This is a genomic window from Yoonia sp., from assembly GCF_017854565.1.
In the GTDB taxonomy this organism is placed as follows: Bacteria; Pseudomonadota; Alphaproteobacteria; order Rhodobacterales; family Rhodobacteraceae; genus Yoonia.
Window position 1 is genome coordinate 1 of the sequence record NZ_JAFMHJ010000001.1, and the last position, 56637, is coordinate 56637.

Annotated in this window: 59 protein-coding genes (1 of these 59 only partly in view); 32 read left to right on the plus strand and 27 right to left on the minus strand. The window is 60.2% G+C overall.

Annotated elements, in window-relative coordinates:
• Positions 1 to 136: 136 nt before the first annotated feature.
• A complete protein-coding gene (locus tag QZ196_RS00005; RefSeq protein WP_296422571.1) occupies positions 137 to 5836 on the plus strand; it encodes a hypothetical protein in 5700 nt (1899 codons plus the stop codon).
• 118 nt (positions 5837 to 5954) lie between these two features.
• Here the strand turns inward: QZ196_RS00005 and QZ196_RS00010 are convergent, their stop codons facing one another.
• The 4 genes from QZ196_RS00010 to QZ196_RS00025 are packed head-to-tail and all read right to left on the minus strand — an operon-like array spanning position 5955 to position 8845.
• Entirely contained in the window at positions 5955 to 6563 is a 609-nt protein-coding gene (locus QZ196_RS00010) for an MSMEG_1061 family FMN-dependent PPOX-type flavoprotein (protein WP_296422573.1), read from the minus strand.
• Positions 6556 to 7284, minus strand: a complete 729-nt coding sequence (locus QZ196_RS00015) for a 1-acyl-sn-glycerol-3-phosphate acyltransferase (protein WP_296422575.1) — start codon at positions 7282 to 7284, stop codon at positions 6556 to 6558. The genes QZ196_RS00010 and QZ196_RS00015 overlap by 8 nt, the downstream gene beginning before the upstream one ends.
• The gene (locus tag QZ196_RS00020; protein ID WP_296422577.1) at positions 7281 to 8174 is read right to left on the minus strand and encodes a cell division protein FtsX; all 894 of its coding nucleotides are present in this window, start codon (positions 8172 to 8174) and stop codon (positions 7281 to 7283) included. The genes QZ196_RS00015 and QZ196_RS00020 overlap by 4 nt, the downstream gene beginning before the upstream one ends.
• Complete coding sequence (locus QZ196_RS00025) at positions 8171 to 8845, minus strand: ATP-binding cassette domain-containing protein (protein ID WP_296422580.1); 675 nt, start codon at positions 8843 to 8845, stop codon at positions 8171 to 8173. Before QZ196_RS00025 ends, QZ196_RS00020 begins: the two co-directional genes overlap by 4 nt.
• A 168-nt stretch (positions 8846 to 9013) precedes the next feature.
• On the opposite strand from QZ196_RS00025, the gene QZ196_RS00030 reads away from it, so the two are divergent.
• Positions 9014 to 9781, plus strand: coding sequence for a zinc-ribbon domain-containing protein (locus QZ196_RS00030; protein WP_296422582.1), 768 nt, complete (start codon positions 9014 to 9016; stop codon positions 9779 to 9781).
• 55 nt (positions 9782 to 9836) lie between these two features.
• Here QZ196_RS00030 and QZ196_RS00035 read toward each other — a convergent pair whose 3' ends face one another.
• From QZ196_RS00035 to argH, 4 genes are all read right to left on the minus strand, one after another.
• Positions 9837 to 12428 (minus strand): TIGR02302 family protein, encoded by a 2592-nt coding sequence (locus QZ196_RS00035; RefSeq protein ID WP_296423026.1) that lies wholly within the window; start codon positions 12426 to 12428, stop codon positions 9837 to 9839.
• Positions 12429 to 12566: 138 nt separating this feature from the next.
• The gene (locus QZ196_RS00040) at positions 12567 to 12905 is read right to left on the minus strand and encodes a DUF2834 domain-containing protein (protein WP_296423028.1); all 339 of its coding nucleotides are present in this window, start codon (positions 12903 to 12905) and stop codon (positions 12567 to 12569) included.
• Positions 12905 to 13078 carry a hypothetical protein gene (locus QZ196_RS00045; RefSeq protein ID WP_296422584.1) on the minus strand — a complete coding sequence of 58 codons (174 nt, stop codon included), beginning with the start codon at positions 13076 to 13078 and terminating at the stop codon, positions 12905 to 12907. Before QZ196_RS00045 ends, QZ196_RS00040 begins: the two co-directional genes overlap by 1 nt.
• Positions 13075 to 14463, minus strand: coding sequence for an argininosuccinate lyase (gene argH, locus QZ196_RS00050; RefSeq protein ID WP_296422587.1), 1389 nt, complete (start codon positions 14461 to 14463; stop codon positions 13075 to 13077). Before argH ends, QZ196_RS00045 begins: the two co-directional genes overlap by 4 nt.
• Positions 14464 to 14476: 13 nt before the next feature.
• Between argH and QZ196_RS00055 the strand changes: the two genes are divergently transcribed.
• Together QZ196_RS00055 and QZ196_RS00060 are read left to right on the plus strand one after the other, a co-directional pair.
• Positions 14477 to 15037 carry a TlpA disulfide reductase family protein gene (locus QZ196_RS00055; protein WP_296422589.1) on the plus strand — a complete coding sequence of 187 codons (561 nt, stop codon included), beginning with the start codon at positions 14477 to 14479 and terminating at the stop codon, positions 15035 to 15037.
• A complete protein-coding gene (locus QZ196_RS00060; RefSeq protein ID WP_296422590.1) occupies positions 15037 to 15711 on the plus strand; it encodes a hypothetical protein in 675 nt (224 codons plus the stop codon). The genes QZ196_RS00055 and QZ196_RS00060 overlap by 1 nt, the downstream gene beginning before the upstream one ends.
• Here the strand turns inward: QZ196_RS00060 and QZ196_RS00065 are convergent.
• The gene (locus tag QZ196_RS00065; RefSeq protein ID WP_296422592.1) at positions 15671 to 16240 is read right to left on the minus strand and encodes a YqgE/AlgH family protein; all 570 of its coding nucleotides are present in this window, start codon (positions 16238 to 16240) and stop codon (positions 15671 to 15673) included. The two genes, QZ196_RS00060 and QZ196_RS00065, sit on opposite strands and share 41 nt — an antisense overlap.
• Before the next feature lie 104 nt (positions 16241 to 16344).
• On the opposite strand from QZ196_RS00065, the gene QZ196_RS00070 reads away from it, so the two are divergent.
• Positions 16345 to 17145 carry a protein-disulfide reductase DsbD domain-containing protein gene (locus QZ196_RS00070; protein WP_296422594.1) on the plus strand — a complete coding sequence of 267 codons (801 nt, stop codon included), beginning with the start codon at positions 16345 to 16347 and terminating at the stop codon, positions 17143 to 17145.
• Here QZ196_RS00070 and QZ196_RS00075 read toward each other — a convergent pair.
• The 4 genes from QZ196_RS00075 to QZ196_RS00090 form a co-directional block, all read right to left on the minus strand.
• Positions 17142 to 20534, minus strand: coding sequence for an efflux RND transporter permease subunit (locus QZ196_RS00075; protein ID WP_296422596.1), 3393 nt, complete (start codon positions 20532 to 20534; stop codon positions 17142 to 17144). The two genes, QZ196_RS00070 and QZ196_RS00075, sit on opposite strands and share 4 nt — an antisense overlap.
• On the minus strand, positions 20534 to 21988 hold the full coding sequence (locus QZ196_RS00080; RefSeq protein ID WP_296422599.1) for an HlyD family efflux transporter periplasmic adaptor subunit: 1455 nt from the start codon (positions 21986 to 21988) through the stop codon (positions 20534 to 20536). Before QZ196_RS00080 ends, QZ196_RS00075 begins: the two co-directional genes overlap by 1 nt.
• Before the next feature lie 75 nt (positions 21989 to 22063).
• A complete protein-coding gene (gene moaB, locus QZ196_RS00085) occupies positions 22064 to 22606 on the minus strand; it encodes a molybdenum cofactor biosynthesis protein B (protein WP_296422601.1) in 543 nt (180 codons plus the stop codon).
• Entirely contained in the window at positions 22603 to 23391 is a 789-nt protein-coding gene (locus tag QZ196_RS00090; RefSeq protein ID WP_296423030.1) for a uracil-DNA glycosylase, read from the minus strand. The genes moaB and QZ196_RS00090 overlap by 4 nt, the downstream gene beginning before the upstream one ends.
• A gap of 105 nt (positions 23392 to 23496) precedes the next feature.
• On the opposite strand from QZ196_RS00090, the gene QZ196_RS00095 reads away from it, so the two are divergent.
• The 5 genes from QZ196_RS00095 (at position 23497) to plsY (ending at position 27486) form a co-directional block, all read left to right on the plus strand.
• Positions 23497 to 24447, plus strand: a complete 951-nt coding sequence (locus tag QZ196_RS00095) for an aspartate carbamoyltransferase catalytic subunit (protein WP_296422603.1) — start codon at positions 23497 to 23499, stop codon at positions 24445 to 24447.
• The gene (locus QZ196_RS00100; protein WP_296422605.1) at positions 24444 to 24956 is read left to right on the plus strand and encodes a hypothetical protein; all 513 of its coding nucleotides are present in this window, start codon (positions 24444 to 24446) and stop codon (positions 24954 to 24956) included. Before QZ196_RS00095 ends, QZ196_RS00100 begins: the two co-directional genes overlap by 4 nt.
• Before the next feature lies 1 nt (position 24957).
• Positions 24958 to 25512 (plus strand): aspartate carbamoyltransferase catalytic subunit, encoded by a 555-nt coding sequence (locus QZ196_RS00105; protein ID WP_296422607.1) that lies wholly within the window; start codon positions 24958 to 24960, stop codon positions 25510 to 25512.
• A 73-nt stretch (positions 25513 to 25585) separates the two neighbouring features.
• Positions 25586 to 26869, plus strand: coding sequence for a dihydroorotase (pyrC, locus tag QZ196_RS00110; protein WP_296422609.1), 1284 nt, complete (start codon positions 25586 to 25588; stop codon positions 26867 to 26869).
• Positions 26869 to 27486, plus strand: a complete 618-nt coding sequence (plsY, locus tag QZ196_RS00115) for a glycerol-3-phosphate 1-O-acyltransferase PlsY (protein WP_296422611.1) — start codon at positions 26869 to 26871, stop codon at positions 27484 to 27486. Before pyrC ends, plsY begins: the two co-directional genes overlap by 1 nt.
• A 160-nt stretch (positions 27487 to 27646) precedes the next feature.
• On the opposite strand, the gene QZ196_RS00120 is transcribed toward plsY, so the two are convergent.
• Genes QZ196_RS00120 through QZ196_RS00135 form a run of 4 tightly spaced genes read right to left on the minus strand, consistent with a single transcriptional unit; the run spans position 27647 to position 31144 of the window.
• Complete coding sequence (locus QZ196_RS00120; RefSeq protein WP_296422613.1) at positions 27647 to 29017, minus strand: glutamate--cysteine ligase; 1371 nt, start codon at positions 29015 to 29017, stop codon at positions 27647 to 27649.
• A 57-nt stretch (positions 29018 to 29074) separates the two neighbouring features.
• A complete protein-coding gene (locus QZ196_RS00125; RefSeq protein ID WP_296422615.1) occupies positions 29075 to 29593 on the minus strand; it encodes a hypothetical protein in 519 nt (172 codons plus the stop codon).
• Complete coding sequence (locus QZ196_RS00130; RefSeq protein ID WP_296422617.1) at positions 29586 to 30425, minus strand: GNAT family N-acetyltransferase; 840 nt, start codon at positions 30423 to 30425, stop codon at positions 29586 to 29588. The genes QZ196_RS00125 and QZ196_RS00130 overlap by 8 nt, the downstream gene beginning before the upstream one ends.
• The gene (locus QZ196_RS00135) at positions 30422 to 31144 is read right to left on the minus strand and encodes a 16S rRNA (uracil(1498)-N(3))-methyltransferase (RefSeq protein ID WP_296422618.1); all 723 of its coding nucleotides are present in this window, start codon (positions 31142 to 31144) and stop codon (positions 30422 to 30424) included. Before QZ196_RS00135 ends, QZ196_RS00130 begins: the two co-directional genes overlap by 4 nt.
• Before the next feature lie 12 nt (positions 31145 to 31156).
• Here QZ196_RS00135 and ubiA point away from each other — a divergent pair, with 12 nt between their 5' ends.
• From ubiA to QZ196_RS00155, 4 genes are read left to right on the plus strand one after another with little or no spacing between them, the layout of a single operon-like run.
• Entirely contained in the window at positions 31157 to 32122 is a 966-nt protein-coding gene (ubiA, locus tag QZ196_RS00140; RefSeq protein ID WP_296422620.1) for a 4-hydroxybenzoate octaprenyltransferase, read from the plus strand.
• Positions 32123 to 32179: 57 nt separating this feature from the next.
• Positions 32180 to 34078: an OmpA family protein gene (locus QZ196_RS00145; protein ID WP_296423032.1), complete on the plus strand. Its 1899-nt coding sequence runs from the start codon at positions 32180 to 32182 to the stop codon at positions 34076 to 34078.
• Between the two features lie 14 nt (positions 34079 to 34092).
• Positions 34093 to 34422 carry a hypothetical protein gene (locus tag QZ196_RS00150; RefSeq protein ID WP_296422622.1) on the plus strand — a complete coding sequence of 110 codons (330 nt, stop codon included), beginning with the start codon at positions 34093 to 34095 and terminating at the stop codon, positions 34420 to 34422.
• A 3-nt stretch (positions 34423 to 34425) separates the two neighbouring features.
• Complete coding sequence (locus tag QZ196_RS00155; RefSeq protein ID WP_296422624.1) at positions 34426 to 35226, plus strand: NAD(P)H-dependent oxidoreductase; 801 nt, start codon at positions 34426 to 34428, stop codon at positions 35224 to 35226.
• A 199-nt stretch (positions 35227 to 35425) separates the two neighbouring features.
• On the opposite strand, the gene QZ196_RS00160 is transcribed toward QZ196_RS00155, so the two are convergent.
• Positions 35426 to 36373, minus strand: coding sequence for an L-threonylcarbamoyladenylate synthase (locus QZ196_RS00160; protein WP_296422626.1), 948 nt, complete (start codon positions 36371 to 36373; stop codon positions 35426 to 35428).
• Between the two features lie 115 nt (positions 36374 to 36488).
• Between QZ196_RS00160 and QZ196_RS00165 the strand changes: the two genes are divergently transcribed.
• Together QZ196_RS00165 and QZ196_RS00170 are read left to right on the plus strand one after the other, a co-directional pair.
• Complete coding sequence (locus QZ196_RS00165; protein WP_296422627.1) at positions 36489 to 38192, plus strand: acyl-CoA dehydrogenase; 1704 nt, start codon at positions 36489 to 36491, stop codon at positions 38190 to 38192.
• A complete protein-coding gene (locus tag QZ196_RS00170; RefSeq protein WP_296422628.1) occupies positions 38192 to 39241 on the plus strand; it encodes an MBL fold metallo-hydrolase in 1050 nt (349 codons plus the stop codon). Before QZ196_RS00165 ends, QZ196_RS00170 begins: the two co-directional genes overlap by 1 nt.
• On the opposite strand, the gene QZ196_RS00175 is transcribed toward QZ196_RS00170, so the two are convergent.
• Entirely contained in the window at positions 39235 to 39471 is a 237-nt protein-coding gene (locus tag QZ196_RS00175) for a DUF6356 family protein (RefSeq protein ID WP_296422630.1), read from the minus strand. The two genes, QZ196_RS00170 and QZ196_RS00175, sit on opposite strands and share 7 nt — an antisense overlap.
• Positions 39472 to 39574: 103 nt before the next feature.
• Here QZ196_RS00175 and QZ196_RS00180 point away from each other — a divergent pair, with 103 nt between their 5' ends.
• The 4 genes from QZ196_RS00180 to QZ196_RS00195 all read left to right on the plus strand — a co-directional run bounded on the left by QZ196_RS00180 (position 39575) and on the right by QZ196_RS00195 (position 41340).
• Positions 39575 to 40036 carry an Lrp/AsnC family transcriptional regulator gene (locus tag QZ196_RS00180; protein ID WP_296422632.1) on the plus strand — a complete coding sequence of 154 codons (462 nt, stop codon included), beginning with the start codon at positions 39575 to 39577 and terminating at the stop codon, positions 40034 to 40036.
• Entirely contained in the window at positions 40033 to 40521 is a 489-nt protein-coding gene (locus QZ196_RS00185) for a DUF6173 family protein (RefSeq protein WP_296422633.1), read from the plus strand. Before QZ196_RS00180 ends, QZ196_RS00185 begins: the two co-directional genes overlap by 4 nt.
• Positions 40522 to 40584: 63 nt before the next feature.
• Positions 40585 to 40719, plus strand: coding sequence for an aa3-type cytochrome c oxidase subunit IV (locus tag QZ196_RS00190; RefSeq protein ID WP_296422635.1), 135 nt, complete (start codon positions 40585 to 40587; stop codon positions 40717 to 40719).
• A gap of 6 nt (positions 40720 to 40725) precedes the next feature.
• The gene (locus QZ196_RS00195; protein ID WP_296422636.1) at positions 40726 to 41340 is read left to right on the plus strand and encodes a hypothetical protein; all 615 of its coding nucleotides are present in this window, start codon (positions 40726 to 40728) and stop codon (positions 41338 to 41340) included.
• Here the strand turns inward: QZ196_RS00195 and QZ196_RS00200 are convergent.
• Positions 41324 to 41659, minus strand: a complete 336-nt coding sequence (locus QZ196_RS00200; protein WP_296422638.1) for an AzlD domain-containing protein — start codon at positions 41657 to 41659, stop codon at positions 41324 to 41326. The two genes, QZ196_RS00195 and QZ196_RS00200, sit on opposite strands and share 17 nt — an antisense overlap.
• Positions 41656 to 42378, minus strand: coding sequence for an AzlC family ABC transporter permease (locus QZ196_RS00205; RefSeq protein ID WP_296422640.1), 723 nt, complete (start codon positions 42376 to 42378; stop codon positions 41656 to 41658). Before QZ196_RS00205 ends, QZ196_RS00200 begins: the two co-directional genes overlap by 4 nt.
• Before the next feature lie 61 nt (positions 42379 to 42439).
• On the opposite strand from QZ196_RS00205, the gene QZ196_RS00210 reads away from it, so the two are divergent.
• The 5 genes from QZ196_RS00210 to QZ196_RS00230 are packed head-to-tail and all read left to right on the plus strand — an operon-like array spanning position 42440 to position 47064.
• Positions 42440 to 43324 (plus strand): formate dehydrogenase accessory sulfurtransferase FdhD, encoded by an 885-nt coding sequence (locus QZ196_RS00210; protein ID WP_296422641.1) that lies wholly within the window; start codon positions 42440 to 42442, stop codon positions 43322 to 43324.
• Positions 43321 to 43908, plus strand: a complete 588-nt coding sequence (gene mobA / locus QZ196_RS00215) for a molybdenum cofactor guanylyltransferase MobA (RefSeq protein ID WP_296422643.1) — start codon at positions 43321 to 43323, stop codon at positions 43906 to 43908. The genes QZ196_RS00210 and mobA overlap by 4 nt, the downstream gene beginning before the upstream one ends.
• A complete protein-coding gene (gene mobB / locus QZ196_RS00220) occupies positions 43905 to 44396 on the plus strand; it encodes a molybdopterin-guanine dinucleotide biosynthesis protein B (protein WP_296422645.1) in 492 nt (163 codons plus the stop codon). Before mobA ends, mobB begins: the two co-directional genes overlap by 4 nt.
• A gap of 17 nt (positions 44397 to 44413) precedes the next feature.
• On the plus strand, positions 44414 to 46489 hold the full coding sequence (glp, locus tag QZ196_RS00225) for a gephyrin-like molybdotransferase Glp (protein WP_296423034.1): 2076 nt from the start codon (positions 44414 to 44416) through the stop codon (positions 46487 to 46489).
• Positions 46486 to 47064, plus strand: a complete 579-nt coding sequence (locus tag QZ196_RS00230; RefSeq protein ID WP_296422647.1) for a GNAT family N-acetyltransferase — start codon at positions 46486 to 46488, stop codon at positions 47062 to 47064. The genes glp and QZ196_RS00230 overlap by 4 nt, the downstream gene beginning before the upstream one ends.
• Here the strand turns inward: QZ196_RS00230 and mbfA are convergent.
• Positions 47061 to 48038 carry an iron exporter MbfA gene (gene mbfA, locus QZ196_RS00235; protein WP_296422649.1) on the minus strand — a complete coding sequence of 326 codons (978 nt, stop codon included), beginning with the start codon at positions 48036 to 48038 and terminating at the stop codon, positions 47061 to 47063. The two genes, QZ196_RS00230 and mbfA, sit on opposite strands and share 4 nt — an antisense overlap.
• 142 nt (positions 48039 to 48180) lie before the next feature.
• Between mbfA and QZ196_RS00240 the strand changes: the two genes are divergently transcribed.
• On the plus strand, positions 48181 to 48420 hold the full coding sequence (locus QZ196_RS00240; protein WP_296422652.1) for a hypothetical protein: 240 nt from the start codon (positions 48181 to 48183) through the stop codon (positions 48418 to 48420).
• Positions 48421 to 48460: 40 nt separating this feature from the next.
• Entirely contained in the window at positions 48461 to 49084 is a 624-nt protein-coding gene (locus QZ196_RS00245; RefSeq protein WP_296422654.1) for a TetR/AcrR family transcriptional regulator, read from the plus strand.
• Here QZ196_RS00245 and QZ196_RS00250 read toward each other — a convergent pair.
• Both QZ196_RS00250 and QZ196_RS00255 read right to left on the minus strand, forming a co-directional pair.
• Entirely contained in the window at positions 49081 to 49827 is a 747-nt protein-coding gene (locus tag QZ196_RS00250; RefSeq protein ID WP_296422656.1) for an NYN domain-containing protein, read from the minus strand. The genes QZ196_RS00245 and QZ196_RS00250 overlap by 4 nt on opposite strands.
• Positions 49828 to 49915: 88 nt before the next feature.
• On the minus strand, positions 49916 to 51028 hold the full coding sequence (locus tag QZ196_RS00255; protein WP_296422658.1) for an S-(hydroxymethyl)glutathione dehydrogenase/class III alcohol dehydrogenase: 1113 nt from the start codon (positions 51026 to 51028) through the stop codon (positions 49916 to 49918).
• Positions 51029 to 51138: 110 nt separating this feature from the next.
• Between QZ196_RS00255 and QZ196_RS00260 the strand changes: the two genes are divergently transcribed.
• Positions 51139 to 51402 carry an I78 family peptidase inhibitor gene (locus QZ196_RS00260; protein WP_296422659.1) on the plus strand — a complete coding sequence of 88 codons (264 nt, stop codon included), beginning with the start codon at positions 51139 to 51141 and terminating at the stop codon, positions 51400 to 51402.
• 210 nt (positions 51403 to 51612) lie between these two features.
• Positions 51613 to 51948, plus strand: a complete 336-nt coding sequence (locus QZ196_RS00265; RefSeq protein WP_296422661.1) for a DUF2794 domain-containing protein — start codon at positions 51613 to 51615, stop codon at positions 51946 to 51948.
• Here the strand turns inward: QZ196_RS00265 and QZ196_RS00270 are convergent.
• The 3 genes from QZ196_RS00270 to QZ196_RS00280 form a co-directional block, all read right to left on the minus strand.
• The gene (locus QZ196_RS00270) at positions 51945 to 52757 is read right to left on the minus strand and encodes an NlpC/P60 family protein (RefSeq protein WP_296422664.1); all 813 of its coding nucleotides are present in this window, start codon (positions 52755 to 52757) and stop codon (positions 51945 to 51947) included. The genes QZ196_RS00265 and QZ196_RS00270 overlap by 4 nt on opposite strands.
• Positions 52754 to 54133, minus strand: a complete 1380-nt coding sequence (locus QZ196_RS00275) for a M17 family metallopeptidase (protein WP_296422665.1) — start codon at positions 54131 to 54133, stop codon at positions 52754 to 52756. Before QZ196_RS00275 ends, QZ196_RS00270 begins: the two co-directional genes overlap by 4 nt.
• Positions 54134 to 54202: 69 nt before the next feature.
• Positions 54203 to 54619 carry a hypothetical protein gene (locus QZ196_RS00280; protein WP_296422667.1) on the minus strand — a complete coding sequence of 139 codons (417 nt, stop codon included), beginning with the start codon at positions 54617 to 54619 and terminating at the stop codon, positions 54203 to 54205.
• A gap of 114 nt (positions 54620 to 54733) precedes the next feature.
• Here QZ196_RS00280 and QZ196_RS00285 point away from each other — a divergent pair, with 114 nt between their 5' ends.
• The 3 genes from QZ196_RS00285 to QZ196_RS00295 all read left to right on the plus strand — a co-directional run.
• Positions 54734 to 55381: a carbonic anhydrase gene (locus QZ196_RS00285; RefSeq protein ID WP_296422668.1), complete on the plus strand. Its 648-nt coding sequence runs from the start codon at positions 54734 to 54736 to the stop codon at positions 55379 to 55381.
• Positions 55382 to 55442: 61 nt separating this feature from the next.
• Positions 55443 to 56420, plus strand: coding sequence for a sodium-dependent bicarbonate transport family permease (locus QZ196_RS00290; RefSeq protein WP_296422670.1), 978 nt, complete (start codon positions 55443 to 55445; stop codon positions 56418 to 56420).
• Between the two features lies 1 nt (position 56421).
• A protein-coding gene (locus QZ196_RS00295; protein WP_296422671.1) for a transcriptional regulator crosses the window boundary here: on the plus strand, positions 56422 to 56637 show its 5' portion. It continues 93 nt past the right edge of the window; 216 of the gene's 309 nt are visible here — the first part of the coding sequence; it begins with the start codon at positions 56422 to 56424; its stop codon lies beyond the right edge, outside the window.

Sequence of the window (56637 nt, forward strand, 5' to 3'; positions counted from 1 at the left end):
GCGCTCGGCATACCCGTCACAGAGACCGTGGGATAAGTCTGTCCAGGGAAAGGGGTACCTCGGCCATCAGCCGATTTGTGCAACAGAGTCGGTCTACAACATAATTTACACGCGAGACGGCGCGACGTTCAACAGATTGGTCGACCAACAAGGCTTTGATGCGCTTCTGGCCGAACATGACGCGGGCACGATCACCATCAGTGCCGACAATATCCGCTCCGAATACGTCTCTGATCCGCTCGACGCCGAGGTCGGTGCGAATGAATACCGGTTCTCCTACATCGACAACAGCACCGGCCAAATGGTTACGCTGACAGAAGCGTCACCTGCGCAACACGCCACTCTGATCCAGCAGCATAACAGCGGCGAAATTACGATCATCAGTCCCACGCTGGAGAATCCCGCAGCAGTCCGTATCTATTGGTCGGAAAAAGCTCTGGCGCAATACGATCAGGATCGCACCGTCATCTACAATGATGCAGGTGAAATTACTTCGGGTGCCAGCGCGCTGACCCGTGTGGCCCAATCCTATGGCGTCATTCATGATCACTTTTCACCGGCGACCGAAACAACAAGTTTCAACAACCGGGTCGGGCAGGAACGAACCGGCACATCGCTGGACGCGCTGATCAATACCGACGCCGTGACAGCGACATCCACAATGACCGATGGCGAGGCGATTAGCTTTCTCTTTGAGACACTGGGTGTCTCAGAGCAAGATGACCGTAATTTATTCACGGCCTTTGGGAATGTGCGCGGCGCGACGAACATCGCAGATGTCGCGGGCCATTGGGCCCAAAACGAGCACAACCACCCCGATCATGAAGGTTTCTTTGGCGGCCATGGAAACATCTCGCGCGAGCAGCATGTCGGTGATCTTGTCAGCACGGCCCTTGTAGCGCGCGGGCGGGACACCTCCGCCATTGACGCCACCGTCGCAGAGACCACGCGCGATATTCGGGCTGGGCGGACCATTGATGCGCTGGTTGACGTTGCGCTGGTGGTCACGCTTGTACCCGAAGCGGCTGCGCTGTTCAGCTTCGAGACGGCCTTGGCCCGCGCGGGTGTTGACGCGACGGAACAGGAAACCGCCGGCCTACTGACACAGAGCGCCGAAAACATCGCCCAAAATGGCAAATTCGTCCCATTTTCTGAATTGCTGGAGGATGCCAGCAGTCCGTTCAGCGAAGCCTATGCCGACCGCATTGCGGCTGGCGCGCCCGCACAGCTCTATGGCTCGGACCTCGCCTTGGGGGGCGCTGTTGCGCGCGGTGCTTACGCCAGCAGCAGCCTTGGGGCCGTTGGAATCCCAGTCTACATGCAAAATGAACAAGGTCTCTGTGACCTGTCGGCGCCCGTGATTCCCGGCGATTTCAGCACGGATCACGCAGCGGGGCTGACGACCGGCGAACAAATTGATGCGATTCGTGCCGCACAAGACGTTGCGATCACCTATCTGAACGGCGGCCTTGACGTCGCAGTAGACGTTCTGGACAGCTATGCCTCCGACCACCATTCGGCGTTCGTTTCACAGGTCGTCAGCTTGTTGCGTGACCCGCTCAGAACAGCTGTCCACGATCAGCTTTTCGGCACGAACCCGACCCTCAAGGCCGATATCTCAGCGGCACTGAACAGCGGTGACATCGCCGGTGCCGTCGCCCTGCTTGAGGCCGACGGCAATGTCCGGCTGCAACGCGATATTCTCGTCGAGATTGATCAGCGCGATCCAGACGCAGTCATTTCGCTCTTGGCTGGCATGTCACCCGATGCGGCGGCGCAAATCATCATTCTTGATCAAAGCCTCCAACTGAACGATCCAACCACACCGGGGCTTGATACCTCAAATGGGCTGTTTGACAGCTTTATGGCGTTGAACGCGCAGAACCCCGCCGCCAGCCGTCAGATCATGACCGTCATCGCCAACACCGCCCCCGATATCGGCGCCCATTTGCTTTGGACGGCGGTGAAATTCTCTGACAACACGGGCGACAACGTCGCAGGTGCAGCAGGGCTGCTGCTGTCACTCTCGCCCACGGATGGCGCCCAAATGCTCGCTCGGGTCGATAAAATCGACATCGGGCTAACCACCGGCGGTTCCCGCCGTCTGGGCGCGACGCCATTGTCGGGCCGCATTGCAACCTCTGCGCTGGATCAGGGCGGCTCGCTCTTGCTGGTCGTCGGGCTGCTCGCCTTCTCTGACTTCCAAAGCCCAAGATCGACGCCGGAATACCTGCTGAGCTATGGCGACACAAACGACGCAGCCCAATTAAAAGTCAACGACATCACAGCGTTGCTGGATGATCCAGTCGAGGTTTTCACTGATTATAACGAAGCAATCGGCATATCCTTGTTCGAAAAACACGGCGCTGCGGCAGCGGCGGATGATATCATCGTGCATCAGGCTATGGTCGGCAATGCACCACCTTTTGCAGACCCGATTGTCGATCTTTTTGAGCGGTCCTCGGACAGTTTTGTCGGTGACGTCATGGACTTCGTGGCTGACAAATCTCCTGAAACTGCGGCGAATATCATCATTGACGCAATCGCCCCCGACAGTCCTTTTGGCAGCGACAGTGAAGCGACGCTGCTGGATTGGTTCAAAGAAATGGGGCCAGAGGATGCGGGCAAGGTGGCGCTCTGGTTCAATACCACCATCAAGACCCGGGCCGTTGACCAAGCCGGCGACTGGGAAGATACGGTTCGCACAACGTTCGATGCGACCATAAACGAGTATTTCAGCGATCAGTCGGTCGAGGAAGTCGCGGCGTTTCTTGGCGAGGTTTCACCTGAATCTGCCGCGCATTTCCTGAGCAAGCTCTACCCCGGCAAGTCAGCTGCGGTCATCGAAGAGATGCTGGCCGAAGGCAATGCCGCAAAGGCAGCCCTCATTCTCTCTGTAATCGCGAAAACGGCGCCGGCGTCCGTGATACAACTATTCACCGACATGACCTTCGCCGGTGCCGCAAAAGCCATCGAGGCCCTTGAGGTAGCAAACGCTCTGGACCCCGCAGTCGCGAGCCCAAAATCTATTCTTGACGGAATGACAGAAGGTGACGCTGCCGCAATTCTTTCCCACGTGGCACCGGACACCGCCGTCAATATCTTTAGCGAAACCGAAAGCGGCACCGACTACAACCGCATGTTCGGAATTCTGACGCTGATGGATAATGGCGCGTCAGCCAATGCTGTCACAGCTGCCGGTATCCCAGGCGGTGCAGCCGACGGGGCGCCAATCATTACAGGAGGTGAGGTCGACGAAGATTACTACGACGACATCAACAGGCCGGCATTCATCTTTAGGGGCGTGGACACCCCGGTCACGATCTACGGCGAACTGCTTGCTGACGGCGTCACGCCCGTCATCGTTGCCGATGTCTACAATCCCGAAAATGAGGACATAATCTCGCAGGGCTATCGCCGCCTTGCCGTCGGGTTTGATGGCGCAGATATGCATTTCGTGCCAGTTGACGCAAATAACAACATCATTGCTGGCTACATCGTCCGCTACGACGAATCGCTGGACGAATTTACCGCCGTCCGCACCCCGGAAAACTTCCCCGATACCCGAGTGGGTATTGATCAAGGTCACTTCATTCGTCTTGGCAGACCGAACCAGTCCACGGATTCATGGGAAGCCGAAAACAATGTGGTGGACTTTGACGGCGATGTGTCGAATCCGCTTGAACTGCCAGATTCGCTGCCAATTCAGGTCGATTGGACCCAATGGGATTTTGAGCCACCGGCACCGAATCCGCTTGGTGAAATTCGCAGACGTCTCGCCGATCGGGACCCCGCCAGCGCGACAGCAGAAGGTGCAAACTACCTGACATTCCTGGTCCACCACCTGCCCCCGGCAGAGGCAAATAACCTCTCCGCAACGGAAAGGATGGATATAGCCAGAATCGCATACACCTTTGACGCACAGATTTCTGGACCAGTCGCCCACATACTGGGGGCGCGCCCCCCAGAACACAGCCGGCCCTCCGGCAGAATTCCTTCTCAGGCGCTTCAAACCTTCGTTGATGCTCAAAATGAAGTCCTGATTGATCGGATTTATACACAATATGGTCCGACGCTGGCCCGCACGGATATGTCAGATCAAGAGATGCGCACGCTCTTGGAAGGCATAATGGCAATCGCCGCCGACGTGTATAATGTCCCGGTACCAACGATGGTATTCCCCTCAACCGGCACGGGCGCTCACTACAACCCGAACACAAATCAGATATCCATCAGCCCGCGGGCAATGCGCTTGTTCATGCGGGATCCGCTACAGGGTATGACTACCGTTGTGCATGAAATGACCCATGCTCAACAATTCTTCATGTTTGAAAACCGAGACACGAATATGAACCCCATTGGTAGTGCAGAGTCAGACATCGAAGTGATGTTCTGGCTGGGCACAAGGTTGCAGGGACTATACCCCGACGGATTTTCCTATAGCGAAATTCCCGGCGTGACGGGTTTGTACTATCGGTCGTGGCATGAAGGGCACGCATACTACGTCGAGGATCGGGTGAGCCTCGGCGTTGCACGGCGCTTGCAGGCAGACCACGGCGTTCGATACAATGTGGGTTTCAGGAATTCCGGTGGTGATACCGTCGTGCGCATGGTCATTCGGCTGCGGCCAGCGGAAGCACCAACGCCAGTAACAACGATACCCGCGCCCCCACCAGCGCCACCACAGGACACATCGGATCAGTTCAATCATCTCGACGATGACCAAGACGAACCTGATTCCGCAGCTCCAGAGCCATCGCCGTTTGCGACCCGCGAGGCCCTATATGGCGATCTGGAAACCCCGCCAGACGTGATCTCTGGTCGATTGGCGACAGTCACCAGTTTGCTCACCCCTCTGGTGGCCGATATCGAGGCCGGAACAGAAACATCTGATGCCGTCAGGCGTTTGCTCTACGTCGTCGATCATCTGGATGATGACGAAGCGAAATTACTCACCGGCGAGCAGCGGTCCCAAATCCTGCGGCTGACCACACGACAAAGGTTGCCGATGACGGAACGGACGTCTGAAATTCTGGCGACCCGTGCAGCCACCCCCGAAGCTTCGAACCTGCCGACAGCCGCGGTTCAGGCCGAAGTAGACCAGCACATTGATATCATTTTCGAAGGGCTACCCCAAGAACTGCTGGAACGTCTCCGCGCGACCGATATCACCCAAGAGGAGGCTAAGCAGATCGTCGCCGAGATTTTCGAGATCGTCAAAGGCATATATGGTTTAGACGAAGATATCACATTGGATTACGACGTAACGCCAGAGGTTTCGGGCGGCGCCTTCAATCGCGCCGGAAACGATGGGGCAGGCACGCTTGAAATTGATCCTGAAGCCTTGGAACAGATCATGGCTGATCCACTTGAGGCCCTGAACTTGGTGGTTCACGAGCTTACACATGCCTACCAATACAGTCTGATTGCAGAATATGCTCAGCTACCATCAGGCGGGTGGGAAAGCGATCTTGCCCGTGCGGTCGCGACCAGCAGCAACTTCTGGGACGGCAGCTCCGCTGGCAACGCCGACAATCCGCTCGCAGACGGTGGGTCCATCTACCATCGGCTGTGGCACGAAGGGCATGCGTTCTACGTCGGCGACTCAGTACAGGATCGGGCGATCGCATTCCTCAATCAGGATGAAAATACGGACATTGAATCGGGGTATACGACCGACGCAGAGACTGGCGAATACCGTCTCTATTCCCATCAAAGATTCGAGGAGGAAATAATAGAGGATGGATCAGACAGCGCGTATGAAGAAGAAGTGATAGAGGATGAATCAGAGACCGAATATGATGAAATATCAGTGCCGGACGACGAGAATACGTAGGTCATATTTTGCTGAGGCAGCAATTTCTGACCAGTCCATATCCATCTGTACCGTGCGCGGCAGCGTCGGGGTCAAGGCACAATTTGCGGCCCCGTTACTGCTGCACCCCCGCAGGTCGCTACCACATGGTGTCTTTTGCCCGCGCAGCCCAGCCAGCGTCATAAGTGCCGCCGTCAAAACCCGCTTCCTGCTCGGCCAATATCGCGCCGACACTGGGCAAACCCGCACTTTCATCGCCTGCCGCCCACGTCCGGGCCCGCAGCAACGCGCGCGCGCACTGGCTGTACACTTCGGCAATCGTGATCACCACGACGCTGCGCGGCTGGTGGCCGTTTTGATCAAACCGCGCCAATAGATCGGGCGCAACCGACACAACCGCCACGCCATTGACCCGCACCACATTATTTGACCCCGGCACCAGAAACATCAGACTGATCCGCCCGTCAGTCACGATATTGCGCAGGGTATCAATCCGGTTATTGCCGCGCCAATCGGGCAATAGTAGCGTTTTGGCATCCAATGCCTGCACCACCGGGCCATCGTCCCCGCGTGGGCTGCCGTCCGTCCCATCGGCCCCGACGGTCGAAACAACGCAGAACCGCGACCGCATGATCCAGTCTGCGTAAAGCGGCGTCAGCCGATCTGCCACCTTGATCAGCGATGCGTGCCCCGGCGCACCATAAAGTGCCTCCAGCCCGGCCACATCCCCGATCACATGCTCATCCATCAAAGCCGGCTTCCTTGTTCAACCGATCCGAGGCACCTTCGATTTCGGCCTCCAGCTTTGCCATGAATACGTTCACCTCCAGACCGGGCGCGATCCGGGGCAAAAACTCAAAAACCGCCGTGCCCGGCTTGCGATATATCCCACGCTTGGGCCACAACACGCCAACATTGGTGGCCACCGGAACCACCGGCTGACCCAGTTCGCGATACAGCAAGCCAGTGCCGATCTTATAGGGTTTTTTCACACCCGGCGCGATGCGTGTGCCCTGCGGATAGATGATCAACTGACCGGGCAGTGCGCGCCCTGCCTGCACATCTGCCAGCATCTTTTTGATGGCCTGACCGCGCTTGCCGCGATCCACCGGAATACAACCGATCCGCAACCCGAACTGACCGATAACCGGCGCATATTTCAGGATACTTTTCATGATGAACTTGCCGCGCGGGATCGCACCGTAGATCATCAGCACATCCATGAACGACTGGTGCTTGGCCGCGACCATCACCTCATCGGTCGGCGGCTCACCGCGGATTTCGCTTTTCAACCCGATCATCCATGACGCGGTCCAGCGAATCCACCGGCAATAGGCGTGACAGCCAGCAATCGCGCCCTCGCGCGACATGATCGCAGCAGGCATATACAGCACCCCGACCACCAACATCGCAAGATACATCTGCGCGTTAAAAACAAGCGACCGCAGCCATTGGATTGCATAACTCATGTCTGTTCCCTCAATCGGCGCAGCGCCGCCGCCCTTGTCGCAAAGAAAGCCACGATAGCGGCCAGCGGCGGAATGACCAGCGGCCCGATCCAGCCGGCCCCGGCAAACCCAAGCCCCGTCAGGAACCCACCGGCCACATCGCCACGCGGCAACAGTAAGACCGCGCCAACCCCCAAAACGGCCCCCGCAACCGCACCGCCGCCCGCCCGCAGGGTAAAGCGGCGGACAAACGCGCGGGCAATATAGATGTCGCGCGCGCCGACCAGCCGCAGCACCCGGATCACCTGCTCGTTCGCGGCAAGCGCGGCATGGGCGGCCAAGGTAATCATCGCCGCCATCCCTGCGCCAATCGCCACGATCACAACCCAACCCATCAGCCGCAACCGCCCCGCAGCCGCAACCAAAGGCGCACGCCACCGGGTATGATCATCCAGCACGGCACCCGGCACCTCTGCCGCCAATCGCGCAGCAAGCCCCGCTTGGTCATAACCGTCACTGTCGGCGATGATTTCAACCAATTGCGGAATCGGCAGGCTGTCCAACGGCAGATCAGGGCCGAACCACGGCTCCAGCAGGGCCTGTTGCTCGGCCGGGGTCAGCGCACGGGCCATGGCGACGCCCGGCGTCGTTTCCAACACATTCATCGCAGCCCGCAGTTGCGCATCCGCCTGATCGGGCGACGCGGGCAGGCGCAGCGTTGATGCCTGCGCCAATTCCTCCGCCCAGCGGTCTGCGACCCGGCCCGCCGCCAATGACAACGCCAAGGCAAGAACCGCCAGAAACGCCATCACACCCGCCACAAACACCGTCAACTGCGCGGTCATGCCCGTGGGCGGCACTGCGCGATCCGCCTGTGGATCACCCACGATCAGGTCCAGAAACACCTTCACAGTTCGGCCCCCGCCTGCATCAATGCGCCATCCTTTAGGCGCAACACGCGGGCGTTCACGTCTGATTTCAACGACCGGATCATCATCATATCGTGGGTCGCGATCAACACGGTCTTGCCCATGCGGTTCAGTTCGACAAGCAGGGTCAGCAACCGCTGTGACATCTCCCAATCCACGTTGCCTGTGGGTTCATCTGCGATAATCACCTCGGGCGACATGATAACCGCCCGCGCCAGCGCCGCGCGCTGCCGCTCGCCCCCCGACAATTCGGGGGGGCGCTGCGCGGCCTGCGCGCCCAAGCCCACCCAATGCAGCAATTCCTCCAAATCGCCTGTGGCCTCGGCGCCGCGCCCTGCCACCGTCAGCGGCAATGCAATATTTTCCGAGATCGAAAGATGGTCCAGAAACTGACAGTCCTGATGCACGACCCCAATGCGTCGGCGGGTCATTGCCACCCCATCGCGGTCCAACTCGGCTGCATCCTGCCCAAAAAGGCGGACTTGCCCGGTCGCTGCGCGCAAATCAGCATAGCACAACCGCAAAAGCGTGGTCTTGCCAGCACCCGATGGGCCCGTCAAAAAATGAAACGATCCGGGCGCAAGTACCAGTGACAACTGGGAAAATAACGTATGATCACCATAGCCGTATGACACATTGTCCAGTTCGATCACGGAAAATTCCTTTGGCTGACCCTGCCGTTCTGCCCAAATCTGCAACAGGTTTCAATGATCTGCATACCCGACCGCACGCAAATCCTTTGCGTTTGCCGCTTTGATTGTTAGATTGCACAGGGTTAACACAATAAAAACTGTAGGTTGACGGGCACAAGGATAACGAAAATGCGGCTGATTTGCCCCAATTGTAATGCACAATACGACGTTGCTGATGATGTCATCCCCGAAGGCGGACGTGATGTACAATGCTCAAGTTGTACGCACACGTGGTTTCAGACCGAAAAGCCCACTGTGGCGGGTCGATCATTCAAACCTTCGGCCAACAAGGCCGCACCGGCTGCGGCCCCGGACAGCCCGCCAACGCGCCAGCCGCTTGATTCGTCCATCTCCGATATCCTGCGTGAAGAGGCCGCGCGCGAACATGACGTGTCCCCTACCCCTGAAACACCCCCCGCCGCCGCAACGCAGCCCAAATCTAACACGGACCGCGCCGATGAAACCCGCCGCCGGATCGCCCAGATGACCGAAGAGTCCGGCAATTCCCGCGCCGACATTGCCGCTGGCGCCACCGGTGCCGTTGATAATGCGCGCACCGTGCCAAGCATGGATGAAATCAACGCCAGCCTGCGCGCCCGCGCTCAGGCCAGCGACACGTCAGGTCTGACCGAAGACGAAAAGCACGAAGCGACACAAAGACGCGGCTTTCGGCGCGGGTTCTTCTTTGTGCTGGTGCTGATCGGCGTGCTGATCACACCCTACATCTTTGCGCCACAGATCATGGAAACCCTGCCGCAATCGCGCGATATCATGACCAGCTATGTGAACACCGTCGATCAGATGCGCCAGCAACTCAACGACCAGTTCAACGCAGTGCGGGGAATGGCCGATGATATGGAAGCCCCTGCCGCAACGGACGGACCTGCAGCCAACTAGCCCACGATCGGCGGCCATACCAAGAGGGGTGCGTGCAGTTATGTGCCCCTCGACTCTAGAACTGGTCCAACAACCGGCGCAAATAGTCCCGTTCGACCTCGGGCCTTGCCTGTTCTGCCGACCGGCGCCGGATTTCATCAAGCAGTTCCTCCGCGCGGCGGTTCACATCCTCACCGCCCAGCAATTCCTGATCGCTGCCCATCGTGCCGGTATTGCCGACCTGCCGACCCAGCGGATCACGCTGCCCCGGTACGGGACGCCCGGCGGCATCGCCCTGCTGTGATCCTTGCCCCGGCTCAGACTGGTTCTCGGCCAAAGCCTGTCCCATCTCGCGCATCCCGTTACGCAAGGCGTCCATGGCTTCGGCCTGCTGGTCAATCGCCTCGGCAAGGTCGCCGTTACGCAGCGCCTGTTCGGCACCGTCCATCGCACCTTCGGCCCGCTCCAGCGATTGGCGCGCAATGTCGCCCGCCTCACCGTCAAGGCTTGGCAATCCGTCGCGCTGGCGCTGCAATTCATCGCGCAAGGCCTGCTGCCGTTCGGCCAAGCTGCGCTGGTCATCGCCTTCGCCACCGGCGCCACTATCGCTTTGCTGGCCGTTCTGGCCATCCTGCCCAACGCCCTGACCCTGCCCCTGCTGGCCGTCCTGACCAGGTTGGTTGCCGCTTTGGCCCTGCTGGCCCGGCTGATTTTCTCCGGGTTCCGCGCCTTGCTGGTCTTGCTGGCCTTGGCCGGGGTTGAACTGCTCTTGCAGGTCGCGAAACGCATCGTCCGACAGGTCCTGCTGATCGCGCAATGTCTCGGCCAGATCCTGCATTGATCGCTGGCCTGGGCTTTGCTGGCCATCGCCGCCTTCGCCCTGCGTCACGCGCATATTCTCCATCAACTGGTTCAGCTGTTCCATCAGTTCTTGCGCCTCGGCCATCCGGCCTTCCTGCATCAGCTCTTCGATTCGATCCATCAACGCCTGTAACTCATCCATGCTCATGCTGGTCGTGTTCTGACTGTTGTCAGCCTGATCAGTCCCATCCGATGGCTCGGCCTGCTCGGCCAGCATCCGCACGTAATCATCGGTCGCCTCGCGTAATTCCTGCATCAGCTCCGCGATTTCCTCGTCCGAGGCACCGTCGCGCATCGCCTCGGCAAGACGCTCTTGTGCGCGCTCAAGCCGCTCTCTTGCATCGGCCAAACGCCCATCTTCCAGTTGGATCGCCAGATCCCACAGCGCCTGTACAACCTCGGCCTGTCCTTCATCATCCATGCCGAATTCCGCCATCGCGTCCAGACGGCGTACAATTGTGCGCAGCCGCAGATACGTTGTCTCGTTCGAAAACAGCCCTTCGGGCCGGTGCGAAATCGCCCGCAAAATCTGATCCACCCGGCGCGCATTCGCCTTGGACCACATCAGATCACGACGTTGTTCAATCACCGCCTTGGCAAACGGTTCGAAAAACCGCCGCCCCGGCAGGATCAGCGGCTCGGGCGGGGTCACTGCCCTCTGCCCGGCAGCATCGGCCACCTGCAATTGCAACGTCACCGGCAGGTTGGCCAGCGGATGCTCACTCAGGTTTTCGATCAGGAATTCGTCGAAATCGGCCCGGTCGCCGGTGAACGGCATCGGCAGATCCAAAACCAACAGGTCCATCGGATCGGGATCAACAACCAACCCATGCCGCCGGTCAACCGCCCCTAGATCAAGCATAATCGTCGCCGTGCCAGCTTCTACGCCATAGTCATCCATCGCTGAAAACGGCTGCGACAACTCGCCCATCGCGTCGGCGTCGACCGGGCCGGTCAATTCGACATAGGGCGGCGCGTCCGCGATTGCGGTCACCTCCCAGTTGCTGCCATTTTCACCGTCAATCGACAGAACACCCGACCGGGTCACGACAAAGCTTTGCTGGGCGTCAGACGCCGCCCCCAAGTCGGCCAAACGGCCCGACACGGTCTCGGCCACAGTCAACGCACCTACCTGACCATAAAGCCGCAGGGTCAGCTTGCTGCCTGCCGCCACACGCAGCGGGCCGGCAGGCACATCATTCAGATAAATCGACGGTTTGCCGGTATAGGCTGGCGGCTCGACCCAACCTTCCCAAACCGGGCCGGTGGCCAGCGTGGCATCGCCGCCGGTCATGATGTCCCCAACGGACCCCACCCGCAAAAGCGACCCAAACAGCAACGCCGTCACGAAAAACAAAAGCGCGATGAACCGCAGCCCATAGGGGTCACGATCCGCAATCCTCAGATCCGGCTCGACGGCGCGCGCCGCGTGGGTGCGTTCGGCCATCCGCGCCATATGCGCACGCCAAACGGCCTCGGACGCGGCATCACCGCTGCCAATGGCCTGCGTGTCTGCAATTGCAGCAATCGGTCGCCCCGGCAGCGCGGCATCCACCCGCGCTACGGCCTCTGCTTGGGTCGGCATATGGAAACGGCGCAGCCCCCAAACCAGTGCCGCCACCATCGCCATGCCCGACAAAACCACCCCGGCCCAAAACACCTCAAGCGGTAGGGTGTCGTGCCAGCCCATCATCAGCGGGGCCAAGATCACAAATGCAACGGTCCACAGCGGCCAAAACGCCCGCACCGCGCGCTCCGCCACCATGCCCGCGCGCGTTGCAGCGACAGGCAGGCGCAGATGGCGCATTTGATCCGGCAGGTCGTTCAGCGGGACTCTCCTCGTCATGTGGCGATGTCTGCCACTATGGCAGCCTAACGCGCGCAATCACGACTTCATAGGTAGTGCACCTGCGGATAACTGCAAATTGATTACGCGCAGCCCCGGCTAAAGTGCGCGCACGGTGTGCCGGTCCGGCGTGTAGACGATACGGGTCCGGAAATACAGATAAAGCGGCAATCCACAGCTTAATCCGATGCCAAATGTCGCCGGAATAGCCAGCAAAGCCAACCAATTCTTACTTTTGCTGACTTCCGTGATGATCCAAAGCGTCAAAACAACAGCCGCAATCGTCAAATCCCAGGTCAGCCCGCTTGTCGCGGCATTCACATGCCAGGCATCCACCATTTTCATGATGTCCCAACCTTCGGCCTGAAACCACGTCATAAAATAATACATCGGATGAATCGTGCCCCACAGGGCCAGCAGCAAATAGACCGGACGCATCATAGCCCCACCGCGACGGAAACCGGGCCATTGCTGGCACCAAGGTTTGCACTTGGGCTGACACCGCCGGTCCCGATGCTGATACCCACGTTGGCACTTGGGCGCCACGGGGCACCATCGGCGCCACACCCGGCCACTGCGGCCACCACAATGATCAAAGCGATCCGTTTCATTTCAAAACCTCTCTCCAGGCAGCGATTTGCACACGGACCTGCGCCGGTGCCGTTCCACCAAAGCTTGTGCGCGATGCGACCGAATTTTCAACCCCCAATACGTCAAACACATCTGTCCTGATGCCCGCATGCACGGCCTGCATGTCGTCCAGCGTCAGATCAGGCAGGTCACAGCCCTTGCCCTCGGCCACGGCAACCAGCGACCCGGTCACATGGTGCGCCTCTCGGAACGGCAGCCCCAACTCGCGGACCAGCCAATCGGCCAGATCGGTCGCGGTCGAAAACCCGGTTGCGGCGGCGATTTTCAGACTGTCGCGGTTGGCGGTCATATCACCGACCATCCCCGTCATAGCCGCCAAGGCCAGCATCAGACTGTCCGCGGCATCAAACGTCTGTTCTTTGTCTTCCTGCATGTCCTTGGAATAGGCCAGCGGCAGCCCCTTCATCACGGTCATCAATGCAACATTCGCGCCGAAAATCCGGCCAATCTTGGCACGGATCAGTTCGGCGGCATCGGGATTACGCTTTTGCGGCATGATCGACGACCCGGTCGACCATTTGTCCGACATCTTCACAAACCGGAACTGGGCAGACGACCAAATCACCAGCTCTTCGGCCATGCGCGACAGGTGCATCGCGCAAATACTGCTGGCCGCCAGAAACTCGAGCGCGAAATCGCGGTCGCTGACGGCATCCAGCGAATTGGCCATGGGCCGGTCAAAGCCCAACGCCTGCGCCGTCATTTCCCGGTCAATCGGGAATGACGTGCCGGCCAACGCGGCCGCACCCAGCGGCGATGCGTTCATCCGTGCGCGTGCGTCGGCGAAACGCGACCGGTCGCGCGCGAACATCTCGACATAGGCCATCATGTGGTGGCCCCACGTGACGGGCTGCGCCACCTGCAAATGGGTGAACCCCGGCATGACCCAATCCGCCCCGGCCTCTGCCTGCCCCAGCAATGCGTGCTGCAACGCGGCCAACGCCTGATCCGCGTGATCACATTGGTCGCGGACCCACAGGCGGAAATCGACAGCGACCTGATCATTGCGCGACCGCGCCGTGTGCAGCCGACCCGCCGCATCACCGATCAGATCACGCAAGCGCGCCTCGACATTCATGTGAATGTCTTCCAAAGCGGTCGAAAACGGGAATTTCCCCGTTTCAATCTCTGACAATACAGTGAGCAGGCCTTCCCCAATCGCCTTTGCATCACTATCGCTAATGATGCCGGTCGCCGCCAACATGGCGGCATGGGCCCGTGAACCTGCGATGTCTTGTGGCGCAAGGCGGCGGTCAAACCCGATCGAGGCATTGATTGCCTCCATGATCGCGTCTGGTCCGGCGGCGAAACGCCCGCCCCACATCGTGTTTGCGGTCTTGGTCATAAAGGATACGCCTATGCGGAAGTTAAAGTCAGCCCTGCTTTATACGGCACTCGCCCTCGTTGCAAATGCAGGCTTTGCCGATACGGCCACAATCGCAGACCTGCGGACCGGCGATATGCGCAAGCTGAACCTCCATAGCACGCCCATAGCCAGCTCTGATATCCCGTTTACCGGCGAGGACGGTCGCGAAATGACCCTCGCAGACTACCGGGGACAATATGTCGTTGTGAATTTCTGGGCCACGTGGTGTGCGCCCTGCCGCAAGGAAATGCCCCATCTTTCCGCCCTCCAGACCGCGTTGGGTGGTGATGACCTGCAGGTCGTGACAATCGCAACCGGCCGCAATCCACGCCCCGCGATGGAACGGTTTCTTGCGGAAATCAACGTCGACAATCTGCCCTTGCACACCGACGCGCGGCAATCGCTGGCCCGCAGCCTTGGCGTGCTGGGCCTGCCGGTGACAATCATCCTCGACCGCGAAGGCCACGAAATCGGGCGTTTGCAAGGCGATGCCGATTGGTCCAGCGACAGTGCGTTGGCCATCATGGCGGCATTGATCGAACCACCCAAGTGATGCACATCGCCTTTCTGCACACCGCCGACGCCCATGTTGCCACGTTCGATGCGTTGCTCGCGGCACAGGCCGCCGCCATCCGCGTGACACATCGGGTCCGTCCCGATCTTCTGGACCGCGCGCGGGCCGATGGGCTGGACACCGTCAGGGACGAAACCCTGCGCGAACTCACCGCATTGTCCGGTGCCGATGCGGTCGTCTGTACCTGTTCCACACTTGGCCCGATCGCTGATGCGGCGGCGACCGACGCGCCTCACGTCTTGCGTATCGACCGCCCCCTGATGCAGGCCGGCTGCGCGAACGGTCCCAACATCGCTGTCGCTATCTGCCTTGCAAGCACCCGCAACGCGACGCTGGCCCTGCTGCACGATTGCGCCACGCAGCCGATCACCCCGCAGATCATCATGTGCGCCGACGCATGGCCCTGGTTCGAGGCGGGGAATATGGCTGGCTTTGCGGCAAGCATCGCCGACACCATCAATGCCGCGCTGATCAAGGACACCACTTGCGTCATTCTGGCCCAGGCATCCATGGCCGTTGCAGCACCCCTGTTGCAGCATACCGGGCTGCCTGTGCTGTCATCACCCGCTTTGGCCACCGAACGCGCCATCTCCGTCGCCCGGCAAAGACGGCTTAAGCCCGCCCCGATGTCGCCGACAACAATAGCGGGTTGATCCCCAGCACCTTCAGCGCGGCCGTCCATTTATGTTCATCCGCCCGGCCAAACAGGATCTCGTCGCGCGGTTCGCAGACAAGCCAGCCGTTCTGTGCAATCTCCCGCTCCAACTGCCCCGGCCCCCAACCGGCATAGCCAAGCGCCAGCATAGAGGCCCTTGGCCCTTTGCCACGTGCGATATCCTCAAGAACATCCAGCGTGGCCGTCATGCCAATCGCATCATCCACCTGCAGCGTGCCAGCCTCGGACCGATAGTCGATAGAATGCAACACAAAGCCACGGGCATGATCAACCGGCCCGCCAAAATGCACCCGGATATCACGGACGGTCGGGGACTTATCAATGCCAAGCTGACCCAGCAGGTCCGAAAACTGGACATCGCGCTGCGGTTTGTTCACAATCAATCCCATGCCGCCATCGTCAGAATGGGCACACATATAAACGACACTGCGCGCAAAACGCGGGTCCCCCATATTGGGCATCGCAATCAGCAATTTGCCGACAAGGTTCGTATCTTCTGTTTCCATATCCACAAGATGTGCCCGCATTGCCCCTGACGCAAGGGGCAACCAGACGCAGGCTCGCCCAAATGTGACTTCCCATTACAGCGCCGATGCATAAATAACGGGTCATGATAAAAACCTTACGCGCCGCGCTTGTCCTGCTTGCCGTTCCAACGACAATCGTCGCGGGCCCGCTTGATGAAATTGCCAAAATCGAGGTCCTGCCGGGCTGGCGCACCGCGTCCGGCGACCATATGGCCGGGCTGCGCATCACGCTGGCGCCGGGGTGGAAAACCTATTGGCGCGCGCCCGGCGATGCAGGCATCCCGCCGCAGTTTTCGTTTGACGGCTCCAGCAATATCAGCATGGTCACGCAGCACTGGCCGATCCCAGTGGTGTTTGACCAAAATGGCATGCGTTCAATCGGGTATCACGACAGCGTGGTCTTTCCGATCACAGTCGCAACGACCGATCCTCAGACGTCAACGCAGATCAGCGGCCAAATCGACATCGGCGTCTGCGAGGAAATCTGCATCCCCGTCACCCTGACCTTCGACGCCACGCTGCCGGTCACCGGGACCCGCGACAGCGCGATTACCGCCGCACTGATCAGCCGGCCCTTGACCCAGGTCGAAGCGCAGGTCGGCACCGTCACCTGCACCATCGCCCCGATCAGCGACGGGTTGCGCGTGACCGCCACAGTGGACGTCGCCACGACCGGCCCGTCCGAGGTTGTCATCGTCGAAGCCGGTGATGCAAATATCTGGGTGTCAGAGGCCGACGTGACCCGGAACGGCCGCCAGTTACGCGCGACCGTCGATATGGTCCACACCAGCGGCACCGCTTTTTCGCTCGACCGGTCCGCGGTGCGCATCACCGTGCTGGGCCGCGATCATGCGATCGACATCCAAGGCTGCACCGCGGGCTAAACCTTGCGCCGTAGGCCCAAAGCAAGCATCGCGCCAGCATAAACCGTCAGCAGCCAAACCATCAGCCCGGCCACAAACCCCGCCATCGCCGCGCCGATCCCCCCGTTCAGCAACGGCAACACAGCCGCCACAGGCCCCCAAGGTGCCCCGGTGATCAAGACAGGCGCAACAAGTGCTGCGAACAAGGCAACAGCCCCCAACGCACCCAATCCAGCCGGGGCAAACATCGCCAAACGTCGGCCACCCAACGCGCGTTTGGCCGATTGCACCTGCCGATACACATCGGCCTGCATCGCCATCAGCGACGGCACGATCAGCAGCACCAATATCATGCCGAAACCCAGACCAAACACCAGCGTGACCACCGTCGGCTTTAGAAACTCTGCCTGATTGGACCGCTCATAAAGAAGCGGCGCAAGGCCCAGTACCGTCGTCATCGTGGTCAGCATCACAGGGCGCAAACGATCCGCTGCGCCATCAATAATCGCAGGCACCAGCCCGCGATCAGCGGCATATTCATCCACCGTCGTGACCAGCACGATACTGTCGTTGATGATAATCCCGACCATCCCGATCAGACCGACGACCGTGAACATACTCATCGGAATACCCCACAGGTTATGGCCGTAAATGGTGCCAACCAGACCAAAGGGAATAATCGCCATCACCACCAGAGGGCGGGTCCAGCTACTGAAAACCCATGCCAAGGTCAGGTAAATCCCCAACAAAACCAGAACCAGCCCATTCAAGGCATCGCTTAGGAACTGGTTCTCTTGCTCGCTCAGCCCCGACAGCTTTGTTTCAATGCCAAAGTTGCTCTCGATCCGGGGCAGAATATCATCGTTGATAATCTTCTGAATTTCGGTCGCGCGCTCGGCGTTGTCATCATCCAGATCGCCAATCACGGAAATCAGCTGAATCCCATTTTCGCGCTGCACCGTCGAAAAACCGGTCCGGCTTTGCACCGTGACCACATCGGCCAGTGGGACATAAACGCCATCGGGCGTCCTGATCTGGGTGCGGTCCAGAAAATCGGCCGACAATTCGCCATCAGGCAATTCCACCCGGATCGTAGCCGAGCGCGCACCCTCGGGATAGCTCGCCGCCTCGATCCCGCCCAACCGGTTGCGCAATACACGTCCCAGCCCGTCAATACTCAGCCCCAGCGCCTGCCCCTGCGGCGTGAGTTCAAGGATCAGTTCTTCTTTGTCATATGACAGCGTGTCCTCAAGTCCCGAAATTTCGGAGTATTGGATCAGTTCAGTCTTCAACGCCTCTGCCGCCGCCTTTAGCGTATCGCTATCGGCGCCGAACATCTGGATATCCAGACTGTCACCACCGGGACCAGACCCCCAACTGCGGAAACTGACCGTCTCGGCCATCGGGTGCTGCTGCACGCTTTCCTGCAATTCGGTGACAAAGGCCGCGCTGGAATAGGGGCGGCTGTCGGCGTCAATCAGCTCGATCGTGATCGACCCCAACTGATCCGCATCCTTGGTTTCCGACCCCGCAATCGCGCGGCCCGAATTCCCACCGACCTCGGCCACGACGAACTTGAGCGGGCTTACGCCATATTCGTCCGCATACTTTGCACCCAGCGCCCCGGTCGCGCGCTGCATCTCGCGCATCATCGCAATCGTATCGTCGCGCGTCGCACCCGGCAGCATCGCAAAGTTGCCGGTCACCTGCGCCTGCTCGGGTGAATTAAAGAACCGCCAACTGACATCGCCCTTGATGACCAGCGACACCTGACTGGCCAGCGCCAGCAACGCCAGCGCAAACACCGGATAGCGCGCCGCGATCACACCTGCCATGAACGGACGGAATAGCGTTTCACGCACCCAGTCAAAGCCACGGTTCACGACACGCGATGGCATATCGTACCAATGCTCCTTGGCCGAATGGGCGATCGCATGGCTCAGGTGGTTGGGCAAGATCAGAAAACATTCAACCAGACTGGCGGCCAAGACCACAATCACCGTAAACGGAATATCCGCGATAAGATCGCCAAAGCGCCCGCCAATAATCACCAGCCCGAAAAACGCAATGATCGTCGTGGTCGTTGCCGAAAAAACCGGGCTAAACATCCGTTTCGCAGCGTTTTCAGCGGCCTCGACCGGGCCTTCGCCCAATTGTCTGACCCGGTAATCGGCGTGTTCACCCACCACAATCGCATCGTCCACCACGATACCCAAGGTAATGATCAGCGCAAAAAGCGAGATCATGTTGATCGTGATGCCCACCGCATACATCAACGCAATCGCGGCCAGCATCGCCACAGGAATACCGGCCGCCACCCAGAATGCCGTCCGCGCGTTCAAAAACAAGAACAGCAATGCCACGACCAGCAAAAGCCCGGTCAAACCGTTATCCAGCAGAATATCCAAACGCCCGGTAATCAGCTCTGCGCGGCCATTTGTCAGGGCAATCGACACGCCCGATGGCAATGACGCCGTCAATTCATCGGCCACCTCTTCGACGGTACGCTGCATGCCAATTGCATCACCCTGCGCCGACCGCTGCACCCGGATTTTGATCGCCGGATCATCGCCCACGAAATATGCGCGGTCCCGGTCGGTGCCTTCCACCCTGATATCAGCCACATCCGCAATGGTCAGCTTGGACCCGTCAGGGTGCGACCGCAGCACGATCGCGCCAATGTCCTCGGCACTTCGCTTGGCCACGCCGGTCCGGACACGGGCGTTCGCGGACACGTCACCAGCCGGCGCGGCAGCCGCCTCTTCGGCGATCCGCTGGGCGATCTCGGACATGCCAATATCGTGCTCAATCAGCGACAGCGACGGCACCTCGACAATCGTGGACGGCGCCGCAACGCCTTGGATAATCACGCTGGTCACACCTTCGGCAAACAGCCGGATCGCCATTTCATCGGCAAAACGGCCCAGCTGATCGACCCCGACAGGGCCGGTGATCACCACATCCGTCACCCGATCCGACCAGCCGCCCCGGCGCACATTGGGATCTTCTGCATCTTCGGGCAGGTTACTGGTGCTATCAACGGCCAGCTGCACGTCCTCGGCCGCACGGTCAATGTCATACCCCGGCTCAAACTCCAGCTGGATCGACGCGCGTCCTTCGTTGGATCGCGATGACGAAGACGTCACGCCCTCAACCCCCAGCAACACAGGCTCCAACACCTGCACAATGGCCGCATCCACATCTTCGGCGCCGGCCCCCTGCCACGTCACCGAAACCGTCAGATCATCCACTACGACATCGGGAAAAAACTGTGCGCGCATATTGGGATATGCAAACAACCCCGAGGTAATCATCAGCACCAACAGCAGATTTGCCGCCGTGCCATGGCGGGTAAAATACGACAGGATACCCCCGGCCCGTGCGCTTAGCTTGTCACCACCGGTTGCCATCAGCTGCCCATCCGGCTTTCCAGCCTCTCCACCGTTTCAGACGAAACCTGTTCGGCCTCAAGCTGGCCAATTATCCGGGCCTTCACCTCATCGGGCATGCGGCTTTCGGTGACAAAGCTCATCAGCTTCTCGCGCCGCTCCGCATCCAGCGTGATCATCGCGGGACCTGTCGGTTCCTCGACCACACCGGGACGGATCGGGCGCACCTTGATCCCCGCGCCCAGCAATGGCGACCGCTCGGCAACAATCGTCGCTCCCGCCAAATCGCCAATGCCGATAATCACATCATCGCCCTGACGGCGCAGCAATGTCACCGCACCACTTTCCAGCCGGTCATCGTCACCCACGACAAGAACGGTTTGATCCGCCGCCACGGCCGTCGCCGGCACCAATGCCACGTTTTCCAGCGCCGGTTCCGCAATGCTGACGGTCACAAAATCACCGGGACGAAACCCCGGCGATGCCTCCAGCCGTGCAAACAGTAACCGACCTGTCTGCCCCGCACCCACGGTCGCCCCCTCGCGGGTAATCTGGCCCGTGGCGTGCAGGTTTACGCCCGACACATCCAACGCCACCCGCACCGGCGCTGTGATCAACGTCCCATTGCCATCCAAAAGCCGGGCATATTGCGATGTGGACACCCGAAACGCGACCTCTAGCCGGGTGGGATCAACCAATTGCGCAAAGCGTTCATTTGCGGCGACCCGACCACCAAGGCTGATCGTGACATCAGCCAAAGTCCCATCAAAAGCTGCGAAAACCTCCGTATTCGCGACCTCGCGCTCGGCCTCGGCGACGCTGATGCGGGCGCGGGCAAGGCGGGTCATGGCCTGATCAATCCGTGCCTCGGCAGACGCCAGCGATTGCCTGCGGTTCAAAACCGATGCCTGCGCGCTGGACGCGGCCAGTGCTGCGTTTTCAACTGCGGCGGTCGTGCCCACACCACGGGTCTGCAAATCGCGGGCACGGACCAGCGCCTGTTCTTGCAGGCTGGCCTGCGCCTGCGCGCCCGTCAGCTCATCGCGGGCCAAGATCAGCGCACGTTCCGCATCGCGCAGCTCGGCCTGAGCATCCTGTAGGTCCGCACGCACACGGTCCAACGCCGCCTGCGCCTCGACCGGGTCGATACGCAGCAGACGCTGGCCCGCAGTCACGGTGCCCCCTTCGATCAACGCATCGCTCGCCTCAAGAACCGTGCCACCCGTCGCACTGCGCAAATCAAGCGTGCGCTGGCTACGCAATTCGCCGAAAACCGTCAACTCGGGCGTGATCGTCACCGGCACTATCGTCACAACATTCACTGCAAACACACGTTCGCGCTGCGGGAAACTGCGGGGTTCTTCGTTCATCCGGGCGACAACGGCACCGCGCACCAAAATCCCGGCCCATGCGATAATCGCAAGGGTCACTGCCAACAGAAAGATGCCCATCAGGCTACGACGCAGAAAACGCATTATTCAGGTATCCTTGATCAACTTCACACAGATAGGCCCCGCAGGCCTGTCCGTCCAGTTTCACGCAGTAACATGTTACTTACGGCGCAGATGTTCGTCCAATCGCGGCATGATCTCCACAAAATTGCAGGGCCGGTGCCGATAATCGAGCTGTCTGCCCAAAATTTCATCCCACGCATCCTTGCACGCACCCGGACTGCCCGGCAGCGCAAACAAATACGTGCCCTGCGCGACACCCGCCGTTGCCCGGCTTTGCACAGCGCTGGTGCCGATCTTTTTCATGCTGACGATGGTGAAGACCGTGCCAAAGGCATCAATTTCCTTTTCATACACATCCCGGTGCGCCTCGACGGTGACATCGCGCCCGGTCAGGCCCGTCCCCCCGGTGGAAATCACAACGTCAATGCCGTCATCCGCACACCATATGCGCAGCTGATCGGAAATCTGGTCGCGCTCATCAGTGATGATCTTGCGATCGGCAAGCGTGTGCCCGGCGGCGGCAATCCGATCCACCAGAACCTGACCCGATTTATCATTGGCCAACTGGCGGGTATCGCTGACCGTCAGCACCGCAATGCGCACCGGCACAAACGCCATCGTCTCATCAATCCGGCTCATGCCTGCAACCTCGCCTTTAATGCCAATAAATCTGCCCACGCTTCGCGCTTGGCCGCGACATTCCGCAGCAAATGATCGGGATGGAACATGGGCAATGTCGGGCGGCCCATGACCTCGGCCCATTCACCACGTATCCGGCTGATCCCATTGCGCCCCAGCAACGCCTGACAGGGCGTATTGCCCATCAGCACAATCACCTGCGGATCGGCCAGCGCGATATGGCGGTACAAAAACGGCAACATCATCGCAAGCTCATCCGCATCCGGCGTGCGGTTCGTCGGTGGTCGCCACGGCAACACAGTGGTGACATAGACGCCGCGATGCGCATCCGCTGGGGCACGCCCCAGATCAATCGCTTCCAGCATCCGGTCCAACAATTGCCCGGCCCGCCCGACAAACGGCTTGCCCGCCCGGTCCTCGTCGCGGTCCGGCGGCTCGCCGATAATCATCACCCGCGCCGCAGGCGACCCGTCCGCGAACACAAAACGCCGCGCGCCGCGCTTAATCTCACACAGTTCGAACGCTTCCATCGCGGCTGCCAACGCTGGTAAATCATGCGCCCCCGCAGCCGCAGCGCGCGCGATGGCAACAGCATCAACAGCGACCGGCTCCGGGATGGGCGGCGGCCCGTCAGGCGCAGGTGCCAGCTTGGCCGTGGGCGCAGGCTTGGCCACCTCCAACGCATAGCGATCCACCGGCGCGTCCAAAATCGCATCCGTCACGCCCAACTCGACCTGCCATTCCAGCAGCGCGCGGTCGTCCCAATATGTGTTGCCCGAATCCATAACCAGCACGATATGCCGGATCGCAGCGGATGTGCAGTGGGTCTGCCATTGATGCGCGCCATTGGCCTGCCTATAAGTGCAACAAACCACGATCAGGAGCCCGCCATGACATTCCGCGCCAAGCATCTACTGGGCATCGAACACCTGCACCCCACCGAAATCACCACCCTGCTCGACCTTGCCGACAGCTACGCCGACCATAACCGCCGCGGCATCGCCCACCGCGACGTGTTGGCCGGGCTGACGCAAATCAACATGTTTTTCGAAAGCTCCACCCGCACGCAGGCAAGTTTTGAGCTGGCCGGCAAACGGCTTGGTGCCGATGTGATGAACATGGGGATGCAGGCGTCGTCGATCAAAAAAGGCGAAACCCTGATCGACACCGCGCTGACCCTGAACGCAATGCGCCCCGATCTGCTGGTCGTGCGGCACCCACATTCGGGCGCAGTCGATCTGCTGGCGCAAAAGGTGAACTGCGCGGTGCTCAATGCAGGCGACGGCAAACACGAACATCCCACGCAGGCCTTGCTGGATGCGCTGACCATCCGCCGTGCCAAAGGAAGGTTGCACCGTCTGTCCATCGCCATCTGCGGCGACATCGCCCACAGCCGCGTCGCGCGGTCCAATATCATGCTGCTGGGCAAAATGGAAAACCGGATCAGGCTGATCGCGCCCCCCACACTGATGCCCGCAGGCGTCTCCGAATTCGGCTGCGAGGTGTTCGAGAACATGGAAGAGGGCCTGCGCGACGTCGATGTCGTCATGATGCTGCGCCTTCAAAAGGAACGGATGGATGGCGGTTTCATCCCGTCAGAGCGGGAATATTTCCACCGCTACGGCCTTGATGCCGCCAAACTCAGCCACGCCAAACCCGATGCCATCGTGATGCACCCCGGCCCGATGAACCGCGGCGTTGAAATCGACGGCAACATCGCCGACGACATCAACCGCTCCGTGATTCAGGAACAGGTCGAAATGGGCGTCGCCGTGCGCATGGCCGCAATGGACCTTCTGGCCCGGAACCTGCGGGCCCAACGCCAAGAGGTCATGGTATGACCCTCGATATTCCCGCCAATGACTTTGGCCAAATCCGCGTCCTTGCTACGCAAACCCCGCTGGCCCCCGACGCGCCCGATCAACTGGCGCAGCTTTTGGGCACAGACGCGCTGGACCCCACATATATCGACGTCGTCAACATTGCCGATCTCGGCCCCCTCATGCTCAGCGACTATATTGCCCAAGGCTACGACATGGCGACCGATGCCATGGACCGTGACGCAGTGAACACGATCACCGGCTATGCGATCCTGATCCTGTCGCGCGCAGCACGCAGCGAAAAGGTCACGCTCTCGCTTGCGCCCGGTGTCCGCCACGTCACGACCTACGCGCCCACCATGGAACTGATCGCGCCAACGCACCTGCCCGACGCCTCGGCCAAAGGCGTGATCGGCAGCCCACCGACCAAAGCACCCAAATCCGACGCCCGCATCGGCGGCATGGTGGCCACCGTGGCGCTTTTGCTGATGTTCGCGCTGGTTGGGCTGATGATCTGGGTGGCGGGCTGACGTGCCGACACTGACCGACACCACGCGAACACCCCCCCACGACCAATGGGCCGGGGTTGTGGACAAGGACGAAACGATCATCTGGCAGGGTCAGCCCGACAGCGGCTTTATCCTCAGCTTCAGGATGATCCTCGGCGCCGCATTCGGCACCGTTTTTGCCGGCTCCGCGCTTTATTGGATGATCGTCTCGGCGCAGGCAGGCAGCAAAGTGTGGATGATTGGCTTGATCCACATGGCCGTCGGCATCGCGCTTGCAGCGGGATCACTGCTCAAACCCGCATATGGCCGCCGGCGGACATCATACATGCTGACCGACAAACGCGCGTATATCGCCACCAATCTGCCGCTCATCGGTCGCAGCCTCAAATCCTATCCGATCACCAAAGACACCGTGATCGACTACCAGGACGCGACCCTCCCCAGCATCATCTTCGCCAAAAACAGCCTGCGTGCCAAAAACGGTATGAAAATCGACATGCCCATTGGCTTTGAACGCATCCGCGATGGGCACGCCGTACTTGGCCACCTGCGCCAAATTCAGGACGGCAGCGCATGATCGCAAATCGGATCAACCCTTGCCCCACAGGTAATTTCCCGGCAAAACACCGCCATGCAGGAAGTCTCGTAAAATGACACAGACCCTTTTCATCAACGCCCGTTTGATCGACCCCGTCGCGCTGACCGACAGCCGCGGCGCGCTGTTGATGCGCAATGGCAAAATCACCGCGGTCTACGAAACCGCGCCGACGCCCCCAAAAGGTGCCAGCGTCATTGATTGCGGTGGCCAATGTCTGGCGCCGGGGATCATCGACATCGGCGTAAAAGTCAGCGAACCGGGCGAACGCCACAAGGAATCCTTTCGCACTGCCGGGCGCGCGGCCGCCGCCGGAGGCGTCACCACAATCGTGACACGCCCCGATACCAGCCCCGCCATCGACACCCCTGAAACGCTTGAATTCGTCGCCCGCCGCGCCGCGCTCGATGCGCCCGTCAACGTGTTGCCAATGGCCGCCCTGACCAAAGGGCGCGATGGCCGCGAGATGACCGAAATCGGTTTTCTCCAGGACGCAGGCGCCGTGGCCTTTACCGATTGCGACCGGGTGATCAGCAACACCAAGGTCTTTAGCCGCGCCCTGACCTACGCGCGTTCCCTCGACGCGCTGGTCATTGCCCACGTCCAGGATCCGGGCCTGTCTGACGGCGCGGCCGTGACATCGGGCAAATTCGCCTCTCTGCGCGGCCTGCCGGGTGTGTCGCCCATGGCCGAACGCATGGCGCTGGACCGCGATATCGCGCTGCTGGAAATGACCGGTGCGCGCTATCACGCCGATCAGATCACAACCGCCCGCGCCCTGCCCGCGCTGGAACGCGCCAAACGGAACGGGCTGCGCATCACGGCGGGGATCGGCATCCACCACCTGACGCTGAACGAACTGGACGTCGCCGACTACCGGACCTTCTTCAAACTCAAACCACCGCTGCGCAGCGAAGACGACAGGCAGGCCGTCGTGCAGGCCGTGGCCGACGGCCTGATCGACATCATCAGTTCGATGCACAGCCCCCAAGACGAAGAAAGCAAACGCCTGCCCTTCGAAGAAGCCGCCAGCGGCGCCGTGGGACTGGAAACGCTGCTGCCGGCCGCCCTGCGACTGTACCATGCCGATGCAATCGACCTGCCGCGTCTGTTTCGGGCACTTTCGTTAAACCCTGCGCATCTGCTTGGCCTTGCCGCTGGGCGGCTGTTGGCAGGCGCCCCGGCCGATCTGATCTTGTTCGACCCCGATGCGCCGTTCCAACTGGACCGCGCGCGTCTGATGTCGAAATCGAAAAACACCCCGTTTGACGGGGCACGTATGCAGGGCAAAGTCCTTGGCACATGGGTCGCAGGCACCCGCATCTGGGAGGGTCACTGATGCCCATCATCGAAAGCACGGCACTCATCATGATCATCTGGGGCGGCATTGGCTATCTGCTGGGGTCGATCCCCAGCGGCATGATCCTTGCCCGGATGATGAACCTTGGCAATCTGCGCGAAATCGGATCGGGCAACATCGGCGCCACCAACGTCCTGCGTACCGGCAACAAAAAGGCCGCTGCACTGACGCTTCTGTTTGACGCGCTCAAAGGGGCCATCGCCGTCTTGGCCGCCCGTATGATCGCAGCCGAAGACGCCGCCCAAATCGCGGCACTTATGGCCTTTCTGGGGCATTGCTTCCCGGTTTGGCTGGGCTTCAAAGGCGGCAAAGGGGTTGCGACCTATCTGGGCATCCTGCTGGCCCTTGCGTGGCCCATGGGCGTCGCCGCCTGTGGCATCTGGCTGGTCGTCGCGCTGATCAGCCGCTATTCGTCGCTTGCGGCGCTGATCGCTGCGGGATGGACCCCGGTCGTGATGGCCTTCACCGGGTACGGCACCACTTTCTTGCTCGCCATCGTGCTGTGCTTGCTGATGTACGCGCGGCACTGGGACAACATCAAACGCCTGCGCGCCGGGACCGAAACCAAAATCGGTGCGAAAACGGCCAAAACCTAGTCCGTTGCCATCGAACCCGGCCTTTCACGGCATTTCCGACGGCCAACGCAATATCGTGACGCGCAGCCAAGTGGCCCAAGGCAAGGGCGAAAAACTGCTGGCCGAGGCACTGGGCCTGCGCGTCCTGCCGGACGCCACGCCATAGACAGCCGCACTGCCGTCAATAGCTGTAATCTGCGTAAATCCGCTTCAGATCGCCGTTCCAGTCGCCGTTGTAATGGTCAAGCAATTCATCCGCCGGGGTCTTGCCGGTCTCGACCGTTTCCTTCAGCGTATTCAGGAAATGCGTCTCGTCTGGGACCAGACCACCGGCACCGGGCATCGCGCGGGCCTTCAAACCAGCCTCTGAAATCGCAACCGCCTCGCGGGCAAGCGCGTGCATGTCGATACCATCGACCTTTGCCTGCAAACCGTCCACCGATGCGGCGACACGCAGGGCTTCGCGCTGTTCTGCGGTCCAGTCCTTGCACAGGTCCCATGCGGCATCCAAGGCGGTCTGATCATACATCAGACCCACCCAGAACGCAGGCAGCGCGCACAATCGACGCCAAGGGCCGCCATCCGCGCCGCGCATCTCGATAAATTGCTTGATCCGTGCCTCCGGGAAGACCGTGGTCAAATGGTCGGCCCAATCCGACAACAGCGGCTTTTCACCCGGCAGCGCAGGCAACTCGCCCTTCAGGAAATCGCGGAACGACTGGCCCAGCGCATTGATATATTTGCCATCGCGATAGACAAAATACATCGGCACATCCAGCACCCACTCGACCCAGCGCTCAAACCCCATGCCGTCCTCGAATACCCACGGCAACATGCCCGTCCGGTCCGCATCCAGATCGCGCCAGATACGGGCGCGCCACGATTTGTGGCCATTCGGCTTGCCCTCAAAAAACGGGGAATTGGCAAACAACGCGGTAGCCACTGGCTGCAGTGCCAAGGCCACGCGCAGCTTTTGCACCATGTCCGCCTCGGACCCGAAATCAAGGTTCACCTGCACCGTACAGGTGCGGCGCATCATCTGCGTGCCGTGGGTGCCGACCTTTTCCATATAGTCGTTCATCAGCTTGTACCGGCCCTTGGGCATCAGCGGCATCTGCGCGTGCGTCCATTCCGGCGCGGCCCCAAGCCCGATAAACTTGACACCGATCTCATCCGAAACCGCCTTCACTTCCAGCAGATGCTGGTTCACCTCGTCACAGGTCTGGTGGATCGTCTCAAGCGGGGCACCCGACAGTTCCAGTTGTCCACCCGGCTCAAGGCTGACATTCGCGCCATCTTTGACCAACCCGATCAGGTTATCGCCCTCCATGACCGGATTCCAGCCGAACCGCCCCTGCAACCCTTCCAGAACCGCCTTGATCGACCGTGGCCCGTCATAGGGCAGCGGCAACAGCGTATCCTGACAATAGCCGAATTTTTCATGCTCGGTGCCGATGCGCCACTGGTCCTTGGGCTTGCAGCCGTCCGCCAGCAGATCCACAAGCTGCGCATAATGTTCAATAGGGCCACCGCCGGATTGAGGGATAGACATGGGGCAGGCTCCATTTTTGGTATAAAAAACTATCGGTGAAGTGAACCAACCCCGCTGTCAATGCAAGAGCGGTCGCACCCGGCTCCAAATAATCAGCCGCGCATCAGGTGTGCGCGAAAGCACGTCCAGAACGGCGCTGGTCTTGATCCCCGGCAGGGCGGCAAAGACGTCAAACAGATCTTCGGCACCTTTTGCACTGATCGGAATGGCGATCCGCTGCCCGCCGACGCCGGTCAGAATCCACTGCGGGGCGGGGTGGCCCGTGGGGTCAAGCTCCAGCATGGTCATGTCGGCGACATCCATCACACCGCCGTCCAGCGGCCCAAAATACGCCAGCCGCCGTTCCCTGACCTGCACCACACCGGGGCCGTCGCCACCCTGACGAAACCGGGCACGCTGCACGCCCGCGACCGACCAGACCACCCCAAACGCCATCAGGCCAAATCCCAGCCACTGCACAAACCCAAAGCTGCGCAGCCCCCACCACAGCCCCAGCAGCACAAACGCCAGCCCCAACAGCACATCGCGCCAGCGCCACAACAGCGCACGCGCTTCAGGGCGCAAAAACTCAGCCACAGATCACCTGCGCTTCATCGTAAAAAACACCGGCAAAGCTACCGTTGCGCCGAAACCCGATCGCCTCATAGGCGCGGGCGGCCTTTACGTTCGCCGCAGCCAGTGTCGCACGTTGCACGCCCTGCGCGCGCGCTTCCAGCAAATGCAGCGCAACGGCGATCCGGGCATAGCCACGCGACCGCAGCTCTGGCGGGGTAAAGACGCCACCAACCTGCACGATATCACGAAACGCGCCGTTGAAACCGGTCATCGCCACAGGTCTGCCGCGATCCATCAACACGCGGTGGGTGTCCAATGCGATCAACGCCCGCAATTCAGCGACCGCCCGTTTGACCGCCGTTTCGACCATATTTGAGAGCGATTCCATCAAGAACATCGCCCGCCACGTCGTCAACAACTCCAGCGGCACCGCATCCAGCGGGTGCAACGTCAACGCGCCCACGTCAGGCACGACAAGCTGATCCAACGGCAACACATAGTAAGGTTCCACCAGATCGACGCTGGCCCGATGGGTCAGCCTAATCGCCACACGCAATTGTGCAATCTGATCCGCTTCACCGCTAAAGCTGTGGGTTTTCGTCCCCGCCAAGGCCGCAGCCGCCGCAGCCCAGACATTGGTGGTGCACTGCGGATAGATATTTCCAGCCTGCGTCACCGCAATCACATCCGTCAGCCTGCCATCGTGCCACCGCAGCCAAAACTTCATCGCATGGCTATGGCCCCCCGCCATCCCATGCCGGGCCAAATATGTCAGCGGATAGATCGACATGGCGGCATGTGCGTGCAAAAACGCCTCAATTGCGGGACGGTCGGCTTCGGTCGCGGCGATCATCCCCAATCCCCCAGCGCCTGCTGCCAAACCGTCAGCGCGGCAACCGCCGCCGTATCAGCGCGCAAAATCCGCGGGCCAAGGCTCACCGGATGGGCAAAGGCCAGCGCGCGCAGCCGGTCCCGCTCTTTGGTTGAAAATCCGCCTTCTGGACCGATTACAATCGCCCATGGCCCCGCGATATCAGGCAGCCCGACAGGATCGCCGATCATCGCCTCGTCACAAAACATCAACTGCCGCCCCGCAGGCCAATCCGCCAGCACACGATCCAGTTTTTGCAGCGCATCGACCGGCGGCACAAACGTGCCCCCGCATTGCTCGGCTGCCTCAACCGCATGGGCCTGCAATTTGTCCTGCCGGATACGGTCGGCATTATTGGTATATTCGGTCTGCAGCGGTATAATCCGGGCCGCACCCATCTCTACTGCTTTTTCGACAATGAACGCCGTGCGCTCCTTGCGGATCGGCGCGAACAGCAACCACAGGTCAGGCGGCATCAGCAGCGGGCGGGTCTGCACCCGGCACATCAAAATGCCACCCTTTTTGCCCGCCTCGATCACCTCGGCATCCCATTCGCCATCACGGCCATTGATCAGCGACAGCACGGTGCCGTCAGCCATTCGCATCACCCCAAACAGGTAATGCGCCTGATCCCGCGACAGCGGAACCGATTGCCCTTCACCCAGAGGGTGATCTACATAAAGCCGAACCTTCGATGCCATGAGGCCGACCATATGACCGACAATCCCGATTTGCCAGAGCCCAAAGGCACCGTTGCCGATGCCGTGAAGGGCAATTGGGTCGATCACAGTGCGCCCGCATTCAGCCGTCCGTTCTTGCGGCTCAGCCGGGCGGATCGGCCTATTGGCACCTGGCTGCTGTATCTGCCCTGCCTGTGGGGGCTTTCACTGGCGATTTTGGCGACCGACAGCTTGGGCACCCACGATCTGTGGATCGTCGCAGGCTGCGGCATCGGCGCGTTTTTGATGCGCGGCGCGGGCTGCACGTGGAACGACATCACCGACCGGAATTTCGATGCACAGGTCGCCCGGACCCGGTCACGCCCCATTCCATCGGGGCAGGTGTCGGTGCGCGGCGCCGTGGTGTGGATGGTCGCACAGGCGCTGGTGTCCCTGATCATCCTGCTGACGTTTTATGACACCGCGATCATCCTTGGCGTCATCGCCCTGCTGCCCGTGGCGATCTATCCCTTTGCCAAACGGTTCACATGGTGGCCGCAGGTCTTTCTGGGACTGGCGTTTAACTGGGGCGCCCTGCTGGCATGGGCGGCGCACACCGACAACATCGGCCCGGTCCCGCTGGTGCTCTACACGGCGGGCATTGCATGGACCCTGTTTTACGACACGATCTATGCCCATCAAGACACCGAGGACGACGCCCTGATCGGCGTCAAATCCACCGCCCGGCTCTTTGGCGACAAGACCCGGCTCTGGCTGCGGCTATTCCTGACGCTGACAGTCATTCTCTTTGGTCTGGCGGTCGTTCTGGCCTGTTGGAACCGCTCGATCCTGTCGCTGGTCATTGCCATCGGCGGGCCTTGGGCGCTGGGTTGGCACCTGACTTGGCAGATTCAGCGTTTCGACGCCGACGACAATGACGGCCTCCTCAGGCTTTTTCGCTCAAACAGAAACGCCGGGCTGCTCCCCTTGCCGTTTTTCGCTGTTGCCCTTTTGGTATGATTGAACCCCGGCGCGCTGCACCCTATGGGTAAGGCGCAATATCATGAACGGACCTCCATGCGCCTGTCAGCCATATTTCTACGTCTCGCCGTATTTGTCCTCGCAGCCTACGGCACATTTGCCGCGGCACAGATCACCGTCCGCGTGATCGAAGAAAGGTCAGTCATTGCAGTCCAGGAAACCCTTGCGGATCGTGGCTTTGAATGGGCATCGGTGCTTGGCGACGGGCTTCAGGTAATCCTCGAAGGCAAGGCCCCAACCGAGGCGACCCGCTTTCGCGCCATCTCGGCGGCGGGGGGTATGGTGGATGCCAGCCGGGTGATCGACAATATGTCAGTCACCGATTCGGCGGTCATCGCGCCGCCGGAATTTGCCATCGAAATCCTGCGTAACGATAGCGGCGTATCGCTGATCGGGCTGATTCCCGCCATTACCGACCGCGACAGACTGGCCCGGCAGATCACCGGCATCGCCAACGGACAACCCGTCACCGACCTGCTCGAGTCAGCCGATTACCCCACACCGGAAAACTGGCGGTCCGCGATGAACTACGCCCTGCGCGCCCTTGAATTACTGCCGCGCTCAAAAATATCGGTCCGTGCCGATCTCGTAACGATCAGTGCGATCTCCGACAGCCCCGCCGAAAAGCGGCGGCTGGAAACCGCCCTTGCCCGTAGCACACCCGATGGGGTGCGGCTGGCCATTAGCATCAGCGCGCCCCGCCCCGTGGTGTCGCCCTTCACCACGCGCTTTATCCTCGACACGGACGGGGCCAGTTTTGATGCCTGCGCCGCCGATACAGACGCCAGCCTCAGCACGATCCTTGCCGCTGCGTCAAAGGCCGGGTTCAGCAACAAGGCAAATTGCACATTGGCCCTTGGCGCCCCCTCGCGCACATGGGGCGATGCGGTCGCGCTGTCGATTGCGGCCGTGGGCGATCTTGGCGGCGGCACCGTGACAATCTCGGACACCGATATCGCGCTGGTCGCGCCCATGGGTACGGCGCAGGCAACGTTCGACGATGTGGTCGGCGCGCTTGAAAACGCCCTGCCCGATGTCTTTGCCTTGAACGCAGAACTGCCCACCCCGCCCGAAGCCACACCCGAAGGCGCCCCGCAATTCACCGCCACCCGCAGCCCCGAAGGCATGGTGCAGCTGCGCGGCCGCATCCCCGACGACGTGACCAACGGCGTGGTGGAAAACTTTGCCAGCGCCAAGTTCGGCAAACGAAACCTTACGATGGGCACCCGTATCGTCGGCGACCTGCCGCAAGGCTGGTCCGTTCGCGTTCTTGCCGGAATCGAGGCGCTGTCGAAAATGTCAAACGGGTCCGTGATCGTTGAACCGAACCGGGTGCAGGTACGCGGCAACACCGGCAATACCGATGCCACCGGCGAAATCTCCCGGCTGCTGATCGACAAACTGGGGCAAGCCGCCGATTTTGACATCAACGTCACCTATGTCGAACAGCTTGACCCAATCGCCGGGCTGCCCACCCCCGAAGAATGCATCGACCAGATTAAAATCGTGACCGAAAACCGCAAGATTACCTTCGATCCCAGTTCGGCCTCGATCACGGCGGCCACTCAGCCTGTCGTCGATGAAATCGCGGAAGTCCTCAAACGCTGCGGCGATCTGCGGATCAAGGTGGCCGGCTACACCGACAGTCAGGGCCGCGAAGAAATGAACCAGCAACTGAGCCAGGACCGCGCCGATGCCGTTCTGACCGCGCTGCGGTCACGCCGCGTTCCCGTCAGCACGTTCGATTCAATCGGCTATGGCGAAGCGGACCCCATTGCTGAAAACGATACCGACGAGGGCCGCGAGGCGAACCGTCGCATCGAATTCAGCCTGATCGTACCCGAACCCATCCCGGACGAGCCGACAACCCTTGACGTTATAGCCCAGGATACCCCCCTCGAAGAAACCGACCCGCAAGAAGCCGGTAGCGAATAATCAAAGGCAAGACGTTGAACAGAACTGAATTCATTATCGCCACCGCGATCATCCTCTTTGTGGCTTTCGCGCTGGGTTGGTTTGCCAGTTGGCTGGTCAACCGCTTTACCCGCGTGACCAAAGCCGAAATCGGCGAATTGGACAAAATGGCCCAAGCCCTGCACGAGGCCGAAGAAACCCGCGATCAGGCGATCACCTATCTGCAGCAACGCGAAGCCGAAATGACCAACCAGCTTTCCCAGACCGAGGCCGAACTGCGCGCCGCCATGGATGGCCTGCGCGAGGCACGGCGCGAAGCCGAAGAACTGCGCGGCTATATCGAACGTCAGAATATGGGCGACTAGAAAATGGCATATGAAACCACGCCGTCAGAATTCCCGTCATTACCAACGACGCTGATCGTTCTCGCCCACCCCGACAATGGATCATTCAACGGGGCATGGGCCGACGCGACCGAACAGGCATCAGCCGCGCTTGGCCACACCGTGCTTTGGTCAGACCTGAACGCGATGGGCTTTGATCCCGTCGAAGGTCCGCAGCACTACAACCTCGAAGACGACGGCGCGCCCTTTGATCCGCTCAAGGCACAGGAAAACGCGGCCTCCAAAACGGGGCTGCCCGGCGATGTTTCCGCAGAAATTCGCAAAATCCAGCAGGCCGACCGCATCATCTTTCATTTCCCGCTGTGGTGGTTTTCACCGCCTGCGATCCTCAAGGGGTGGTGCGAACGTGTGCTGGTCAACGGCGCGCTTCATTCGGTGGATCAGCGGTTCGACACGGGCCTTTTCCGAGACAAAAAGGCGTTGTTCTGCGTGACCACCGGATCAAAGGAAACCGAAAGCGCCTATAACGGCAAAGAGGGCAACATCGACATGCTGCTCTGGCCGATGGCCTACACCCTGCGCTATCTTGGTTTTCAGGTGCTCGACCCCAAAACCGTCCACGGTGTCCATGGCTATCACAAGGGCATCGCCAAGGACGCGCTGCATGCCCGGCTGCAACTGGTCCTGTCCGCGCAGCACGATGTCATCGCCGACTTTGACGATCAGCCCGTCCTGCACTTCAACGCCGACAGCGATTTCGATGACCATGGCCAACTGAAAACAACCCGGCCCAGCCTGTCACCCTTCATCCGTCATGGGCGCTAGGCCGCGTTAACCATTTCGCACCGCGCGCACCGTCCAAGCGCCGATTGCCATAAAAACGTATGTACGCTGTCTGCACGGGTCCTGTACGGCTTCTGGCACCCTCCAACGCCCTTTTTCCCCAAGGGATTAACCAGCGTCGCAACACCGTGACAGAAATCAGGTGATCACCTTGAAACGGTGCATTAACCCCATGCAGGTTTCAGCGCGGCGCCGCCGCACGTCGCAACCGATCATTGATCGCGCGGCCCAGCCCGTGCTCGGGAATAGGCGACACCGCAATGCGTTGCGCGCCCATCGCATCCAACTGGTGCAGGCACTCAAACAGCCGCGCCGCCGCCTCAGTCAGGTCACCCGACGGCGACAGGTTCAGTGCCGCGTCAACCGCCCCAAACCCCAGCAAAACCTCATCCTTTTCAGCCGCTTGCACATTCAGCCGCACCGCCCCCTGTGGCGCATAGTGCGATGCCAACTGCCCCGGTGACACCGGCGTATCGGGATCGGACGGCAGGGCAAGCGGTTGCCCCAAACAGGCCTCCAACGCCTCTGCCGGGATACCGCCTGCGCGCAGCAACGCAGGTGCCCCTACGCAACTGACAATCGTCGATTCCAGCCCCACCGTGCAGGAACCACCATCCAGCAAAGCATTAATCTTGCCGCCCAGCCCGTCGCGCACATGCGCCGCCGTCGTCGGGCTCACCCGCCCCGATGGATTGGCCGAAGGCGCCGCCACCGGCCCCCCGAAATTGCGCAAAAGCACCTGCGCCACCGCATGATCGGGCACCCTGATCGCCAGCGTATCCAGCCCCGCCGTGACCAGTTTCGAAATCCCCGCATCCGCCCGCAACGGCAGCACCAAAGTCAGCGCGCCGGGCCAGAACGTGCTGGCCAGCCGTACGGCCTCATCATTGAAAACACACAGCTTTTCTGCGCTGGCAAGGTCGGGCAAATGCACAATCAGCGGATTGAAACTGGGCCGTCCCTTGGCTGCATAAATGCCCGCCACAGCCCTGTCGTTGCGCGCATCTGCACCCAGCCCATACACCGTTTCCGTCGGAAACGACACCAGCCCACCATCGCGCAAAATCGCGGCAGCTTTGGCCAAACCGGCGGCATCCGGTTGCAGTGTCAGTAATGTCGCATCGGGCATGACGTGGCGTTTCAGTTGATGAGTCGTCGGACTGAGATAACGTAGTTCCGAATTTGAGATGCATAGCTGCGCCCATTCCGTTTGCCAAGCCGCCGTTTAAATCGGAGATAAAACAATGCCTTATCGCGCCCCAGTCAGTGACTTTCGATTCCTGTTGGACCATGTAGTCGGGTTTTGTGATGTCGCCGCCACAGACCGTTTTGCCGAAGCGACCCCCGATATGGTCGATGCGATCCTGACCGAAGCCGCCAAGATGTGCGAAGAAGTCCTCGCTCCGCTCAACCGCAGCGGCGACCTGCACCCGGCGCGTCTGGAAAACGGCGTCGTGCGCACCGCGCCCGGCTTTGCCGACGGCTACCGCGCGATTGCGCAAGGCGGCTGGATCGGCATGTCCGCCTCGCCGGCGGTGGGCGGTCTGGGCCTGCCCATGGCATTGACCACCGCAGTGAATGAAATGATGTCCGGCGCGTGCCTTGCGCTACAGCTTAACCCCCTGATGACACAAGGACAAATCGAGGCGTTAGAGCATCACGCGTCAGACGCCATCAAAGAAATATACCTGCCCAGACTTATCTCGGGCGATTGGTGCGGCACGATGAACCTGACCGAACCGCAGGCCGGATCAGACGTTGGCGCGCTGCGCTCCAAGGCGGAACCAAACGGTGACGGGTCGTATGCTGTCACCGGGCAAAAGATCTACATCAGTTGGGCCGACAACGACTTTACCGAAAACGTCTGCCACCTTGTTCTGGCGCGGCTGCCCGATGGCGTGCCCGGAACCAAGGGGATCAGTCTGTTCATGGTTCCTAAATTTATTCCTGATAGTGATGGAAATCCCGGGGAAAAGAACGACCTGCGTGTCGTCAGCTTGGAACATAAAATGGGCCTGCACGGCTCGCCCACTGCCGTGATGGAATATTCCGGCGCAACTGGCTGGCTGATTGGGCCGGAACATGGTGGCATGGCCGCGATGTTTACCATGATGAACAATGCCCGCCTTGGCGTGGGTGTGCAGGGGATCGGCGCTGCCGAAGGCGCACTGCAACATGCGCTGGCTTACGCGCAGGACCGCAGACAGGGCAAGGCGCCCGGCACTGGCATGATCATCGAACACGCCGACGTGCGGCGCATGCTGGCCACGATGAAGGCCGATGTTTACGCAGCCCGCGCGATTGCGCTGATGAACGCCGTCGCGATTGATATGGCGGCCGCGACCGGCGACACAGGTTGGCAAGCGCGCGCCGCGTTGCTGACACCCATCGGCAAGGCGTTTGGCACCGATGTCGGTATCGACGTCGCCAACACCGGCGTGCAGGTCCACGGCGGCATGGGTTTCATCGAAGAAACCGGCGCCGCCCAATACGCCCGCGACGTCCGTGTGACCGCAATATACGAAGGCACCAACGGCATTCAGGCCATGGATCTCGTGGCGCGCAAATTGATGGACGGCGGCGAAGCGGCGTTTCGCATGCTCGAAGAAATCCAACAAGGTGCCGAGGCCGCAAAGGCCACGCACCCTGCCTTGGCAGACGCCATATGGCAGGCTGCCGAAACGCTGCGCGAAGCAACCGAATGGCTTGTGGCGCAGACCGATCTGACCAACCGGTTTGCCGGTGCCGTCCCATATTTGCGCGCCTTTGCGCGGGTATTGGGCGGGCATGCGCACCTGAAATCGGCGATGGCTGGTGGCCCTGCACGGGTGAAACTGGCGACCTTCTACATCAAACGGCTTTTGCCTGAACACGCGGGGCTTTTGGCCCATGTCCGCGAAGGTGCCGATGATCTGATGGCGATCACCGCCGCCGAACTGGCCGCCTGATGCCCGATGGCGTAACCGGAATCCGCTATCCTTTTGCGAAACCACCCGCCGAAGGTCAGGCCGTTGAAGTCGCTGCAGGTGTGCTTTGGATGCGGTTGCCGCTGCCGATGGCGCTGGATCATGTGAACGTCTATGCGGTGGACGATGGCGACAGCTGGACCGTGATCGACACTGGCTTTGCCACCGACCGCAGCCGCGCAATCTGGCAAATCCTGCGGGACGGGCCGCTGGCGGGCAAACCCGTGACCCGGCTGATCGTCACCCACCACCACCCCGATCACGTCGGGCTGGCGGGATGGTTCATCGCCAACGGTGCCGCCCTGCATATGCCGCGGACGGGCTGGCTTATGGCGCGCATGCTGACGCTGGACGAACAGGCAACACCGCCACAGGAAACGCTGGATTTCTATCGCCTTGCGGGCATGGACAGTGCCGAATTTGAACGCCGGCTGACCGAACGCCCGTTTAACTTTGCCGATTGCGTCACGCGGCTGCCGCAGGGCTATCACCGGCTGACAGAAGGCGCGACCATCGCGATGGGCGGGCGCACATGGGACATTCGGATGGGCGACGGCCACGCCCCCGAACACGCGACATTCTGGAGCAGGGACGACAATCTGGTCATCGGCGGCGATCAGCTTCTCCCGTCGATCAGCGCGAATCTGGGCGTGTACCCAACCGAACCCGAGGCCGATCCCGTCGCCGATTGGCTGTCGTCCTGCAACCGGCTCGCACCTTTTGCGCGCGATGATCAGCTGGTACTGGGGGGTCACAAACTGCCGTTCACCGGGCTGCCACTCCGGATCAGGCAGATGATCGACAACCACCACGGCGCGCTGGCCCGGCTGACCGACCACCTGTCAGAACCCCGGACCGCAGGGGAGTGTTTTCCGGCCCTGTTCAAACGCAAGATCGGCCCTGCAGAATACGGTCTGGCATTGGTCGAAGCCGTCGCGCATCTGAACCACCTGCATCAGGCCGGACACGTCCTGCGCACAAAAAATGATCGTGGCGCGTGGCTTTTCCGCTTGGCCAGGCAGGGTCAGTGACGGCTTTCGATACGTGCGTGCAGCCGTTTCAGGATACGGCTTGCCGTCGTTTCACACAGCGCAGGAATCAGCGCATGGACAAGGGCCGCCATGGCCGCAAGCCCAAGCCAAAACGCGAACCCAAAGGCAAATCGCATGTGGCCGAAATAGGTTTCATTCACCGTGGCGGGATGATCCAGAAAAAGCCCGGCGATACGATTGCGGGACGGCGCATTGGTGACATCAGACATGGGAAACTCCGGTTTGTGTTTGAACCAGACTATCAAAAGGCGCCACGCAATATGTCCCAAATTTGATTGCCTGAATGAATATTAATGGGATAGCATCCCATCCATGGACCATAAAATTGACGAAATAGACCGCGCAATTCTGCGTATCTTGCAAAATGACAGCACGGTCTCGGTGGATGACATCAGCGCGCGGGTGCATCTGTCGCGTAATGCGTGCTGGCGCCGGATCAAGACGATGGAGCAAGCAGGCATCATCACAGGCCGGGTCGCCCTTGTTGATGCGGCGCGCGTCGGCAGCCCGCTGACAGCAATGGTGCTGATCCGCACCAACGCCCATGACACCGCGTGGATGGCCCAATTCCAAGCGGCGCTGCACGCCTTGCCAGAGGTGGTTGGCGCCTACCGCATGACCGGCGATCTGGACTATGTCTTGCGGGTCAGGGTCGCCGACGTCCCGGCCTACGATGCGTTTTACAAGCGACTCACTTCACGGATTTCTGTCTCGGATATTTCGGCCAGTTTCGTTATGGAGGAAATCAAGGAAACAACCGCGGTGCCCCTATGACCCAAGCCATACTCCCACAGATGACGATCGACACCTCGGCCGAGCTGCTGGAAAATGACATTCTGCCCCAAATTCACGAAATCCACACGGACCCCAATACCAATTGCGCGTCCAAAGGCGGGTTGCCGCGTGCGCTGGTCGAACCAATGGCCAAGAAAAGCCCGGCCCAATGGGCTTATGAGCGGGTGATCATGTATATCCAGAACTTTGAAAAGCAGCTTGATAATGATCACGAGGTCGGTTTGGGGCTGGCTGGTGGCACCACAGGCGTGATCAAGATCGAAGGTCTGGGTTACTACGACCCCGATATTGTGACGTACTATGGCAGCGATGCGTCCGGTGCCAAGACCCAGCTCATTCAACATGTCAGCCAGTTGAACGTCACCCTGATCGCCAGCCCCAAGCAGATCGACCAGCCCGAACCAAACCGCATCGGGTTCCGTTTGGCCAAAGGTCTGGAACGTGCATCAGATGTGACCACCTGACCCCGTGACAGGGCGCGATGAATCGTCTATGCGGGACACAAATCATACACGAAGGAGCCGAACATGGCTGACTACAAACCCGGTGAGATGGATATCACCACACAGGAAAAGACGTTCAACGGCTTTGTAAGCATGGTAACAAAGGCCACTGTGATCATCATCGTGTCGTTGATCCTGCTTGCGCTGGTTAACGGCTAGGCATTCGTGCAACGCCGCAACTTTCTGATCGGCCTGCCGCTGGCCCTTTCGGCCTGCACAGTCGACGAAATATGGGCACCGGATGATGCCGTCGCCCGCGCCGTTTATAATGGCTCCGGGCCGACGCACCTGACCCTCTACACGATGAAGAACAACGGATCGGACAACGGTGCGCATAGTGCGCTGTTGATCAATGCCAGCCAGCGGGTGATCTTTGATCCCGCCGGATCATTTGCACAGTCGCTCATCCCTGAACGCAATGATGTTCTGTTCGGGATCAGCCCCCAATTTGAGCAGTATTATGTCAGCTATCACGCACGGGCGACCTATTATGTGATCGGTCAGCGGGTCGAAGTCCCGGCTCAGGTCGCGGAACGTGCGCTGATCTTGGCCTTGGCAAATGGCGCTGTACCAAAGGCCGGTTGCACCCGCGCCACGTCACGCCTGCTGCGCCAACTGCCCGGCTTTGAAGGGCTGCGTCAAACGATGTTCCCGAACAAACTTGCCGATGATTTTGACACCTTGCCGGGTGTTGAAACGCGCGAATACCGCGAAGATGACGCCGATGACAAATCCGTCGCCGCCGCCCGGATCAACGCCGCCCTTACAGCCAGGCAGTAGCCGCGAGGCCAGCATAAAGCGTGGCCACACCGCCACCGATGCCCCACAACGCACTGCGTGTCCAAAACCCGATGGCCAGCGTGGCACCCGCCGCCAGCAGACGCACCAGATCAGGCTGCCCACCCGTTGCCGCCGGCCACACGACCAAAGGTGCGACCATCCCCGGCAACACAGCCACCGGTGTGAACCGCAAAAGGCGCAACACGATAGGCGGCATTGGCCTGTCGCCGATCAATCCCAAAAATGAAAACCGGATCAGAAACGTCCCGGCACCCAAAGCGGCAATGATGAACCAAATTTCAGCTGTGCTAAAATTCATTTGCGCCACCCCTCTGTCCAGATTTCAACCACGGCTCCGGTGACCATCGCCGCAGCTGCCGCCATCAATAGTCCGGTCCCTGACGGCAAACTGATAAACGCCAGCGCCACGATAATCGACGCCGCAGCAGCGGCCACATGTGCCACCGATTTTATCATCGGCGCGACCATCGCCAAGAACATGATCGGCATGATGAAATCCAGCGCCCATGCATCAGGAATGGCCGCACCGGCCAAGATACCCACCAGCGTCATGATCACCCACAGCGGCGTGATTGGCGTCGCTACCCCAAGAAAGTAGGCAACCCGATCCGCCACGCTCATCTCTGGTCGCGCCTCGTAGCGGGTGACGGACGTGATATAGGTCTGGTCAAAGTTCAGATAAGACACCAATGCCCGTTGCCACAGCGGCGCCGCCCCCAGATAGGGCACCAACGACGCGGAATACATCGCCATCCGCAGGTTAACCGCAAGCGCGGCCAACATGACAAACGGCAGCGCCGCGTTTTCCACCATCATTTGCAAGGCCGCAAACTGCGATGCGCCCGCAATGACCAGCACGCTAAAGCCCATCGCCTGCGCCAAGGTCAGCCCCGCATCCGTTGCGACGACCCCGAAAAGCGTCGCAAAGGGGATCAACATGATGACGAAAGGCAGCCCATCCCGCACCCCGGCAAGATACGCAGATTTCGCAGGTACTTTGGCGGTGGAAGTCGTCATGGCTTTGCCCTAGTTTTGGGGTGTTAACAGCAGGCTTAGCCCTGCAGCACGGGAATGACAATTGGCACGTATTGATGACATATCCGAATATCTGATCGCGCCCGATCCGGGTGCGCCGCGCCTGACACGCGCTGTCACCGGGACTGATCAGAACGGCCAGCCGATGAACCTCAACGTCGTCGAGGAACGCCCGCTGACGATTTTCCTCAATAGTCAGGAAATCGTGACCGCCATGACGATTGGTGACTACCCACAATATCTGGCGCTGGGGTTTCTGCGCAATCAGGGCATGCTGCGCGATGGCGAGGTGATCAAAGGCGTTGACTATGACGAAGAGCTGGAGGTCGTCGTCGTCCGCACCGACGGTCAGACCACCTACGAAGACAAGCTCAAGAAAAAGACCCGCACCAGCGGCTGCGCCGTGGGCACCGTTTTTGGCGACATGATGGAAGGGCTGGAAGGCGTCGTCTTGCCCGAAATCCAGGTCCGCACCTCGGACCTTTATGCGCTGGCCGCCAAGATCAACCGCACCCCATCGCTCTACCTCGAAGCGGGCGCAATCCACGGAACGATCCTGTGCCAAGGCAACCGGCCCTTGGTCTACATGGAGGACGTCGGCAGGCACAACGCCGTTGATAAAATCGCCGGCTGGATGCTGTCCGAAGGGGTCAGCGCGGCGGATAAGATTCTGTACACGACAGGGCGGCTGACATCCGAAATGGTGATAAAAACCGCATTGATGGGCATCCCGGTTCTGGCCTCACGGTCCGGGTTTACGGCCTGGGGTGTGGAAATCGCAAATCAGGTCGGCCTTACCCTGATCGGTCGGATGAAGGGGCAACGGTTCGTCTGCCTTGCCGGAGAAAACCGGCTGCTGCGCGATGCAGACCCTGCATTGGTCGCGGATGAGCCACGCAAAAGCGGGCGCAAGGGGTCAGACGCATGATTGAACCCCTTGGTGTGATCCTTGCAGGCGGGCAGGCCACCCGAATGGGTGGCGGCGACAAAGGGCTTCTGCCGCTTGGCCGTGGCTCAATTCTGTCGCATGTGATTGACCGGTTGGAACCGCAGGTGGCTGGCCTTGCGCTCAATGCCAACGGAGACCCGGCCCGATTTTCGACGCTCAATCTGCCGGTGATCGCGGATAGTATCAACGGCTTTGCGGGGCCATTGTCTGGCGTGCTCGCGGGGCTGGATTGGGCGGCCAACCGGGGCGCATCCCACATTGTGACCGCCGCCGCTGACACGCCGTTCTTTCCCTGCGATCTGGTGCCGCGCCTCGTGCTGGCTGCCGAAATCGCCGACACGCATATCGCGCTTGCCGCGACGCCCGGCGGACGCCATCCGACATTTGGGCTTTGGCCCGTCAGCTTGCGCGACGACCTGCGCGCTGCGCTTCATGATGGGCTGCGCAAGGTGGTGCTATGGACAGACAAACATGGCTGCGGCATGGCGGAATTCCCCGACGATGTGGCATTCTTTAACGTAAATACGCCGGATGATCTGGCCAAGGCCGAGGCGATGTTGTGAAACTCTACGGGATTGTTGGATATAAGAATGCAGGCAAAACCGGCCTGATGGAACGGCTGGTGACCGAAATCACCGGACGCGGGTTTTCAGTTTCCACGCTGAAGCACGCCCATCACGCCTTTGACATTGATCAGCCCGGCAAGGATAGCCACCGTCACCGCGTCGCCGGGGCACATCAGGTGCTGCTGGCATCGGGCGCGCGCTGGGCGCTGATGACCGAACTGCGCGACACCGCTGAACCCCCGCTGGACGACCTGCTTGGCCGACTGGACCCCGTCGATCTGGTGCTGGTCGAAGGCTATAAACGCGACGGCCACGCCAAGGTTGAGGCCTACCGCGCCGTAACGGGGAACCCGCTGATCGCGCGCGATGATATCACGATTCGCGCCGTGGCCAGCGACACGCCGATGGACATGGACCGTCCGGTTTTCGATCTCGATAACACAGCAGCCATCGCCGATTTTATCCTGTCAGAGGTTGGCCTGTGAAATTCGACACATTCCTCATGGTCGATTGGTCCGGCGGGAATGACCGGGGGCCAACCCCCAAGAAAGATGCGATCTGGGCCTGTGCCGCGCGCGCAGGTCAGGCCGATGAACCCGTGTATTTGCGCAATCGGCAGATCGCCGAAGACTGGATCACGCGGTTCCTGACGGACGAACGCCGCGCCGGGCACCGGGTGATGGCAGGGTTCGATTTTGCCTTTGGATACCCGGCGGGTTTCGGGCAAACGCTGATCGGTACTGACGATCCTTTTGCGATTTGGGACTGGTTCGAGGCGCACGTGAACGACGGCCTGGACAGCAACAACCGCTTTGATCTGGCGGGTGAAATCAACGCAATGTTTCCCGGTGTCGGCCCATTTTGGTTCAACGGGTTGCAGCGCGACATCGCCCATTTGCCACGCAAAGGTCTGGACCGCCGCGACCATGGCATGGCAGAAAAACGCATGGCCGAGGTGCAGGCAAAAGGGGCCTTTGCGGTGTGGCAACTGGCCGGGGCGGGTGCCGTCGGATCACAGGTTATCATGGGCCTGCCGATGCTGGCCCGGTTGCGGCGGCGTTTCGCGGATGAACTGCGCGTCTGGCCTTTCGAGTCACCGGACGCCCCGATTGCGATCGTTGAAATCTGGCCATCGCTGATTGCCAAAGCCGTCGACGCCACCAAACCTGCGACGCACATCAAAGACGCCCATCAGGTCTTGCTGCTGGCGCGGACGCTCTCGGTGATACCCGCCGACACGCTGCGCAGCCTGCTTGATGTACCCCCAAACCCCGAGGGATCAATTCTGGGGCTTGGTCAGCAAGCTATGCTGTTACAGGCCGCAATCGGCCATCCACCGCCGCTGCGCAACGATTGTTTTGCCATGCCACGGGGCGCCCACTGGACGCCAGTGGACAGCGCCTTGGCCCACCTCAAACAGCACCTCAGCGCTGTGACCGCAATCGAAACGGTTGCGATTGCACAGGCGGCCGGTCGGTTTCTGGCGGCCGATGTCACCGCCCACCGGTCACACCCACCTGCGCCGAATTCAGCCGTGGATGGTTACGGCTTTGCCGGTCCCGCGCCCGAAGGTGTTAACACCATGCCGCTGATATCGGGGCGCGCAGCGGCGGGGCAACCCTATCCCGGCCCTATACCGAACGGGCACGCAATCCGCATTTTGACGGGGGCCAACCTGCCGACAGGCGTCGATACCGTCGTGCTTCAGGAAGACGTCACAGCCACAGCAACCCATATCGCCTTTCACGGCCCGCTCAGACAAGGCGCCAACGCGCGCAAGGCGGGCGAGGACATGACAAAAGATCAGGTGATCATGCATGCACAACGCCGCCTGACCCCCGCTGATCTGGCGAGCATCACAGCGACCGGCGTCGGGCGCGTGCAGGTCCATCGTCTGCTGCGTGTCGGCATCATGTCCACCGGAGACGAGTTGCGCGACGCCGGGCAGACGGCAGACGCTGGCCACATCTATGACGCCAACCGCCCAATGCTTTGCGCCGTCGCTGCTGCGTGGGGCTACGACGTCGTGGATCTTGGCCGTGCGCCCGATGATCGCCCTGTCGTTCGTACGATGCTGACCGCCGCTGCACAGCATTGCGATGTGATCATCACGTCGGGCGGCGCATCTGCCGGTGACGAAGACCATATGTCAGCACTATTGCACGATACCGGGTCTCTGGCCCTGTGGCGGATTGCGATGAAACCGGGTCGGCCCTTGGCCCTCGGGCTTTGGAACGATACCCCCGTCCTTGGGCTGCCGGGCAATCCGGTGGCTGCAATGGTGTGCGCATTGATCTTTGCGCGGCCCGCGTTGCGTATTCTGGCAGGCGGTGCATGGCAAACACCGCAGGCATTCACCGTCCCTGCCGCCTTTTCAAAGTCCAAAAAGGCAGGTCGTCGCGAATACCTGCGTGCACGGCTGAAAGATGGGCAAGCCACCATCTTTGCCTCCGAAGGGTCAGGGCGGGTGTCGGGACTAAGCTGGGCCACCGGACTGGTCGAACTTGGCGACGATGCACAATCCATCGGCCCCGGTGATCCGGTCCGCTTTATCCCGTTTGGCAGTTTCGACATATGAAAATCACCATAGGCATCCCCGAGGCCAACCGGGCCGAGGCCGCCGCCCTGTATTGGGAGGCATTCGGCGAAAAGCTTGGCTTTGTTCTGGGTCCAAAGTACCGCGCGCTGGTCTTTGTCACCCGCGTGCTCCGATCCGATCATGGGATCTGCGCCCATGACGACCAAGGGCGGCTGCTGGGCGTTGCAGGGTTCAAGACCATGCATGGCGCGCTTGTCGGTGGCAGCTTTCGTGACATGCAGCACGTTTTTGGCTGGGTCGGCGCGACAATCCGCGTGCTTTTGCTGGCCGCGCTGGAACGCGATACCGACAACGAGCGCTTTTTGATGGATGGGATTTTTGTGGCACAGGAGGCCCGCGGACAGGGCGTTGGCACCGCGCTGCTTCATGCCGTCGCCGCCGAAGCAAAGCGGCGCGGCTACCGGCAGGTTCGGCTTGACGTCATCGACACGAACCCGCGTGCCCGCGCATTATATCTGCACGAAGGCTTTACCGAGGTCGATACACATTCAATCGGGATTCTGCGGCACATCTTTGGGTTCAGTGCCGCAACAACGATGGTCCGCGACGTTTAGCCTGACCCGATAATCGCACCCGCCGCAAAGACCAATGCGCCCCCCAGCACGACCTGAAAAGCCGCGCGCAGGAATGGCGTTTGCATGTACCGATTCTGAATCCACGCGATGGCCCAGAGTTCGACAAAAACAACAACCAGCGCGATGGCCGTCGCCGTCCAGAAATCCGGGATCAAATAGGGCAGCGCATGCCCCAACCCGCCAAGCGTCGTCATCACGCCCGCAGCGATACCACGCTTGAGCGGCGAGCCCCGGCCCGAGATCTGCCCGTCATCCGACGCAGCCTCGGTAAATCCCATTGAAATACCGGCACCCACCGACGCGGCAAGGCCCACCAGAAACGTCGTCCATGTGTCCTGCGTGGCAAATGCCACGGCAAAAATCGGCGCGAGTGTGGAAACAGAGCCATCCATCAGCCCCGCCAGCCCCGGCTGCACCCACGTCAGGATAAATTGCCGGTGGGCCGCGCTTTCCTCATGTGATCGTTCGTCAGGGCTTAGGTGTTCATCGCTCAGAGCATCGGCTTTTTCGGAATGCGCGGCCTCGGCAGCGGCCAGATCGCCCAAGAGCCTGCGGGTCGCGGCGTCCGTTGTTTTCGCCGCAGCCGCCTCATAGAAACGCTGTGCGTCTCTCTCCATTTGCGCCGCCTCGTCCCTGATCCGTTCCAGACCAAGGTTTTCGATCAACCAGACCGGGCGACGGGCATAAAAGCCCGACACATGCTCGCGCCGAATAAGCGGAATAACATTACCAAACCGGGCGGTATGCAGGTCAATCAATCGGCGACGATGTTCATCCTCTTCCCCCGCCATTCCATCAAATACCGCAGCCGACGCGCCATAGTCAGCGCGCAATCTTTCAGCATAGGACCTATATATGCGGGCGTCGTCCTCTTCAGATGAAATCGCGAGCGCCAGAATTTCCTGCTCTGACAAGTCTTTGAATCTACGACGGCTGGCAATGCCCGGGATCATGGCGAACTCCTATCTTAGAATTATTCTAAATTAGTCGATTCTACGGCAAGGGCAAGCTGGAAAAGTGAACAGATCGGTGTATTTCCCGCTTCACAAACTAAACTGTTCAGTTTAGAAATGAGGCAAATCAAAGGAACCCACCATGAACCGCATATTTCTTGCCCTCATCGCCGCATCTACCATAAGCATCGCCGCCCCGGTATCTGCCATGCCGGTTGCAGTTGACTTTCCGGTCCTCACTTATCCCACGCATCCAACCCCCGGCGCCACGAAAAGCAGCGCCCGCCTGACGATGTTGAATGGCACCCTATGCACCACCGGCGACCGTAAAAAGAGTTGCGGCGCAGGTCCAGCCACCGTGCAATGTCCTTGCCCGAAGTGAACTGCTCGGTTTATGGTGCGGGTCCATAGCGAGGGACACGATGCCAGACGGCACAATAGAACCGAAAAAAGGCCGCAAGTTTGATCAGGTACTGGAAGGTGCCAGACAAGTGTTCCTATCCGACGGCTTTGAGGGCGCGAGCGTTGATGACATTGCGCGTGCCGCGGGTGTGTCCAAGGCTACGCTATACAGCTACTTCCCCGACAAACGCTTTCTTTTCATGCAGGTGGCCAAGACAGAATGCTGCCGTCAGGCCGATACGGCAATCGAATCCATCGACATGAACGCGCCGGTGCAAAAGGTACTTTGCAATATTGCCGGACAGATGGTCGATTTCATCACATCGCAATTCGGCAAGCAGATTTTCCGAATCTGCGTCGGTGAAAGCGACCGTTTCCCCGAATTAGGGCGCGAGTTCTACGAAAGCGGGCCAATGCTGATCCGTGATCGGCTGGTCGAATACTTTGACAAGGCCATCGCACGCGGCGAATTGCAGATCGACGACCGTACCTTGGCCGCCGACCAGTTTCACGAGTTGTGCAAGGCAGACCTGTTTCCGCGCATGGTCTTCAACATGGCCGATGAATTCACCGATGCTGAAAAACTGCGGGTGGTGAACGGGGCCGTGGATATGTTCATGGCGCGCTACGGGGTCAAGGCCTAATCCAGCCTGCGGACCTCATGATGGTTGCCCGGTCCCTTACGCAGTTCGAACCGCCCTGTCTTGGCCAACAAATCGCTTAGTTTCGGACTGCCGTAGGTGCGGGAATCGAAATCGGGGTTGGCACGGGTGATATATTGACCCAACTGCCCAAGCGAGAACCACTCTCCCTCGCGGTCGATACTTTCCATTGCCTTTATCACCAGTGGGATCACTTTCGTGGTCGGCAGCCGCGTGCCCGTCGCAGTGATCGGGGCGGTCTGCGGGCTCTTGTCGGGCTTGACCGCGCCATTGGGTTCCTTGTCCTGCCCGACGATATTTTCGATCAGGATGAACCTGTTGCAAACATTGCGCAGGCTGACGGGCGCCTTGGCTTCGCCGATGCCAATCACCTCGACGCCATTTTCACGCAGCCGATTGGCCAGCGCCGTAAAGTCGCTGTCAGAGCTGACAAGGACAAAGCCGTCAAACCGACCCGTGTGCAAGATATCCATGGCATCTATCACCAGTCCGATGTCGCTCGCGTTCTTGCCCTTGGTGTTGGCGGTTTCCTGATTGGCGACCAGCCCCAGTTCCACGACTTCCTTTTTCCAGTTACCCAATGCCGGGCTTGACCAGTCGCCATAGACACGGCGCAGGGCAGGTTCGCCGTAGGTCGTGATTTCGCGCAGAATGGCGGCTGCGTATTTCGCCGGGATGTTGTCGGCGTCAATCAAAACCGCCAGTAGTTTTTGTTCCCTTGGCATTGCCTTGTCCTTTCGGGCCACCACAAGGCCCTGTAAATTGAAAAAGGCCCGGATCAGTGCCGGGCCTTTGTCGGGTCAGCGTTCCAGTCTAGAATTCAACGACAGCGCGGATCGATTCACCTGCGTGCATCAGATCAAAGCCTTTGTTGATATCTTCCAGTTTCAGCTTGTGCGTAATCATCGGGTCGATCTCGATCTTGCCCTGCATGTACCAGTCCACGATCTTGGGCACATCCGTGCGGCCACGCGCCCCGCCAAATGCCGTGCCGCGCCAACTGCGCCCGGTGACAAGCTGGAATGGCCGCGTGCTGATCTCTGCTCCGGCGGGGGCCACGCCGATAATGATGCTTTCGCCCCAACCTTTGTGCGCCGCTTCCAGTGCCGTGCGCATGACATTCACGTTGCCCGTTGCGTCAAATGTGTAATCCGCACCGCCACCGGTTAAAGCCACCAGATGCGCAACCAGATCACCCGTCACTTCGGATGGGTTCACAAAGTCAGTCATACCAAAGCGCGTTGCCATCTTGATCTTGCCGGGGTTCAGGTCAACGCCGACAATTTGATCCGCACCGGCAAGCCGCAGACCCTGAATCACATTCAAGCCAATGCCGCCCAGACCAAACACGATCGCACGGCTGCCAATTTCGACCTTGGCGGTATTGATCACCGCACCAATACCGGTTGTGACGCCGCAGCCAATATAGCAAATCTTGTCGAATGGCGCGTCATCGCGGACCTTGGCCAGCGCGATTTCGGGCAAAACGGTATGGTTGGCGAATGTCGAACAGCCCATGTAGTGCAGGATCTGCGTGCCATCGAGCATGGAAAACCGGCTGGTCCCATCAGGCATCACACCCGCACCCTGCGTCGTGCGTATCGCCTGACACAGGTTGGTCTTTGGGTTCAGACAATATTCGCAGGTGCGACATTCCGGCGTATAAAGCGGGATCACGTGATCGCCGGGTTTCAGGCTGGTCACGCCAGCCCCGACCTCCAGCACAATACCTGCACCTTCATGGCCCAGAATGGCCGGAAACATCCCTTCCGGGTCGTCACCCGACCGGGTGAATTCGTCCGTGTGGCAAATGCCTGTCGCTTTGATTTCGACCAAAACCTCGCCCGCTTTAGGGCCTTCAAGGTTCACTTCCATCACCTCAAGTGGCTGGCCGGCTGCCATCGCTACCGCTGCACGCGTCCGCATGTTCATCTCTCCTATTGCTTGGGGCAAAGATCAGCTAAAGATGGCGGGAATTCAACCGTTCACTCTCGACCGGCTTGCAAAATCAGCGCGCTGACCGGAAAGATAAGCCGATGAAACATCTGACAATCCTTTTTCTGCTCGCTGCATGTGCCGCGCCACCACCAGCGCTACCGCCACAAATGCAGGACAGCTGCGGCGCAAACGAACACGCCACCCTGATAGGTCAGGACGTCACAGCGCTGGAAAAGGTGCTGATTTTGGGCATGGTCCGCATCATCCGACCCAACGATGTCGTCACACAAGATGACAGGCCACGCCGCATCAACTTTGCCATCCGCACAGATGAAAAAATCAGTGCGATCACCTGTGGCTAGTTTTTTGGAATTCAGAAGGTCCCGGTGTCGCGAACTAGGTGGGGGCTATTGGCCGCGGCACCGGGATGAACTTCTTCATGGCTCCAACTTGCCGCTCGCTTGTGTTCCCAATTGGTAAAGCCTGCGACCTTACCGTGATTATTTCGCGGCATAATAAAGGCACTTTTTAACAGTGCTTGATTTTCAGGGCATTTGGCGCAACCGTGGCGTATGACAGTTCTTCCGCCGTCCAATTTCCACGCCGACACTCGGGTCGCCTTTCACCGAACCGAGCTTGGTGTGATCCTTGGTCTTTATGGGCGTATGGTGGCGGCGGGCGAGTGGCGTGATTACGGTATCTCCTGCCTCCGCGATGCGGCCATATTTTCCATCTTTCGGCGCACGGCTGAAAATCCTCTCTATCGCGTTGAAAAACGCCCCAAGCTGCGCATGAAGCAAGGGCAATATGCGGTGGTCGCCATAGATGGACAGGTCCTCAAGCGCGGAAACGACCTGACGCAGGTTTTGCGCGTCTTGGAACGCAAACTGATCCGCTCGGTCGATTAAAGCCGCCTGCGCGCCACGACCGCACCGCCGCCCTGCGCTTCGATCCGCAAAACAGCATTGGCAATCGGCTCGTAAGCGGTCGCCATGTGATGGGCGTTTGCGTGGATCAGCGTCATCGCATCCACCATCATCCCGACATGCCCCCGCCAGAACACCAAATCGCCGCGCATGAGATCACTGTCCACCGACTGACCCAGCACCTGCTGCATGTCACTGTCCGCCGGACACGGGATGTTGCAGGCATGCAGGCTGGCAGCCACCAGACCGGAACAGTCGATGCCCCGGGTCGAGTTTCCACCCCAAAGATAAGGCACCCCAAAATGCATCTGCGCAACCGTAACGGGATCGCTGAACGGTTGATCCAGGGGGCGCAAATGCCTTTTCGGCACGAATCCCACGCTGGTTTCAAAGAACTTCCGCCGCTCGTCCGTCACCAGAACACGTGCGCCCAATGGCAGCGCCATCAGGTCGCGTGATTTAATATCCTCTTCCGCATAGGCATGGCTGGCAGGCGTTGCGACAAAGTGGGTCGGCGTGTGGCGCGTGCCAAGCTGATCAGTCAGCACATAACCCACGTAACCATCAACCGCCTGCACAAACGACCAACCCGCGTGATCTTCGAAGACGGTCACGATGGCCCCCAGAAGAAGCTGACGATCCCGTGCGCCGCCAGCGGTCGCGCACAGATCCACAACCGGGCGCATCACCATCATGGGCCACCCTGTTACAAAGGCCGCCGCAGCGACCTGCCCAGCCAAATGCATCGCGGCAACCCGCGCGTTGGCAGGCGTCAGGCGGCGATCAATCATATGTTCAGCAACTGCGGCAAGGCTTCAAGCACAGCGCGCGCGCCCATACCAACGCCGCCTTTGGGGCGCGACGGCGCAGCGGTGGGTTGCCAGCCATAAATGTCGAAATGCACATAGGGGCTTTGGACAAAACGCCGCAGAAACAACGCGGCGGTAATGCAGCCAGCCATCCCCCCGCTCGGGGCATTGTCCAGATCGGCGATACCCGGTTCGATCATCGTTTCGTAAGGTTCATGAAAAGGCAGCCGCCAAACCGGGTCGGCAACCGCGCGCGCGGCCTTTGCAATCGCATCAGCGTGGCCGTCATCATCGGTAAAGAACGGCGACAAATCAGCGCCGACCGCGACCCGCGCAGCGCCCGTCAGGGTCGCCATCGAGATCACCAAATCGGGATTGTCTTCGTCCGAAAGCGTCAGCGCATCGGCAAGCACCAGCCGCCCTTCGGCATCGGTATTATTGACCTCAACCGTCAGCCCCTTACGCGATGACAGGATATCCTGCGGTCGAAACGCATTGCCGTCGATGCCATTTTCAACTGCAGGGATCAGCACGCGCAAGCGCAGCTTCAGGCCCAGCCCCATGATCATATGCGCCAGCCCCAGCACGGTCGCGGCCCCCCCCATGTCCTTTTTCATCAGGCCCATAGACGCGCCGGGCTTGATGTTCAGGCCGCCGGTATCGAAACAAACCCCCTTGCCCACCAGCGTCAGCTGCGGCCCGGCGTCACCCCAACGCAGATCCAGCAAGCGGGGGGCGCGGGTCGAGGCGCGGCCAACCGAATGGATTAACGGAAAATTGGCCGAAACCAGATCATCGCCCGTGATGACATTGATGCTGGCGTCATGGTCCCCCGCCAGCGCACGTGCCGCGTCTTCCAACTCGTCAGGCCCCATGTCAGAGGCGGGGGTATTGATCAAATCGCGGGTCAACGCCTCGCCATTGGCAATAATGGTCAGACGGCGCGCATCGACCCCGCCGGGGGCAATCAGTCCCGCAATGGCAGACGAAGGCTTGCGGTAGCGATCAAAGCTGTAGCTGGCCAGCAACCATGCCAGTGCGGCTTCTTCCAATTCACCGTCCTGCAGGCCGCTTGCGATGTGATACGTCCCCTTTGGCAGGTTGCGCGCGGCAGTGCCGATATGAAAACGGCCGCGCGCGCGCTTTGCCGCAGTTCCGTAACCGACAAGCGCCAGCGCGATCCCCCCCTGCGCATCAGGAATGGTCAAGACCTGCCCCAGTTCACCGGTAAAACCCTGTGACGTGGCCCAGGCCCGCGCCATATCGGACAAACTGCCCAATGTCTGATCAACATCGTCCGCAGCCACAACGTGCAGCGGGATCGACGTGTCAGACTCGGGGGCGAAGGCAAGGGGCATGGGGTATCCTGTCAGGCTGGGGTATGCTGGCCAGACTAACCTCTTGCCCTTTGGCCGCAAGCCCCGTCGCTATCTGTCGCGGAAATTCCACACCTCGGATACCGCGACATCAAAGCTGCGTTCCAAACGGGCAACCGTCGCCTCAAGAGCCACGCCATCACGTTGGTTCAGGCATGTTACAACGTGATTGGCGGACGCCATCACTTCGGTCAGGCCAATCTGATCGGAAATCAGCCCGATCCGGCGCGCGGGCTTTAACATGGCCGCGAAATCGGAATGTGCCAGCCCCCGTTGCAATACATCAAGCCGCATGGCGATATCCTCAAGAACGCGGCAAATAACCTCCTCTGCTTCGGCAGTATCTTTCTGCGCGAATAGACGGTTCAAAGGGGCCGGATCGAAATGCGACTGATCACTGCAGCGCAAAACGATAACGTCCAAATCGGGTTCGGGCACCGGGGCCAAGAAAGGTGTGATATGTTCCATATACCGGGTTTTAGTGCATCAAGGTTCCCAGAAGGTTGAGGCGGAAACGAAAAATCGCTCGAAATTCCAGAAAATGCAACGTATCTAAAACCAAAGTCGCAAGGAACACAGCACATGAAACACGCGCGCCCGCTGCCAAGCTATCTGGTGACCCGGTATCACGGCTGGAAAGCCACCACATATGCAGAAAACAAAGGGTGGTATCGGCGCCTTGCGGAAGACGGCCAGCGCCCGCGCGCGATGGTTATATCGTGTTGCGACAGTCGCGTTCACGTCACGTCGATCTTTGGCGCCGATCAGGGCGAATTCTTTATTCACCGCAATATCGCCAACCTCGTACCGCCCTATAACCCCGACGGGGAATATCACGGCACCTCTGCCGCCGTTGAATACGCGATCGGCACGCTAAAAGTGTCGCATCTGATCGTGCTGGGCCATTCCGGCTGCGGCGGGGTTGAAGGGTGTTATGATATGTGTGCGGGCAACGCACCGCATCTCGAGAAATCCAGCAGCTTTATCGGTCGCTGGATGGATATCCTGCGCCCCGGTTATGACGCGCTGCCCGACGGGGATGAGGCGACGCGAAAGCGCGCACTTGAAAAGGCATCGGTGCTGATTTCGTTGGAAAACCTGATGAGCTTCCCTTTTGTGAAAAGCGCCGTCGACGATGATATGCTTTCCCTCCATGGCTTGTGGAACGACATCGGCGAAGGCGGGCTAGAGGCGTTTGATCCCGCAACACATACCTTCACCGCCATCTGAACAGCCTTGCAACTAGACCAACGTTCCCTCACTGGACACATTGAAATTGCCTGGGGTCATCATGTCTGAAATCCTGTCCCTCGCGGGAACCAACCTCATTTCACCCATTATTCTCAGCTTTGCACTGGGGCTGGCGGCTGCCCTCGCGCGGTCTGATTTGACCATCCCCGAAGCAGTCGCCAAGGGCATGTCGATCTATCTGCTCTTTGCCATCGGCTTTAAGGGTGGGGTTGCCGTTAGCACACACGGGGTCGACACTACGCTGGTGCTGTCCGTGATTGCAGGTGTGATCCTGTCGTTCGGCCTGCCGCTGATTGCCTTTGCCCTGCTGCGGGTCATGACCGGCCTGTCCAATATCGACGCCGCCGCGGTCGCCGCGCATTATGGGTCAATCAGCATCGTGACCTTTGTTGCCGGAACGTCCGTGCTCGAAGGGCGTATGATCGCCACCGAAGGCTACATGGTCGCAATCGCCGCCGTCATGGAGGCCCCCGCGATCCTATCGGCGCTGTGGCTGGTTGCGCGCAGCGGTGGCACTGGCCGGATGGAACCGGGACTGATGCGCGAAATTCTGTTGAACGGCTCAATCGTCTTGCTGGTCGGGGCGTTTTTTATCGGGGCCATCACCGGCGAAAAAGGATTGGCCGAGATCAGTTCGTTTATCGTCGCCCCCTTCAAAGGTGTGCTGTGCCTGTTTTTGTTGGATATGGGGCTGATTGCCGGTCGCGGATTGCGTCAATCCAAAGGGGTGCTGGGACTGGGCGCCATTGGGTTTGCCATCTTGATGCCCCTGATCGGCGCGTCAATCGGGCTGGCAATGGGCATGATGATCGGCCTGTCGCTGGGTGGAATCGTCTTGATGATGATCCTTGCTGCCTCGGCCAGCTATATCGCGGTCCCCGCCGCAATGCGTGTCGCCCTGCCAGAGGCGAACCCCTCAATCTACCTCACACTTTCCCTTGGCGTAACCTTTCCATTTAACCTGACGCTTGGCATCCCGCTGTACCTTGCCGCAGCCCAAGCTGTGACCGGAGGCTGATATGCAAACCCACACCGCCAAGCGCGTCGAAATCGTGATCGAAGCCCCGCTGGAGCGCCGCCTGACAGATGCGCTGACCAAGGCTGGCGTCACCGGATACACCGTCTTGCCCGTCTTGGGCGGTTCAGGCCGGTCCGGCCAATGGACCCGCGAAGGCCAGGTGGGCCGCGCGGGTATGGTATCAGTGGTTTGCCTGATCAAGCCCGAACGCTTGGAC

Coding starts and splice junctions, on each gene's coding strand:
- mbfA (WP_296422649.1), bottom strand. CDS start 48,038: ATGATCCCGGGCATTGCCAGCCGTCGTAGATTCAAAGACTTGTCAGAG.
- QZ196_RS00200 (WP_296422638.1), bottom strand. CDS start 41,659: ATGAATTTTAGCACAGCTGAAATTTGGTTCATCATTGCCGCTTTGGGT.
- argH (WP_296422587.1), bottom strand. CDS start 14,463: ATGACCAAGACCGCAAACACGATGTGGGGCGGGCGTTTCGCCGCCGGA.
- QZ196_RS00285 (WP_296422668.1), top strand. CDS start 54,734: ATGAAACACGCGCGCCCGCTGCCAAGCTATCTGGTGACCCGGTATCAC.
- QZ196_RS00130 (WP_296422617.1), bottom strand. CDS start 30,425: ATGATCGCCGCGACCGAAGCCGACCGTCCCGCAATTGAGGCGTTTTTG.
- QZ196_RS00245 (WP_296422654.1), top strand. CDS start 48,461: ATGCCAGACGGCACAATAGAACCGAAAAAAGGCCGCAAGTTTGATCAG.
- QZ196_RS00045 (WP_296422584.1), bottom strand. CDS start 13,078: ATGAAACGGATCGCTTTGATCATTGTGGTGGCCGCAGTGGCCGGGTGT.
- QZ196_RS00100 (WP_296422605.1), top strand. CDS start 24,444: ATGACCCTCGATATTCCCGCCAATGACTTTGGCCAAATCCGCGTCCTT.
- QZ196_RS00180 (WP_296422632.1), top strand. CDS start 39,575: ATGGACCATAAAATTGACGAAATAGACCGCGCAATTCTGCGTATCTTG.
- QZ196_RS00170 (WP_296422628.1), top strand. CDS start 38,192: ATGCCCGATGGCGTAACCGGAATCCGCTATCCTTTTGCGAAACCACCC.
- QZ196_RS00055 (WP_296422589.1), top strand. CDS start 14,477: ATGCGGAAGTTAAAGTCAGCCCTGCTTTATACGGCACTCGCCCTCGTT.
- QZ196_RS00280 (WP_296422667.1), bottom strand. CDS start 54,619: ATGGAACATATCACACCTTTCTTGGCCCCGGTGCCCGAACCCGATTTG.
- QZ196_RS00155 (WP_296422624.1), top strand. CDS start 34,426: ATGGCATATGAAACCACGCCGTCAGAATTCCCGTCATTACCAACGACG.
- QZ196_RS00030 (WP_296422582.1), top strand. CDS start 9,014: ATGCGGCTGATTTGCCCCAATTGTAATGCACAATACGACGTTGCTGAT.
- QZ196_RS00265 (WP_296422661.1), top strand. CDS start 51,613: ATGACAGTTCTTCCGCCGTCCAATTTCCACGCCGACACTCGGGTCGCC.
- QZ196_RS00135 (WP_296422618.1), bottom strand. CDS start 31,144: ATGGCATCGAAGGTTCGGCTTTATGTAGATCACCCTCTGGGTGAAGGG.
- QZ196_RS00080 (WP_296422599.1), bottom strand. CDS start 21,988: ATGCGTTTTCTGCGTCGTAGCCTGATGGGCATCTTTCTGTTGGCAGTG.
- QZ196_RS00255 (WP_296422658.1), bottom strand. CDS start 51,028: ATGCGGACGCGTGCAGCGGTAGCGATGGCAGCCGGCCAGCCACTTGAG.
- QZ196_RS00185 (WP_296422633.1), top strand. CDS start 40,033: ATGACCCAAGCCATACTCCCACAGATGACGATCGACACCTCGGCCGAG.
- QZ196_RS00205 (WP_296422640.1), bottom strand. CDS start 42,378: ATGACGACTTCCACCGCCAAAGTACCTGCGAAATCTGCGTATCTTGCC.
- QZ196_RS00035 (WP_296423026.1), bottom strand. CDS start 12,428: ATGCGCCATCTGCGCCTGCCTGTCGCTGCAACGCGCGCGGGCATGGTG.
- QZ196_RS00165 (WP_296422627.1), top strand. CDS start 36,489: ATGCCTTATCGCGCCCCAGTCAGTGACTTTCGATTCCTGTTGGACCAT.
- moaB (WP_296422601.1), bottom strand. CDS start 22,606: ATGAGCCGGATTGATGAGACGATGGCGTTTGTGCCGGTGCGCATTGCG.
- QZ196_RS00145 (WP_296423032.1), top strand. CDS start 32,180: ATGCGCCTGTCAGCCATATTTCTACGTCTCGCCGTATTTGTCCTCGCA.
- QZ196_RS00060 (WP_296422590.1), top strand. CDS start 15,037: ATGCACATCGCCTTTCTGCACACCGCCGACGCCCATGTTGCCACGTTC.
- QZ196_RS00040 (WP_296423028.1), bottom strand. CDS start 12,905: ATGCGTCCGGTCTATTTGCTGCTGGCCCTGTGGGGCACGATTCATCCG.
- QZ196_RS00070 (WP_296422594.1), top strand. CDS start 16,345: ATGATAAAAACCTTACGCGCCGCGCTTGTCCTGCTTGCCGTTCCAACG.
- QZ196_RS00120 (WP_296422613.1), bottom strand. CDS start 29,017: ATGTCTATCCCTCAATCCGGCGGTGGCCCTATTGAACATTATGCGCAG.
- glp (WP_296423034.1), top strand. CDS start 44,414: ATGGTCGATTGGTCCGGCGGGAATGACCGGGGGCCAACCCCCAAGAAA.
- QZ196_RS00290 (WP_296422670.1), top strand. CDS start 55,443: ATGTCTGAAATCCTGTCCCTCGCGGGAACCAACCTCATTTCACCCATT.
- mobA (WP_296422643.1), top strand. CDS start 43,321: ATGATTGAACCCCTTGGTGTGATCCTTGCAGGCGGGCAGGCCACCCGA.
- QZ196_RS00075 (WP_296422596.1), bottom strand. CDS start 20,534: ATGGCAACCGGTGGTGACAAGCTAAGCGCACGGGCCGGGGGTATCCTG.
- QZ196_RS00090 (WP_296423030.1), bottom strand. CDS start 23,391: ATGGATTCGGGCAACACATATTGGGACGACCGCGCGCTGCTGGAATGG.
- QZ196_RS00275 (WP_296422665.1), bottom strand. CDS start 54,133: ATGCCCCTTGCCTTCGCCCCCGAGTCTGACACGTCGATCCCGCTGCAC.
- QZ196_RS00260 (WP_296422659.1), top strand. CDS start 51,139: ATGAAACATCTGACAATCCTTTTTCTGCTCGCTGCATGTGCCGCGCCA.
- QZ196_RS00175 (WP_296422630.1), bottom strand. CDS start 39,471: ATGTCTGATGTCACCAATGCGCCGTCCCGCAATCGTATCGCCGGGCTT.
- ubiA (WP_296422620.1), top strand. CDS start 31,157: ATGACCGACAATCCCGATTTGCCAGAGCCCAAAGGCACCGTTGCCGAT.
- QZ196_RS00095 (WP_296422603.1), top strand. CDS start 23,497: ATGACATTCCGCGCCAAGCATCTACTGGGCATCGAACACCTGCACCCC.
- plsY (WP_296422611.1), top strand. CDS start 26,869: ATGCCCATCATCGAAAGCACGGCACTCATCATGATCATCTGGGGCGGC.
- QZ196_RS00250 (WP_296422656.1), bottom strand. CDS start 49,827: ATGCCAAGGGAACAAAAACTACTGGCGGTTTTGATTGACGCCGACAAC.
- QZ196_RS00240 (WP_296422652.1), top strand. CDS start 48,181: ATGAACCGCATATTTCTTGCCCTCATCGCCGCATCTACCATAAGCATC.
- QZ196_RS00270 (WP_296422664.1), bottom strand. CDS start 52,757: ATGATTGATCGCCGCCTGACGCCTGCCAACGCGCGGGTTGCCGCGATG.
- QZ196_RS00015 (WP_296422575.1), bottom strand. CDS start 7,284: ATGAGTTATGCAATCCAATGGCTGCGGTCGCTTGTTTTTAACGCGCAG.
- pyrC (WP_296422609.1), top strand. CDS start 25,586: ATGACACAGACCCTTTTCATCAACGCCCGTTTGATCGACCCCGTCGCG.
- QZ196_RS00010 (WP_296422573.1), bottom strand. CDS start 6,563: ATGGATGAGCATGTGATCGGGGATGTGGCCGGGCTGGAGGCACTTTAT.
- QZ196_RS00230 (WP_296422647.1), top strand. CDS start 46,486: ATGAAAATCACCATAGGCATCCCCGAGGCCAACCGGGCCGAGGCCGCC.
- QZ196_RS00190 (WP_296422635.1), top strand. CDS start 40,585: ATGGCTGACTACAAACCCGGTGAGATGGATATCACCACACAGGAAAAG.
- QZ196_RS00065 (WP_296422592.1), bottom strand. CDS start 16,240: ATGGAAACAGAAGATACGAACCTTGTCGGCAAATTGCTGATTGCGATG.
- QZ196_RS00160 (WP_296422626.1), bottom strand. CDS start 36,373: ATGCCCGATGCGACATTACTGACACTGCAACCGGATGCCGCCGGTTTG.